Annotated in this window: 54 protein-coding genes, 1 tRNA gene and 2 pseudogenes (1 of these 57 only partly in view); 20 read left to right on the top strand and 37 right to left on the bottom strand. The window is 70.1% G+C overall.

Features of this window, described 5'->3' with window-relative positions; genetic code table 11:
* Positions 1–455, bottom strand: the 5' portion of a protein-coding gene (locus AC1VNH_RS11730) for a hypothetical protein (RefSeq protein WP_483111545.1). The gene continues 28 nt to the left of window position 1, outside the view; only the first 455 of its 483 coding nucleotides appear in the window; its start codon is at positions 453–455; the stop codon falls past the left edge of the window.
* Between the two features lie 119 nt (positions 456–574).
* On the opposite strand from AC1VNH_RS11730, the gene AC1VNH_RS11725 reads away from it, so the two are divergent.
* Entirely contained in the window at positions 575–1,420 is an 846-nt protein-coding gene (locus AC1VNH_RS11725; protein ID WP_483111543.1) for an exodeoxyribonuclease III, read from the top strand.
* Between the two features lie 114 nt (positions 1,421–1,534).
* Here AC1VNH_RS11725 and AC1VNH_RS11720 read toward each other — a convergent pair whose 3' ends face one another.
* Positions 1,535–1,936, bottom strand: coding sequence for a VOC family protein (locus AC1VNH_RS11720; protein ID WP_483111542.1), 402 nt, complete (start codon positions 1,934–1,936; stop codon positions 1,535–1,537).
* A gap of 129 nt (positions 1,937–2,065) precedes the next feature.
* Here AC1VNH_RS11720 and AC1VNH_RS11715 point away from each other — a divergent pair, with 129 nt between their 5' ends.
* The 4 genes from AC1VNH_RS11715 to AC1VNH_RS11700 all read left to right on the top strand — a co-directional run bounded on the left by AC1VNH_RS11715 (position 2,066) and on the right by AC1VNH_RS11700 (position 6,290).
* The gene (locus AC1VNH_RS11715) at positions 2,066–3,307 is read left to right on the top strand and encodes a sensor histidine kinase (protein ID WP_483111541.1); all 1,242 of its coding nucleotides are present in this window, start codon (positions 2,066–2,068) and stop codon (positions 3,305–3,307) included.
* Entirely contained in the window at positions 3,304–3,966 is a 663-nt protein-coding gene (locus tag AC1VNH_RS11710; RefSeq protein ID WP_483111540.1) for a response regulator, read from the top strand. Before AC1VNH_RS11715 ends, AC1VNH_RS11710 begins: the two co-directional genes overlap by 4 nt.
* A gap of 324 nt (positions 3,967–4,290) precedes the next feature.
* Positions 4,291–5,172 (top strand): ABC transporter ATP-binding protein, encoded by an 882-nt coding sequence (locus AC1VNH_RS11705; protein ID WP_483111539.1) that lies wholly within the window; start codon positions 4,291–4,293, stop codon positions 5,170–5,172.
* Positions 5,169–6,290 carry an ABC transporter permease gene (locus AC1VNH_RS11700; RefSeq protein WP_483111538.1) on the top strand — a complete coding sequence of 374 codons (1,122 nt, stop codon included), beginning with the start codon at positions 5,169–5,171 and terminating at the stop codon, positions 6,288–6,290. Before AC1VNH_RS11705 ends, AC1VNH_RS11700 begins: the two co-directional genes overlap by 4 nt.
* A gap of 35 nt (positions 6,291–6,325) precedes the next feature.
* Here the strand turns inward: AC1VNH_RS11700 and AC1VNH_RS11695 are convergent, their stop codons facing one another.
* On the bottom strand, positions 6,326–8,119 hold the full coding sequence (locus AC1VNH_RS11695) for a glycoside hydrolase family 15 protein (RefSeq protein WP_483111537.1): 1,794 nt from the start codon (positions 8,117–8,119) through the stop codon (positions 6,326–6,328).
* 76 nt (positions 8,120–8,195) lie between these two features.
* Here AC1VNH_RS11695 and AC1VNH_RS11690 point away from each other — a divergent pair, with 76 nt between their 5' ends.
* On the top strand, positions 8,196–9,560 hold the full coding sequence (locus tag AC1VNH_RS11690; RefSeq protein ID WP_483111536.1) for a glucose-6-phosphate dehydrogenase: 1,365 nt from the start codon (positions 8,196–8,198) through the stop codon (positions 9,558–9,560).
* Positions 9,561–9,566: 6 nt separating this feature from the next.
* Here the strand turns inward: AC1VNH_RS11690 and AC1VNH_RS11685 are convergent, their stop codons facing one another.
* Positions 9,567–9,950 (bottom strand): VOC family protein, encoded by a 384-nt coding sequence (locus tag AC1VNH_RS11685; RefSeq protein WP_483111535.1) that lies wholly within the window; start codon positions 9,948–9,950, stop codon positions 9,567–9,569.
* Between the two features lie 70 nt (positions 9,951–10,020).
* Positions 10,021–10,488 (bottom strand): ribonuclease E activity regulator RraA, encoded by a 468-nt coding sequence (gene rraA, locus AC1VNH_RS11680; protein ID WP_483111534.1) that lies wholly within the window; start codon positions 10,486–10,488, stop codon positions 10,021–10,023.
* Between the two features lie 164 nt (positions 10,489–10,652).
* Between rraA and AC1VNH_RS11675 the strand changes: the two genes are divergently transcribed.
* From AC1VNH_RS11675 to AC1VNH_RS11655, 5 genes are all read left to right on the top strand, one after another.
* Positions 10,653–11,234 carry a nitroreductase family protein gene (locus AC1VNH_RS11675; protein ID WP_243226427.1) on the top strand — a complete coding sequence of 194 codons (582 nt, stop codon included), beginning with the start codon at positions 10,653–10,655 and terminating at the stop codon, positions 11,232–11,234.
* Between the two features lie 314 nt (positions 11,235–11,548).
* Positions 11,549–12,631, top strand: a complete 1,083-nt coding sequence (locus AC1VNH_RS11670; RefSeq protein ID WP_483111533.1) for a type III polyketide synthase — start codon at positions 11,549–11,551, stop codon at positions 12,629–12,631.
* Positions 12,628–13,320 carry a methyltransferase domain-containing protein gene (locus AC1VNH_RS11665; RefSeq protein ID WP_483111532.1) on the top strand — a complete coding sequence of 231 codons (693 nt, stop codon included), beginning with the start codon at positions 12,628–12,630 and terminating at the stop codon, positions 13,318–13,320. The genes AC1VNH_RS11670 and AC1VNH_RS11665 overlap by 4 nt, the downstream gene beginning before the upstream one ends.
* Entirely contained in the window at positions 13,313–14,443 is a 1,131-nt protein-coding gene (locus AC1VNH_RS11660; RefSeq protein WP_483111531.1) for an FAD-dependent oxidoreductase, read from the top strand. Before AC1VNH_RS11665 ends, AC1VNH_RS11660 begins: the two co-directional genes overlap by 8 nt.
* Before the next feature lie 57 nt (positions 14,444–14,500).
* Complete coding sequence (locus tag AC1VNH_RS11655) at positions 14,501–15,019, top strand: hypothetical protein (protein ID WP_483112723.1); 519 nt, start codon at positions 14,501–14,503, stop codon at positions 15,017–15,019.
* Positions 15,020–15,025: 6 nt separating this feature from the next.
* On the opposite strand, the gene AC1VNH_RS11650 is transcribed toward AC1VNH_RS11655, so the two are convergent.
* The 6 genes from AC1VNH_RS11650 to AC1VNH_RS11625 all read right to left on the bottom strand — a co-directional run bounded on the left by AC1VNH_RS11650 (position 15,026) and on the right by AC1VNH_RS11625 (position 18,923).
* A complete protein-coding gene (locus AC1VNH_RS11650; protein ID WP_483111530.1) occupies positions 15,026–15,871 on the bottom strand; it encodes a UbiA family prenyltransferase in 846 nt (281 codons plus the stop codon).
* 58 nt (positions 15,872–15,929) lie between these two features.
* A complete protein-coding gene (locus AC1VNH_RS11645; protein ID WP_483111529.1) occupies positions 15,930–16,295 on the bottom strand; it encodes a putative immunity protein in 366 nt (121 codons plus the stop codon).
* Positions 16,285–16,464: a putative immunity protein gene (locus AC1VNH_RS11640; RefSeq protein WP_483111528.1), complete on the bottom strand. Its 180-nt coding sequence runs from the start codon at positions 16,462–16,464 to the stop codon at positions 16,285–16,287. Before AC1VNH_RS11640 ends, AC1VNH_RS11645 begins: the two co-directional genes overlap by 11 nt.
* A gap of 9 nt (positions 16,465–16,473) precedes the next feature.
* Positions 16,474–17,076 (bottom strand): class I SAM-dependent methyltransferase, encoded by a 603-nt coding sequence (locus tag AC1VNH_RS11635; protein WP_483111527.1) that lies wholly within the window; start codon positions 17,074–17,076, stop codon positions 16,474–16,476.
* A gap of 75 nt (positions 17,077–17,151) precedes the next feature.
* Positions 17,152–17,754: a response regulator gene (locus AC1VNH_RS11630; protein WP_483111526.1), complete on the bottom strand. Its 603-nt coding sequence runs from the start codon at positions 17,752–17,754 to the stop codon at positions 17,152–17,154.
* A complete protein-coding gene (locus AC1VNH_RS11625) occupies positions 17,751–18,923 on the bottom strand; it encodes a sensor histidine kinase (RefSeq protein WP_483111525.1) in 1,173 nt (390 codons plus the stop codon). The genes AC1VNH_RS11630 and AC1VNH_RS11625 overlap by 4 nt, the downstream gene beginning before the upstream one ends.
* A gap of 150 nt (positions 18,924–19,073) precedes the next feature.
* On the opposite strand from AC1VNH_RS11625, the gene AC1VNH_RS11620 reads away from it, so the two are divergent.
* A complete protein-coding gene (locus AC1VNH_RS11620) occupies positions 19,074–19,580 on the top strand; it encodes a small multidrug efflux protein (protein WP_483111524.1) in 507 nt (168 codons plus the stop codon).
* A 51-nt stretch (positions 19,581–19,631) separates the two neighbouring features.
* Here AC1VNH_RS11620 and AC1VNH_RS11615 read toward each other — a convergent pair whose 3' ends face one another.
* Complete coding sequence (locus tag AC1VNH_RS11615) at positions 19,632–21,839, bottom strand: ATP-dependent Clp protease ATP-binding subunit (RefSeq protein ID WP_483111523.1); 2,208 nt, start codon at positions 21,837–21,839, stop codon at positions 19,632–19,634.
* A gap of 91 nt (positions 21,840–21,930) precedes the next feature.
* Here AC1VNH_RS11615 and AC1VNH_RS11610 point away from each other — a divergent pair, with 91 nt between their 5' ends.
* Positions 21,931–22,578 (top strand): ECF transporter S component, encoded by a 648-nt coding sequence (locus AC1VNH_RS11610; protein ID WP_483111521.1) that lies wholly within the window; start codon positions 21,931–21,933, stop codon positions 22,576–22,578.
* Here AC1VNH_RS11610 and AC1VNH_RS11605 read toward each other — a convergent pair.
* Positions 22,530–23,207 (bottom strand): TetR/AcrR family transcriptional regulator, encoded by a 678-nt coding sequence (locus AC1VNH_RS11605; RefSeq protein WP_483111520.1) that lies wholly within the window; start codon positions 23,205–23,207, stop codon positions 22,530–22,532. The genes AC1VNH_RS11610 and AC1VNH_RS11605 overlap by 49 nt on opposite strands.
* Before the next feature lie 223 nt (positions 23,208–23,430).
* Here AC1VNH_RS11605 and AC1VNH_RS11600 point away from each other — a divergent pair, with 223 nt between their 5' ends.
* Complete coding sequence (locus AC1VNH_RS11600; RefSeq protein WP_483111519.1) at positions 23,431–23,778, top strand: DUF4870 domain-containing protein; 348 nt, start codon at positions 23,431–23,433, stop codon at positions 23,776–23,778.
* Between the two features lie 35 nt (positions 23,779–23,813).
* Here the strand turns inward: AC1VNH_RS11600 and AC1VNH_RS11595 are convergent, their stop codons facing one another.
* The gene (locus AC1VNH_RS11595; RefSeq protein WP_483111518.1) at positions 23,814–24,791 is read right to left on the bottom strand and encodes a GlxA family transcriptional regulator; all 978 of its coding nucleotides are present in this window, start codon (positions 24,789–24,791) and stop codon (positions 23,814–23,816) included.
* 87 nt (positions 24,792–24,878) lie between these two features.
* Between AC1VNH_RS11595 and AC1VNH_RS11590 the strand changes: the two genes are divergently transcribed.
* Positions 24,879–25,214, top strand: a complete 336-nt coding sequence (locus AC1VNH_RS11590; protein ID WP_483111517.1) for a hypothetical protein — start codon at positions 24,879–24,881, stop codon at positions 25,212–25,214.
* A gap of 25 nt (positions 25,215–25,239) precedes the next feature.
* On the opposite strand, the gene AC1VNH_RS11585 is transcribed toward AC1VNH_RS11590, so the two are convergent.
* Positions 25,240–26,373 carry a glycosyltransferase family 4 protein gene (locus tag AC1VNH_RS11585; protein ID WP_483111516.1) on the bottom strand — a complete coding sequence of 378 codons (1,134 nt, stop codon included), beginning with the start codon at positions 26,371–26,373 and terminating at the stop codon, positions 25,240–25,242.
* Positions 26,370–27,587 (bottom strand): glycosyltransferase, encoded by a 1,218-nt coding sequence (locus AC1VNH_RS11580; protein WP_483111515.1) that lies wholly within the window; start codon positions 27,585–27,587, stop codon positions 26,370–26,372. The genes AC1VNH_RS11585 and AC1VNH_RS11580 overlap by 4 nt, the downstream gene beginning before the upstream one ends.
* A 109-nt stretch (positions 27,588–27,696) precedes the next feature.
* On the opposite strand from AC1VNH_RS11580, the gene AC1VNH_RS11575 reads away from it, so the two are divergent.
* Positions 27,697–28,290: a hypothetical protein gene (locus AC1VNH_RS11575; RefSeq protein WP_483111514.1), complete on the top strand. Its 594-nt coding sequence runs from the start codon at positions 27,697–27,699 to the stop codon at positions 28,288–28,290.
* Positions 28,291–28,322: 32 nt separating this feature from the next.
* On the opposite strand, the pseudogene AC1VNH_RS11570 reads toward AC1VNH_RS11575, so the two are convergent.
* The 16 genes and pseudogenes from AC1VNH_RS11570 to dnaK form a co-directional block, all read right to left on the bottom strand.
* Positions 28,323–30,430: pseudogene (locus tag AC1VNH_RS11570) on the bottom strand (ABC transporter ATP-binding protein).
* Entirely contained in the window at positions 30,427–32,154 is a 1,728-nt protein-coding gene (locus AC1VNH_RS11565; RefSeq protein ID WP_483111513.1) for an ABC transporter ATP-binding protein, read from the bottom strand. Before AC1VNH_RS11565 ends, AC1VNH_RS11570 begins: the two are co-directional and overlap by 4 nt.
* A 91-nt stretch (positions 32,155–32,245) precedes the next feature.
* Positions 32,246–33,019, bottom strand: coding sequence for a potassium channel family protein (locus AC1VNH_RS11560; RefSeq protein ID WP_483111512.1), 774 nt, complete (start codon positions 33,017–33,019; stop codon positions 32,246–32,248).
* Positions 33,020–33,047: 28 nt separating this feature from the next.
* Positions 33,048–34,679, bottom strand: coding sequence for a fucose isomerase (locus AC1VNH_RS11555; protein WP_483111511.1), 1,632 nt, complete (start codon positions 34,677–34,679; stop codon positions 33,048–33,050).
* A complete protein-coding gene (locus AC1VNH_RS11550; RefSeq protein ID WP_483111510.1) occupies positions 34,676–35,581 on the bottom strand; it encodes a ribokinase in 906 nt (301 codons plus the stop codon). The genes AC1VNH_RS11555 and AC1VNH_RS11550 overlap by 4 nt, the downstream gene beginning before the upstream one ends.
* A 7-nt stretch (positions 35,582–35,588) precedes the next feature.
* Positions 35,589–36,457, bottom strand: a pseudogene (locus AC1VNH_RS11545) (dihydrodipicolinate synthase family protein).
* A 35-nt stretch (positions 36,458–36,492) separates the two neighbouring features.
* Positions 36,493–37,230 (bottom strand): SDR family oxidoreductase, encoded by a 738-nt coding sequence (locus tag AC1VNH_RS11540; protein ID WP_483111509.1) that lies wholly within the window; start codon positions 37,228–37,230, stop codon positions 36,493–36,495.
* Position 37,231: 1 nt separating this feature from the next.
* Entirely contained in the window at positions 37,232–38,125 is an 894-nt protein-coding gene (locus AC1VNH_RS11535; protein ID WP_483111508.1) for a carbohydrate ABC transporter permease, read from the bottom strand.
* Positions 38,122–39,048 carry a carbohydrate ABC transporter permease gene (locus AC1VNH_RS11530; RefSeq protein WP_234073980.1) on the bottom strand — a complete coding sequence of 309 codons (927 nt, stop codon included), beginning with the start codon at positions 39,046–39,048 and terminating at the stop codon, positions 38,122–38,124. Before AC1VNH_RS11530 ends, AC1VNH_RS11535 begins: the two co-directional genes overlap by 4 nt.
* A 56-nt stretch (positions 39,049–39,104) precedes the next feature.
* Positions 39,105–40,412, bottom strand: a complete 1,308-nt coding sequence (locus AC1VNH_RS11525) for an ABC transporter substrate-binding protein (protein WP_483111506.1) — start codon at positions 40,410–40,412, stop codon at positions 39,105–39,107.
* 41 nt (positions 40,413–40,453) lie between these two features.
* Entirely contained in the window at positions 40,454–41,446 is a 993-nt protein-coding gene (locus AC1VNH_RS11520) for a phosphoglycerate dehydrogenase (protein ID WP_483111504.1), read from the bottom strand.
* A 148-nt stretch (positions 41,447–41,594) separates the two neighbouring features.
* Positions 41,595–42,254 carry a GntR family transcriptional regulator gene (locus AC1VNH_RS11515; RefSeq protein WP_137418626.1) on the bottom strand — a complete coding sequence of 220 codons (660 nt, stop codon included), beginning with the start codon at positions 42,252–42,254 and terminating at the stop codon, positions 41,595–41,597.
* Positions 42,255–42,330: 76 nt separating this feature from the next.
* A complete protein-coding gene (locus AC1VNH_RS11510; RefSeq protein ID WP_243226395.1) occupies positions 42,331–42,774 on the bottom strand; it encodes a heat shock protein transcriptional repressor HspR in 444 nt (147 codons plus the stop codon).
* Between the two features lie 79 nt (positions 42,775–42,853).
* On the bottom strand, positions 42,854–43,846 hold the full coding sequence (locus AC1VNH_RS11505; RefSeq protein WP_483111502.1) for a DnaJ C-terminal domain-containing protein: 993 nt from the start codon (positions 43,844–43,846) through the stop codon (positions 42,854–42,856).
* Positions 43,847–43,855: 9 nt separating this feature from the next.
* The gene (locus AC1VNH_RS11500; RefSeq protein WP_137418619.1) at positions 43,856–44,428 is read right to left on the bottom strand and encodes a nucleotide exchange factor GrpE; all 573 of its coding nucleotides are present in this window, start codon (positions 44,426–44,428) and stop codon (positions 43,856–43,858) included.
* Between the two features lie 11 nt (positions 44,429–44,439).
* Complete coding sequence (dnaK, locus tag AC1VNH_RS11495) at positions 44,440–46,311, bottom strand: molecular chaperone DnaK (protein ID WP_483111500.1); 1,872 nt, start codon at positions 46,309–46,311, stop codon at positions 44,440–44,442.
* A 261-nt stretch (positions 46,312–46,572) separates the two neighbouring features.
* On the opposite strand from dnaK, the gene AC1VNH_RS11490 reads away from it, so the two are divergent.
* Both AC1VNH_RS11490 and AC1VNH_RS11485 read left to right on the top strand, forming a co-directional pair.
* Positions 46,573–47,580, top strand: a complete 1,008-nt coding sequence (locus AC1VNH_RS11490) for an MFS transporter (RefSeq protein ID WP_483111499.1) — start codon at positions 46,573–46,575, stop codon at positions 47,578–47,580.
* Between the two features lie 65 nt (positions 47,581–47,645).
* Positions 47,646–47,927 (top strand): MFS transporter, encoded by a 282-nt coding sequence (locus AC1VNH_RS11485; protein WP_483111497.1) that lies wholly within the window; start codon positions 47,646–47,648, stop codon positions 47,925–47,927.
* A 156-nt stretch (positions 47,928–48,083) separates the two neighbouring features.
* On the opposite strand, the gene AC1VNH_RS11480 is transcribed toward AC1VNH_RS11485, so the two are convergent.
* The 4 genes from AC1VNH_RS11480 to AC1VNH_RS11465 all read right to left on the bottom strand — a co-directional run bounded on the left by AC1VNH_RS11480 (position 48,084) and on the right by AC1VNH_RS11465 (position 52,141).
* On the bottom strand, positions 48,084–48,719 hold the full coding sequence (locus tag AC1VNH_RS11480; RefSeq protein WP_483111496.1) for an NADPH-dependent F420 reductase: 636 nt from the start codon (positions 48,717–48,719) through the stop codon (positions 48,084–48,086).
* A 38-nt stretch (positions 48,720–48,757) separates the two neighbouring features.
* A complete protein-coding gene (locus tag AC1VNH_RS11475; protein ID WP_483111495.1) occupies positions 48,758–49,216 on the bottom strand; it encodes a GNAT family N-acetyltransferase in 459 nt (152 codons plus the stop codon).
* Positions 49,213–50,886, bottom strand: coding sequence for a BCCT family transporter (locus tag AC1VNH_RS11470; RefSeq protein WP_483111494.1), 1,674 nt, complete (start codon positions 50,884–50,886; stop codon positions 49,213–49,215). The genes AC1VNH_RS11475 and AC1VNH_RS11470 overlap by 4 nt, the downstream gene beginning before the upstream one ends.
* Positions 50,887–50,959: 73 nt before the next feature.
* Positions 50,960–52,141, bottom strand: coding sequence for a sensor histidine kinase (locus AC1VNH_RS11465; RefSeq protein WP_483111493.1), 1,182 nt, complete (start codon positions 52,139–52,141; stop codon positions 50,960–50,962).
* 105 nt (positions 52,142–52,246) lie between these two features.
* On the opposite strand from AC1VNH_RS11465, the gene AC1VNH_RS11460 reads away from it, so the two are divergent.
* Entirely contained in the window at positions 52,247–54,796 is a 2,550-nt protein-coding gene (locus AC1VNH_RS11460; protein ID WP_483111492.1) for a rhomboid family intramembrane serine protease, read from the top strand.
* 6 nt (positions 54,797–54,802) lie between these two features.
* Here the strand turns inward: AC1VNH_RS11460 and dcd are convergent, their stop codons facing one another.
* Positions 54,803–55,408: a dCTP deaminase gene (gene dcd, locus AC1VNH_RS11455; protein ID WP_137418612.1), complete on the bottom strand. Its 606-nt coding sequence runs from the start codon at positions 55,406–55,408 to the stop codon at positions 54,803–54,805.
* Positions 55,409–55,458: 50 nt separating this feature from the next.
* On the opposite strand from dcd, the gene AC1VNH_RS11450 reads away from it, so the two are divergent.
* Positions 55,459–55,532 (top strand) — tRNA-Gly (locus AC1VNH_RS11450).
* Positions 55,533–55,883: the final 351 nt, after the last annotated feature.

The raw sequence follows: 55,883 nt of genomic DNA, 5'->3' as shown, positions 1-55,883 counted from the left end.
CCCTTCTTCTTCTGCCAGCCGTTCGCGGCGAGGAAGTCGAACAGGGGCTGCTTGATGCGGTCCGTGTCGAAGGACCAGCCGGCGGAGGTGCCATCGCCCTCCGGGGTCGTCACGCGCGCGCCGGCGACGAAGCTGCGAGTCATCCGCGACTGCTTGCCCGTGAAGGTGGAGGTGCTCCCCCCGAAGTGGAAGGACCCGTCGGTCGAGAACCCGCCGGATATCTTCGAGGTGGTCTGCGTCTCGTCCGTGTCGAACGTGCCCTCATCCTCGTCGAAGGTCACCTCGATGGAGTAGGCGTCGTCGATCTGACCCGCCCCGAGCAGCGCGACGTACTGCACGTGGGCGATGTCCCAGGTGCCCTGCATGCGGTCGCCGACGGCGCGGAACACGAACGGCGAATCGGGAGAGTTCAGCTCGTCGACGCGAGTGAGCAGCTCGGCAAGTGGCGTGCGCATGCCAGGAAGATACTCTGCCCGCAGCAGGCACGATCGACCACTGTGGACAACCAGTCCAAAGGTGTACAGTTCATCGGCCTCCGGCGTGCGGCGTCGGGCCCGGGTTCTAGGCTGGAGGCATGCGCCTGGCCACCTGGAACGTCAACTCGATCCGCGCACGCGTCGTTCGCACCGTGGAGTTCTGCGTCCGCGAGAACATCGACGTGCTGGCCATGCAGGAGATCAAGTGCAAGCCGGAGCAGTTCCCCTACGCGGCCTTCGAAGAGGCCGGCTATCACGTCGTCGCGCACGGCCTGAACCAGTGGAACGGCGTCGCGATCGCCAGCCGTGCGCCGATCACCGAGGTCGAGACGACCTTTCCCGGCATGCCCGGGTTCCTCAAGGGCCACGAGGGCCCCGACCTCCCGCAGGAGGCCCGCGCCATCGGCGCGACGATCGACGGTGTGCGGGTCTGGAGCCTGTACGTCCCCAACGGTCGCGGGCTCGACGATCCGCACTACCTCTACAAGCTCGACTGGCTGGCCGCACTGACGGGATACACCCGCGAGACCCTCGCGGCGAACCCCGATCTGCCGCTCGCCCTCGTCGGCGACTTCAACATCGCACCGACCGACGCCGACAACGGCGACCCGACCGTCATCGAGGGCGTCACCACGCACGTCTCACCCCCCGAGCGCGAGGCGTTCCGTGCCCTGCTGGATGCGGGCCTCAGCGACACCGTGCGCCCCCTGGTGCCCACCGGCTACACGTACTGGGACTACAAGCAGCTGCGCTTCCCCCGCAACGAGGGCCTGCGCATCGACTTCATCCTCGGCTCGCACGCCTTCGCGGACGCCGTCGCGGGTGCGGCCATCCACCGCGACGAACGCAAGGGCGAGATCCCCAGCGACCACGTCCCCGTCGTGGTCGATCTGGACTTCGCGGGCGACGAGGACGACGACGACCGCCCCATGATCTTCGGCTGACCGAGTCCCTCGTACCGAACCTCCCGGTGTTGAAGGGACCCGAAACGTCGCGCCCGCGGCCCGAACACGACATCACGCGTCCCTCGAACAGGTGGGTCTGCGACGGGTGAGCAGTCAGTCGGCGTCGTCGGCGAGGTGCAGGAAGCCGAGGGAGTTGCCGTCGGGGTCGTCGAGATCGCGCGAGTACATCGATCCGTACTCCTGCGGCCCCTTCGGCTCGGTGCCCCCGGCGGCGATCCCGCGTTCGACGATCGCGTCCACCGCTTCGCGCGAGTCGAGCGCGAACGAGACCGACACCTGCGCGCTCGTGCGCGGGTCCGGGATCTGCTTGTCGGTGAACGACGCGAAGAAGTCCCGCATCAGCACCATGAAGAAGATGTTCTCGTCCCACACCACGCACGCCGCGTTCTCGTCGGTGAAGTCGGGGTTGATATCGCAGCCGAGCGTCCGGTAGAAGGCCTTGCTGCGCTCGAGATCCGTGGTGACCAGGTTGATGAAGACGCTAGTGGAGGCCATGCCGTGCCCTTCGATCGGCGAGGCCGGTCGCCGCGCTCTGGGTGGATGCTCGCACCGACGCCCTGGAGCGTCAATGGTCTCCGTCTGGCGGGGGATGCCGCATCCGAGCGCCCGCTCTAGGTTGGAAGGATGCTGCCGCTCACGCCCGCGCAACAGCGCGGTGATCTCCTGCTGGCCGCCGCGATGTGCGTCGGCGCGCTGATCAGCGCTGCACTCTCGTCCGTCGCCGGCATCTACGGCGAGCACCAGGGCTCCATGGCCGCCGCCGTCGCCTACGCGTTCGTCCTCGCCGTCCCGCTCGCGGTCCGCCGACGTTGGCCCGCCACGGTCGCCGTCATCGTCTGCACCGCGTACTTCGCCGCCGTGACCCTCCGCGTGCCCGAGATCTACGCCGGCAACATCGCCATGTTCATCGCCATCTACACGGTGGGCGCCTGGTCGCCGCACCGGCGCCGCGCGATGTGGACGCGCATCGGCATCATCGCCGGGATGGCGGTCTGGCTGCTCGTCACGATGTTCGTCGACGCCACGGCCGACATCGACCAGGACGGGTTCTCGCGCGCGGGCGCCTTCTCGCCCTACGTCGCCTCGATGCTGCTGACCCTCCTCATCAACGCGCTCTACTTCGGCGGCGCCTACCTCTTCGGCGAACGCACCTGGGCCAGCCGGCAGCAGCGCACCCTGCTCGAGGAGCGCACCGCCGAGCTCGAACGCGAACGCGAGCGCAGCGCCGAGCAGGCGGTGGCGCTGGAGCGGGTGCGACTGGCCCGCGAGCTCCACGACGTCGTCGCCCACCACGTCTCCCTCATGGGCGTGCAGGCGGGCGCGGCGCGCATGATGCTGAACAAGGATCCGCGGGCGGCGGGCGAGACGCTGGCCCGTGTGGAGGATTCGGCGCGCTCGGCGCTGAGCGAGCTGCGCCATCTGCTCGAGACGCTGCGGACCCCCGGCGATACGAGCGAGGAGACATCCGTCGGCCTCGAAGGCCTCGAGAAGCTCGTCGCCGAGGCGAGCGCCGCCGGGCTCGCCGCTCAACTGCGCATCATCGGCGAGGAGCGCGAGGTGCCGGACACGGTGCAGGTCAACCTGTACCGGATCGCGCAGGAGGCGCTCACCAACGCCCGCCGTCACGCCGGCCCCGGTGCGAGAGCCGATGTGCGCCTGCGCTACGCCCCCGAGGGGGTGGAGCTCGAGGTCGCCAACACCGGGCGCCCGGTGGCCGAGGTCACCCCCGGCATGGGCCTGATCGGGATGCGGGAGCGCGCCGCCGCATCCGGAGGCACGATCGAGGCGAGTCCTCGATCCAACGGAGGATTCGTCGTGCGCGTGCGCGTTCCCCTCACCCCTCGCGTCGCGGTGGACGCCCGGTGAGCGGCCGCATCCGGGTCGTCCTCGCCGACGACCACGCCATGATGCGGGCGGGCTTTCGCACCATCCTGACCCTCGACGATCGCATCGAGGTCGTCGGCGAGGCGGCGACGGGCGCCGAGGCGATCGCGCAGGCCCGCGCTCTGCGCCCCGACGTCGTGTGCATGGACGTGCAGATGCCCGACCTCGACGGGCTGGAGGCGACCAGGCGGATCATCGCCGACCCCGACATCCCCTCGGCCGTACTGGTGGTGACGACCTTCGACCGCGACGACTACCTCTTCGCCGCCCTCGATGCGGGTGCCAGCGGGTTCCTCCTGAAGAACGCCGGGCCCGAAGAACTGACGGCCGCGGTGCGGGTCGTCGCCGCCGGGGATGCGCTGCTCGCCCCGGAGGTCACCCGCCGCGTCATCGCCCGTTTCGCGAACCCTGCGGTCTCCGCATCCCCTCCGGACCCGCTGCCGGTCTCGAGCCCGCTGACCGAGCGCGAGGAGGAGGTGCTCCGCCTCATGGCGGATGCGCTGTCCAACGGCGAGATCGCCGAGCGGCTGTACATCGGCGAGGCGACCGTGAAGACGCACGTCTCGAACGTGCTCGCCAAGCTCGGCGCGCGCGACCGGGTGCAGGCCGTCGTCCTTGCCCATCGCCACGGTCTCGCCTGACCCCCGCCTCCTCTCTCTGCCCGAGTTGCGTCGCATGTGCGCAGACGCGCCACTTTTGCGCAGATGCGCCTGTTGACCTCTGTCGCAGGTGCGCATATCTGGCGCGGTTGCGGCGGGCGCGAGCGCGACCGCCGATGACGCTACGCACCCCGGATGCGGCACGATCCGACCCCGGATGCGGCGCCCGGGGCCCCACGAGGCCCTCGGACGCATCCGCCGAGGAGGGTCGCTCCGCCGGGAGGGGGAGGGCACGAACCCGTCCGGGGAGGGAGGTGCGCGGGGATGCTGCGGACGTAACGTCGGAGCACGGATCAAGGAGGACGCATGCTGCGCCTGTCAGGAGTGACAAAGAACTACGGCACACGCCGGGTGCTCGACGATGTCGGGTTCACCGTCGAGAACGGCCGACTCACCGGCTTCGTCGGCGGCAACGGCGCCGGCAAGACCACGACCATGCGCATCGCGCTGGGTGTGCTTGCGGCGGATGCGGGCACGGTCGAGATCGACGGCACGCCCATCACGAGCGAGGACCGTCGCCGCTTCGGCTACATGCCCGAGGAGCGCGGCCTGTACCCCAAGATGAAGGTCGGCGAGCACATCGCCTACCTCGCCCGTCTCCACGGCTACAGCAAGGCCGCGGCCACCGCGAACGCCGAGAAGCTGCTGGACCGCCTCGGACTCGGCGAGCGCCTCGGCGACACGGTCGAGACCCTCTCGCTCGGAAACCAACAGCGTGCGCAGATCGCCGCGGCCCTCGTGCACGAGCCCGAGGTGCTCATCCTCGACGAACCGTTCTCGGGCCTCGACCCGCTCGCGGTCGAGGTCGTCGCGGGCGTGCTCGCGGAGCGCGCCGCGGCGGGCGTCGCCGTGCTCTTCTCGTCCCACCAGCTCGACGTCGTCGAACGCCTCTGCGACGACCTCGTCATCATCGCGGGCGGCACGATCCGCGCCGCGGGCGGCCGAGAGCAGCTCCGCGCCGAGTACAGCTCGCCCCGCTATGAGCTCGTCACCGGCGGCGACCTGGGTTGGCTCCGCGACGTGCCGGAGGTCACCGTCGTCGAGCTCGCCGGCGGGGAGGCCGTGTTCGAGGCCTCCCCCGAAACCGCCCGCGCCGTCCTCTCCCGCGCGGCGGCGTCCGGCGACGTCGACGCCTTCTCGCCGCAGCGCCCCACTCTCACGCAGATCTTCCGGGAGGTCATCCGATGAACGCGCACGTCCCCACAGCCCCGACCACCGCGCAGAGCGTATGGCTGGTCGCCGAGCGCGAGATCGGCTCCAAGCTGCGCAGCAAGTCGTTCGTGATCTCCACCGTCATCCTCTTCGTGCTCGCCCTCGGCGCGGTCGTCTGGGGCGGGTTCACGGCGAGCGACAACAGCGGCATCAAGGTGGCCGTGACTCCGGCGACCGCATCCGTCGTCTCAGGTGTCGACGGACTCGACGTGACGGATGCGGACTCCTCCGACGCCGCCATGGCGCTCGTCACGGACGGCACCGTGGAGGCGGCGCTCGTCCCCACCGCGGACGTTCCGGATGCGACCGCGTCCGGCGCGTTCGACTACACGGTCGTCGGCAAGGACGACCTGCCGTCCGGGCTGCTGCCGATCCTCAGCCAGTCGCCGCCGGTGCACCTGCTCGATCCTTCGAGCACCGACTTCCTGCTGCGGTACTTCGTGGCCCTCGGATTCGGCATCGTGTTCCTGCTGGCCGCCTCGACCTTCGGCGGCACGATCGCGCAGTCGGTCGTCGAGGAGAAGCAGACCCGCGTCGTCGAACTGCTGATCTCCGCCATCCCGGTGCGGGCTCTCATGGCCGGCAAGATCATCGGCAACACGATCCTCGCGATGGGTCAGATCGTGGTGCTCGCGGCGATCGCAATCGTCGGGCTCTCGGTGACGGGTCAGGACCTCGTGCTCACCGGCCTCGGCGGGCCCATCGTGTGGTTCGCGATCTTCTTCCTGCTCGGCTTCATCCTGCTGGCGGCCCTGTTCGCCGCGGCCGGCGCCATGGTGTCGCGTATGGAGGACATCGGCTCGACGACGGCACCGCTCACGATGCTCGTGATGCTGCCGTACTTCCTGGTCATCTTCTTCAACGACAACCCGCTCGTGCTGACGATCATGTCGTACGTGCCGTTCTCGGCTCCGGTCGCGATGCCGCTGCGCCTCTACCTCGGCGACGCGATGTGGTGGGAGCCGCTTGTCTCGCTCGTCGTGCTGGCGATCACGTGCGTGTTGGCGATCTGGGTCGGCTCGCGCATCTACAGCCGTTCGCTGCTGCGGATGGGGGCGCGCGTGAAGCTGTCGGAGGCGCTCTCGCGCAGCTGAACCCGCGTCCATTGCACCGGGTTGAGAACGCGGCCTCAGGTGCGGTGGGCGGCGCGGCCGCCGTGCCCGCCCATCGCATCGGCCGCGCGCACCTGAGCGAGGTGCGACAGCGCCTGGGGCGTGTTGCCGATCTGGCGGCGGGCCGTGGGGTCGTACTCCTCGGAGAACAGTCCCAGATCGTTCGCGGTGGCGCAGGCGCGGTCCATCAGTGCCCGCGCGTCGTCGACGCGCCCCATCCGCGCGTACTGCTCCACAAGCCAGAACGTGCAGGCGATGAACGGATGCTCCCCGCCGGCCAGCCCATCCACGCCCGTCTGCGTGCGGTAGCGGTTGACGAGCCCGTCGGGCATCAGCTCCGCCTCGATGCGGGCGACCGTGGCGGCCATGCGCGGATCGTCCGGCTCGCAGAAGCCCACCTGCGGCAGCAGCAGGAGGGATGCGTCGACCTCGGTCGAGCCGTAGTGCTGCACGAACGCTCCGGATGCCGCATCCACACCGTGCGTGTCGATCTCGTCACGCAGCCGGTCGCGCAGCGCCTCCCACTTCTCGACGGGTCCCTGCTGCCCGTACGTGCGCACGGCCCGCACGCCGCGGTCGAAGGCGGCCCACATCATCGCGCGCGACTGCGTGAAGCGCTGAGGGTCACCACGCACCTCCCAGATGCCGTTGTCGGGCTCATCGATCCGAGCCTCGACGCCGTCCAGAAGGGCACGCTGCAGCGCCCAGGCCAGCGGATCGTCGGGCACCCCGGCGACCCGCGCCGCCTCGAGCGACACCATGACCTCGCCCACGACGTCGGCCTGGTACTGGTTCACCGCACCGTTTCCCACCCGCACCGGCGCCGATCCCTCGTAGCCGGGCAGGCTCGTCAACTGACGCTCCGGCAGGTCGCGCTCCCCCGCGACGCCGTACATGATCTGCATCTGGCGCGGGTCGCCCGCGATCGCACGGATGAGCCAGGACCGCCACTGCTCGGCGACCTCGAGGAACCCGTGCGCGACGAGCGCCTCGAGCGTGAGGGCCGCATCCCGCAGCCAGACGTAGCGGTAGTCCCAGTTGCGCTCTCCGCCGATCTGCTCGGGGAGTGAGGTGGTGACCGCCGCGACGATCCCGCCGGTGTCCTGGTGGCTGAGCGCCCGCAGGACGAGCAGGGAGCGCACGACCTCGTCGCGATGCGGTCCGTCGTGATCGATGGATGCGGCGAAGCCGGTCCACCAGGCGCGCGTGCGCTCGAGCGCCGCATCCACGTCCAGCGGTGCGGGCGTAGGCAGGTAGGACGGATTCCAGGTGGCCACGAGGTCGGCCGTCTCGCCCGCGGCGACGCTCACGCGCCCGCGGTGCGCGCGCCCGTGCGGGGTGAGTGCGACACCGCGGACGATGAGCGCGTCGGGGCCGGCGATCGCGTGGAGGGCGGGAGCCGCCGCATCCCCCACCTGACGCACCCAGGGGATCGCGCGCGCGTAATCGAAGCGGATGCGCAGATGCGTCGTGAGCTCGACGGTGCCGCTGATCCCGACGATGCGGCGCACGATGTCGACGCGTCCCCCGTCGATGGGCAGGAAGTCGTGCACCTCGGCGACGCCGCTCGCGCTCTCCCACCGGGTGACGAGCACGAAGGTGTCGCCGTCGTAGTGCCGGCTCGCGACGGCATCCGCATCCTCCGGTCGCAGATGCCACGCGCCCTGCTCGTTCTCGCCGAGGATCGCGCCGAAGACGGATGCGGAGTCGAACCGCGGTGCGCAGAACCAGTCGATGCTGCCCTCGCGCGAGACCAGGGCAGCGGTGCGGCAGTCGCTGAGGACGGCGTAGTCCTCGATCGGGACGCTCATGCTCCGATCATGCCGCGTCGTCAAGCCTTCGCCGCGTCCGGCGCGGCAACTCATAGCGGGGACTAACGTGGCCTGCGTGACCGACACCACGCTCGTCATCTTCGGCGCGACCGGCGACCTGACGTCCCGGCTGCTGCTTCCCGCGCTCGCTCAGCTGCTGGATCGAGAGCCCGGTCGCACCGTGCACCTGCTCGGCGCTGCCCGACGCGAACTCAGCGACACGCAGTGGCGGGACCTGCTGAAGGCGGGGGTCGGCGACGGGCACGGGGAGGCGGTGGACCGTCTCGTCGCGGACGCGCGCTACATCGTCGCCGATCCGACCGACGCGAAAGACCTGAAGAGCGTGCTGGATGCGGTCGAGGGTCGCCCGGTGTTCTACTTCGCCGTCCCGCCGCAGGTCGCAAAGGCCGCGTGCGAGCAGCTCGCGGGAATGGACGTCCCCGAGGGGCTCACTCTCGCTCTCGAAAAGCCCTTCGGCACGGATGAGGCGAGCGCCCGATCGTTGAACGAGACCCTGCGCCGCGTGGTGCCCGAGAACCAGATCTTCCGCGTCGATCACTTCCTCGGCCGCTCCACCGTGCTCAACGTGCTGGGCCTGCGCTTCGCCAACCGGCTGTTCGAGCCGGCGTGGTCTGCCGAGGACGTCGAGTCCGTCGTCATCCGGTTCGACGAGACGCTGGGGCTCGAGGACCGCGCGGGCTACTACGACCAGGCGGGTGCCCTGATCGACATGATCCAGAGCCACCTGCTGCAGGTGATGGCGATCGTGGCGATGGAGCCGCCGGCGACGCTGCACGAGACCGATCTGCGCGACGCGACCGCGGCCGTGCTCCGGGCGACATCGCTGTGGGAGGACAACGCCGTGCGCTCCGCCCGCCGCGCCCGCTACACGGCCGGCACCGTCGGCGACGAGGAGCTGCCCGCCTACGCCGAGGAGCAGGGCGTCGACCCCTCCCGCCAGACCGAGACGCTCGCGGAGGTGACCCTCGAGGTGCGTACGGCGCGGTGGGAGGGCGTTCCCTTCACCCTTCGCTCGGGCAAGGCGCTCGGGCGCAAGGACACCGAGATCGTGCTCACGTTCCGACCGGTGCGCCATCTGCCGGCGGGCTTCACCGGAGGCGCGCCCGGTTCCACCCTGCGGTTCTCGCTCGGTCCCGACAAGATCTCGCTCGGGCTGAACGTCAACGGCAACGAGGAACCGTTCTCGCTCGTGCGGGAGGACGTGGAGGTGACCCTCGGCGACGGCGCACTCCTCGCCTACAGCGAGGTGCTCTCCAGCATCCTCGACCAGGATGCTGCCCTCGCCGTGCGCGGCGACGCGGCCGAGCAGTGCTGGCGCATCGTGCAGCCGGTGCTGGACGCGTGGCGACGCGGCGAGACCCCGCTGGACGAGTACCCGGCCGGATCGACCGGGCCTGCCGCCTGGCCGCAGCTGCCCTGAGCCGCGTCAGGTCTGCAGCACCGCCAGCACGTTGCCGGCGGGGTCGGTGAACCACGCGATGTCGGGGCCGTACCCGCCGCCGCGCATGATGCCGCGCTCGTCGGTGGCGAACTGCTCGTCGGCGTAGATCTTCGTCTCCACCCCTCGGGCACGGAGGTCGTCGACGGCATCATCGATGTCGGCGACGGGGAAGTTGAGCACGGTGTAGCTCGCGGGCTCGTGGTTCGGTTTCGTGTACAGCAGCACACGCGCCCCCGACGAGAGCTCGAGCTCCAGGAAGCCCATGGGGTTGTCGACGACCGTGAGGCCGAGCACGTCTGCGTAGAACGTGCGGGCCGCATCCGTGTCGTCGATGCTGAAACCGCTGAACGCGGCATCCGGTGTGAACATCGTGATCCCCCTCGATCGTCACGCCCCAGCTTGCTCCCGCGGCGCACGCGTGTCGAGGGCGGATGCGGGCTCAGCGCTCGACGAGCACGCCGTCCTCGTCGGCCCAGACGTGACGGCCGGGGGCGAAGACGACGCCCGCGATCTCCACCGGCACATCGACCTCGCCGACGCCGTCCTTCGCGCTCTTGCGGGGGTTCGTGCCGAGGGCCTTCACTCCCAGCGGGAGAGTCGCGAGCACGGCCGCATCCCGGACCGCGCCGAACACGATGATGCCGGCCCAGCCGTTCTCGACCGCAGCGCCGGCGATGATGTCGCCCACCAGCGCGGATTCGAGCGACCCGCCGCCGTCGACGACGAGCACGGCACCGTCTCCCGGCGTCTGCAGCACCGACTTCACGAGGGCGTTGTCGCGGTAGCAGCGCACCGTCCGGACGGGACCGTCGAACGCCCGCTTTCCGCCCAGGTCGCGCAGCTGCAGCGCGAGGGAGTCGAGCTGCTCACCCCGCTCGTCGTACACATCGGCCGTCGCGATCACCATGCGTCCACGGTAGGACGCCGGATGCCGCGGGTGCGTGGTCAGCGCCGTGAAGTTCTTTCCACATTCACACCCGGCTCGGATCCGGGAACATTCCGCCTCTGTATACCGTTGCATGGATCGGGCCGATGACGTCCCCCCGCATATTCGACCCCGAGGAGATCCTCATGTCTGACACTCTCGACCGCACCGCCCCCACGGACGCGCCCATTCTGGATGTGCTCTCGCAGCGCTGGAGCACCCGCGCCTACGACAGCGTGACCCCGATCGACGAGGACGCCCTGCGCGGCGCACTCGAGGCCGCCCGCTGGTCGCCCTCCGCGTACAACAACCAGCCCTGGCGCTTCATCGTGGCCCGCCGCGGCACCGAGACCCACGCGAAGGTCGTCGCGAGCATGGTGGAGTTCAACCAGGCGTGGGCCGCCCCCGCCGGCGCGCTCGTCGTCTTCATCGCCGAGACCTCGCGCGGCGAGCACCAGTTCCCCTCCGCGTTCTACGACCTCGGCCAGGCCGCCGCGCACTTCACCGTGCAGGCTCACGCCAACGGCCTGTACACCCACCAGCTCACCGGCTTCGACGCGGCCGCGGTCTCCGAGGCCTTCGATCTCGCCCCCGAGTTCACGCCCTTCTCGATCATGGCCGTCGGCAACCACGGCACCATCGAGGACGCCCCCGAGTTCGCCCGTGACGGCGAGCGCGCCCCCCGCGTCCGTCGCCCCATCGAGGAGTCGGTCGTCGTCAACGACTGACCCCTTCGGCCCGCCGGTCCGGTCCTTCCGGACCCATGCGCGTGACCCTTCCGGGGCCCGGGCTCCTTTGCTCGCCTGTCACAGATCGACGCTCCACGCTCGATCTCTGACAGGGGAACGACGCCACCCCTCGCTCGCCTGTCACAGATCGACGCTCCGCGCTCGATCTGTGACAGGCGAGCTGCGGTTTCAGCGCACGACAGCCGCGACGGGCGAGTGCGGGAGGGGGCGTTTCGGGGCGCGGCACTCTAGACGCCGCCACATCCCGGCACCAGCCTGCGCCACCTCGACACCGGACGTGCCTATCGTGAGGCATGGTCCCGAGCATCGTCGGGGTGGGCACGGCCGTGCCCGATACCCGGCTCACCCAGTCGCAGATCCGCGACCTCTTCCTCGTACAGCCGGGTCTCGACCGCCGCGCGCAACGGATCCTCGGGGCCGCCTTCGACGCCGCGGCCATCGACACGCGCCACACCGTGCTGGCGTCCCTCACCGGCGACGCCCCGCCGGAAGCACTCGTGGTGCGCGAGGGCGACCGGATCCTGGACCCCGGCACCGCCGCGCGCAATGCCGAGTTCCGCCGACTCGCACCCGACCTCTTCGCGCGGGCCAGCAGAGCCGCCCTGACCGATGCCGGGGTCGCGCCCGGCGAGGTGACGCACGTCATCACCGTCAGCTGCACCGGGCTGTTCGCTCCCGGCCCGGACATGCTGCTCGTGCGCGATCTGGGGCTGCCTCCGGAGACCGAGCGCTACCACCACGGCTTCGTCGGCTGCGCGGCGGCCGTGCCGGCGCTGCGCGCGGCGCACCGCATCGCCGTCGCGCAGCCGGGCGCCGTGGTTCTCGTGGTCTGCGCGGAGCTGTGCTCCCTGCATCTGCGCGTCAGCGACGACCCGGAGCAGATCGTCGCCGCGTCCCTCTTCGCCGACGGGGCGGCGGCAGCCGTCGTGACCTCGCGGGAGCACGCGGGGCGACGCTTCGAGCTGGACGAGTTCCGCACGGCGCTCAGCGACGACGGCGAGCACGACATGGTCTGGACCGTCGGCGACCACGGCTTCGAGATGACGCTGACTGCCGAGGTGCCCCGCATCGTGGGGCGCGAGGTCGCCGGGGCGGTCGCCTACCTCGACGGCGCCACAGCCTGGGCGATCCACCCGGGCGGGCGCAGCGTGCTGGATCGGGTGGCCAGCGGACTCGGACTCACCGAGGAGCAGATGGCCCCGTCCCGCGAGGTGCTGCGCGCGTTCGGCAACATGTCCAGCGCGACCGTGCTGTTCATCCTCGACCGGATGCGGCGTGATCCCGCCCTCGCCGACGGCACCACCCTGGGACTGTTGGCTTTCGGGCCCGGCCTCACCGTCGAGTCCGGGCGTCTGCTCGTGCGAGGCGACGCGTGAACCTCGCGGAGCGCGACGCGTCGCTGCGCGAACTGATGGACGATCCGGACTGCGACCCGCGGCTGCTCGCGGCCACGTATCGCCGCTTCGGTCTCGTGAACCGGCTGGTCGCCGGGTGGGCCGGCGTCTACCGGCGCACGCTCCGTCCATACCTGGCCGGCCTCGAACACCCGGCACGCGTGCTGGATGTGGGATGCGGCGGCGGGGACGTGGCGGCGCACCTGGCCGCGCTCGCACGCGCCGACGGACTGCGGGTGCAGTGGATCGGCGCCGATCCCGACCCGCGCGCCATCGAGGCCGCGGCGGCACGCACCGCATCCGATGTGTCCTTCGTCTGCACCGACTCCGGTGCCCTGCGCGAGAACGGGGAGCGCTTCGACGCGGTGATCTCGAACCACGTTCTGCACCACCTGGATGCGGCGCAGCTCGCCGCGTTCATCGACGATTCCGCCGCGCTGTCGACCGGCCTCGTCCTGCACGGCGACATCGAGCGGGGGCGCCTGGCGTACGCGCTCTACGGCGCCGGCATCCTGCCTCTTGCCCCCGGCACTTTCCTGCGCACCGACGGGCTCCGCTCCATCCGACGCAGCTATCGGGCCGCCGAACTCGCGGCGCGCCTCCCCGAGGGATGGCGCGTGGAGCGCCCCGCCCGCTTCCGGGTGCTGGCCGTCAGGGACGCGCATGCCTGAGGTCATCGTCGTCGGCGCGGGTCCGGTCGGGCTGCTGCTCACGGCGGAGCTGCGCCGACACGGCGTGGATGTCACCACGCTTGAGAAGCGTCCCGGCCCCGGCGACGGCACGCGGGCGATCGGCATCCATCCGCCGACGCTCGCAGCCCTCGAGGCCTCCGGCGCGACGGCGCGGCTGCTCGAGGACGCCGTGCGCGTCGAGCGGGGTGAAGCACGCGCCGGGGGCCGGCTGCTGGGCGCGGTCGACTTCCGCCGCTTGTCCGCCCGCTTCCCCTTCGTCGCGACACTGCCCCAGCGCGTGACCGAGGGCGTGCTGGCCGATCTTGCCGGGCCCGTCGAGCGCGGGATCACGGTGACGGGTGTCCGGGGCGACGGCGACCGGATGCGGGTACGCACGTCCGAGGGGCGCGAGCTGAGCGCGCCGCTCGTCATCGTGGCCGGCGGCTGGGGCGGCCGGTCGCTCGCGTACCGCTCCGCCGCGCTGCGGGTGCACGAGTACCGCGACCGCTATCTCATGACCGACACGGCGCTCACCGCGTCCGACCCGGTGGCGGTGATCCGACTCGACGCCGCCGGTGTCATGGAGTCCTTCCCGCTCCCCGGTTCCGCCCGCCGCTTCGTGCTGCACGACGCGGCGGGCGGCCCGGACGAGCCCGACGCCCGACATGAACGGATACGGCGCGCCCTGCGCGAGCGCGGCGAGGAGGAGGCCGCCGATCGGATGGAGGTCGTCACCGCCTTCCGGGTACGGCGCCTCCTCGCCCCGCGCCTGCGGCGCGGCGGTCTCGTCGTCGTGGGTGACGCGGCGCACGAGGTGAGCCCGATCGGCGGGCAGGGCATGAACCTGGGGCTGCTGGATGCGGCGACGCTGGCCCCGATCGTCGCCGAGGGGATCCGGACCGGCGCTCCCGCCTCCGCCGATCTCGATCGCTGGGAGCGGCGCCGCGTGCGTTCCGCGCGGATCGCGGCCGCGATGGCGAGCGTGAACACCGCGCTCGGCCGTCCGGCCGGTGCGGCGGTTCACCGCGTCCGCATCGGGGCGCTCGGGATGCTGCTGCACAGCCCGGTCGGGATTGCGCTCACCCGCGCCTATGCGATGGGCTTCGACGCCGATGCCCGCTGAGGTTGCCCACAGGCGCCCGCGTCGCGCCGACCGATCTGACAGCATTCATCCGTGAGCATGCGACGGTTCGGACTCCTCGGCACGATGACCCTGGTTGCGGCGGCACTCGCGCTGACGGCGTGCACCGCCGCGGGAAACACCCCGTCCGAGCCGGCCGGGTCGTCCAGCGCGGCTTCGGCTGAAGCGCCGCCCACGACGCCCGCTCCCACCGCATCCGACGACGCCGCCGACGGCCCCGTCGAGAGTTTCCGCGCCTGGTTCGAAGCCACCCGGACACCCGACCCCGCCGCCGCGTGCGCGGCGCTCTCTCCCGCTCTGGCGGAGCGGATGCTCGCCGAGCTCAATCAGAACGGTCTCGCCCTCACCACCTGCGAGGAGATGATCCAGACGACCTCCGAGCTCTACCGCGCCACGGGGCAGAGCGCCGACGTCGACGTGCAGGTGCAGTCGGAGACGGCCACCGATGCCACCCTGTTCGTCACGTATGGGGCGTCGGGCGATTGCGGCACTGTCGTCATGCACCGCGACGCGTCGTCGTGGATCATCACGGACGAATCGCGGGAGTGCGCGAGGTAGAACCGTTCAGGCGGTGAGCGATCCGCCCGTCGCCACGAGCTGGACGGCGAGCAGGAGCGCCGCGCCCATCACGAGACGGAACACGATGCGTCCGGGGCGGCGCGCCCATGCGCATCCCACGGCGACGACCGCCACGCCGACGACAGCGGTGAAGAAGAGCCACGAGACGATCGGCGCCGCATCCCTCGCGGGACCCAGCCGCACCGCCACCGCGCCGCCGATGATCCCGACCCCCGCCAGCGCACCCGACCAGCGCGCTCCGATCCGGTGCGGAAGGCCACGGATGCCGGTGCGCTGATCGTCGTCAAGATCCGGCAGGACGTTGGCCAGGTGAACCGCGGCCCCCAACGATGCGCCGGCAGCGCTCGCCCACGGCGCCGCCAGCGCGGGCGCCGCGGCCGACAGCGTGGCCAGCGACGGCAGGAGCCCGAAGCTCACGAGGAACGGCACGATCGAGAACGGCGTCGCCTTCAACGGCGCGTTGTACGACCACGCAGAGGCGATCGTCAGCGCCTGGGCGGCGACCAGGCCCCATCCGAGCGGAGCCGACAGCAGCAGCGCGCAGGCGACGGATGCGGCGGCCACCGTCCACGCGGTACGGAGGCCGACCTCGCCGCGAGCGAGCGGCTTGTCGGTGCGGCCCACGGCCCGATCGCGGCCGGCGTCGATCGCATCGTTCGACAGGCCGATCGACACCTGACCGGCGAAGACCGCGGCCGTCAGCAGCGCGATGCGCCAGGGCGCGAGCCCGGCCGAGACGCCGAGCGCCAGGGTGAGCACCGTCACGACCAGCGCCGGCCCCGGGTGCGTCGAGGCCCAGAGCGCGCGCACGGTCGCCAGGGCTCGGGTCATGCTCCGACCGTAAGCGGCCGCACCCGTGTTGGCTCGCGGGTTGACGGCGACGCGCCGCTCAGCCGGCCGCAGCGAGCTGCGCCTGGATGCGGGTGATCGCCTCGCCCAGACGGCCCCGCGCGAGCAGGCCCCCGGCGACCAGCGGTCCCGATGCGTCGCGACCGACCGGCGGCAGCAGGCGCAGCGCCGCGCGCGTGTTCGGGGTGAGAAGAGCGAGCTGCCCGTCGATCTCGGCGTCGAACGAACCGGGCGTCGCCGCATCCGCCGCCACGGCGGCATAGGCCGCAGCACCCAGCGCGTGCGCGCCCATGTGCGCGACGCCGGCCGCCTGTGCCGCGGAGCGGGCGGCCGCGACAGCCGGGGCTCCGGTCACCGCGTGCGCGGCTCGGCCGGCGACGAACCGTCGCTTGATTTCACCCGCCACGTCCAGCTTCTCCGCGCGCGTACGCCCGCGCTCGGGCGATGGCGTCGCGAGGCCGGTCGTCGCCGGGAGCCTCCGCCTCGAACAGCGCGAGCACGCGCTCGGCGCACTCCGCCGCCCAGGCCGCGACCAGGCGACGGTCGGCGTCGTCGAGCGCCTGCGGGGATGACATCTCTCCTGTCTACACCGCATCCGGCCGTCGGCACACGATCGCACCGACCGGACGTTCACCCCGGGCCGCGCGCCGGTGCGTCTCGACGATCTCGAACCCCGCACCCACCAGGCGCCGTTCCAGTTCCGCGGCTGGCCAGCGCCACGCGCCGACGACCGCGTGATCGAACGGCTCCACCGCATCCGCATCGAAGAATCCGATCAGGAGAGTGCCGCCCGGGCGCAGCACCCGCGCGAACTCCGCGAACGGCACGTCGATCGCCGTCGGCGCGTGGTGGATCGTCGAGAACCAGGCCAGGACGCCGCCCAGCCCCGCGTCCGGCTCGTCGATCGCGTCGATGGTGCCGACATCGAACCGGACGCCGGGGTGATTCGCTCGGGCCGTCTCGACGAACTCCGACGTCAGGTCGATGCCCCGCACATCGAGGCCGCGCCGGGCGAGGTGCGCGCTCCAGTGGCCGGGCCCGCATCCCGCATCCAGGATCCGGCCGTGGACGCCGTCGGCCCACGTCTCGACCAGCTGACGGTCGGAGGGGTGCACCGCGGCCATCGTTCCCAGTGCCTGCGTGTATTCGGCGGCTCGCCGGTCGTACGCCGCGGCCACATCCGTCACCCGTCGAGCGTATCCGCCGCCCCCCGTCACCCCGCGAGCGCAGCGAGACGAAACGACCCACCGTCCCCCATCACCTCAGATCCAGCCGCGCTCCTGCGCGCGCAGCAGCGCCTGCTGCCGCGTCTCGAGGTGCAGCTTGCCGAGGATCGACGAGACGTGATTGCGCACAGTGCCCGGCGACAGATGCAGGGTGCGGGCGATCGTGGCGATGGTCTGCCCCTCGGCACCTGCCCGCAACACGTCGAGCTCCCGATCGGTGAGGGGGCTCCGCTCGTCGGCGAGCGCATCGGCGGCGATCTCGGGATCGACGTACCGGCGTCCCGCGGCGACCTGACGGATGACGTCGGCGACGTCCTGCGCCGGCCGGGACTTCGGCAGGAACCCGTCGACACCCGCCTGCAGTGCGCGCCGGAGCACGCCCGGCCGCGCGTGCCGCGTCACCGCGACGACGCGCGAGCGCGTCTGCTTACGCACCCTCGCCGCGGCATCGATGCCGTCCAGACCCGGCATCTCGACGTCGAAGAGGCAGACGTCCGGATGCAGGCGCAGCGCCGCCGCCACCGCCTGCTCGCCGTCGACGCACTCGCCGACCACCTCGATATCCGGCTCCAACCGCAACAGCGCGGCGAGCGCCGTGCGAATCATGTCCTCGTCGTCGGCGATGAGCACCCGGATCATGCGCTCACCCCCGTCGGCACGCGCGCATCCAGGACGAACACATCGTGGTCGAGCTCGGTCACGAGCGATCCGCCGGCCTCGGCCAGACGCGCCGTCATGCCGTCGATCCCCGCCCCCTCCCCGGCAGCCGCACCGCCGCGGTCGTTCTCGGCCCGGTACCGCCAGCCGCCGGCGTCCCGCTCCAGTGAGAGCCGGGCGAAGCGGCCGCCGCCGTGCTTGAGGATGTTGGTCGTGCTCTCCCGCACGACCGGCCCGAGCGCGTCGCTCGGCGCGCCGGCCGCATCCGGGCTCACGGCGAGCTCGACGCTGAGCCCCGCCGCGCGCAGGAGGTCGGCGGCGTTGGCCAGCTCGTCCGGAAGCGGAACGCCGCGGAAACGTGCGGCGAGCGCTCTCGTACCGACGCGCGCCTCGTCGACCTCGCGGCGCGCGGCGCGGATGTGCTCGAGAGCGGCGGGCGGATCCGCGCTCAGGCGCTCGGCGAGCTCCAGCTGCAGCGCGACGACCTGCAGATGGTGGCCCTGCAGGTCGTGCACATCGCTCGCCAGGCGCAGCCGTTCCTGGGTCGCCGCGAGGTTCGCCTCGGTGAGCCGGGCGCGGTCGAGCTCGCGCACGATGTCCCACCACCAGAGCATGCTGACGACGGTGATCGGCAACGCCACCGGGAACATGAAGAGCACGAAGATCGGGCCGTAGACGAGGGTCGCCTCGCCCTCCACCGCCCGCAGGTACTCGATCACCGCGATCACGGCGAGCACGACGGTCACGAGGCCCGTGACACGGGCGCGCACGCCGCGCGGCCAGGGCAGGGTGCACACGAGCGCTCCCACCAGCGCCAGCGGCAGCGTGATGCTGCCGGTCACGAGCCCGATCGCGATGGCCGCCGCGCCGCCGAGGGCGAAGGCGGCGAGGCGCAGCCCGCGGCGGCTCCCTGCCGCATCCGCTCGGAAGTAATCCAGGCCCGTCATGACGAACGCCACGAGCCACGCGACGGATGCGGCCGCGAACGCGATCAGCTCAGAGGCGGGCTCGGTGACCCAGGTCGGGATGGCCCAGACCGTGAGCGTGCCGACGGCGAAGAACACGGCGGAGGAGAACGTGTACCACCACGTCGCGCGCACGCCGCGGCCGACGGCGGGCTCGGCGGCGGCCAGGGGTGATGAAGCACTCACGCCGACCAGGCTACGGGCATGACAAAAGTCACGGCCGGCCCGCCTTTTCCTCCTCGGCGGACGTGACGCGGCGGCACTGCCGACGAAGGGCGCCGCCGGGTGGGATGGAGGTGTTCCCCCGACCGCGCATCCCACCACGACGGAGCCGACATGCACGATCTCATCGCAGGATTCCAGAACCTCATCGCCACCGTCCCCGAGCTGGTGCAGCCGCTCATCGTCGCACTCGCGGGCGCCGTCCCGTTCGTCGAGGGCGAGGGTGCGACCGTCATCGGCATCGTCGGCGGCATCCACCCGATCGTCGCCGCCGTCGCCGCCGCTGTCGGCAACTTCGTCTGCGTCGCGATCGTGGTGCTGGTGGGGGCGGGCGTCCGGTCGGCCGTGACCTCCGGCCGCGTCGCCACCGCCGGCGGCCAGGTGGCAGAGACCTCGCCTCGTCGCGAGAAGTTCCAGCGTGCCTTCGTTCGCTACGGCGTGCCGGGAGTGAGCCTGCTCGGTCCGCTGCTGCTTCCGACGCAGCTCACGTCCGCGATGCTCGCCGGCGCCGGCGTCGCCAAGGGGCGGATCCTCGTGTGGCAGGCCATCGCCATCACGATGTGGACCACGATCGCGACCCTCATCGTCACCGGCGTCTGGGCCTTCGCCGGCATCCTCTGAGCACGAAAGAGGCCCCGCATCCGTCGGGATGCGGGGCCTCTTTCGTGTCGATCAGTCGTCCAGCAGCTCGGCCTCGATGACGTCGTCATCGTCCGGAGCGGACTCGGATGCGGCCGCGCCGGTGCTCGTCAGCACGAGCTGCGAGCCGTCGGCGGCGACATCCACCCGCACGACGTCGCCGTCGTGCACGCCGCCCGAGAGGATCGCCATCGCGAGGCGGTCCTGGATCTCGGACTGGATGAGCCGGCGCAGCGGCCGGGCACCGAACACCGGGTCGTAGCCGCGCTCGGCGAGCCAGGCTCGGGCGTCCGGGGTGACGGCGAGCGTGAGGCGGCGGTCCTTCAGTCGGCGCTGCAGCGCATCCACCGACAGCTCCACGATCTGCGCGAGGTCGTCCTGGCTCAGCGCCTGGAACATCACGATGTCGTCGAGACGGTTGAGGAACTCGGGCCGGAACGCCTGCCGCAGCAGCACCTGCACCTGCTCGCGCTTCTGCTCGAGCGTCAGCATCGGGTCGATGAGGATCGGCGAGCCGAGGTTCGAGGTGAGGATCAGGATGACGTTGCGGAAGTCGACCGTGCGCCCCTGCCCGTCGGTCAGGCGTCCGTCGTCCATGACCTGCAGCAGCACGTCGAAGACCTCCGGATGCGCCTTCTCGACCTCGTCCAGCAGCACGACCGAGTAGGGACGACGACGCACGGCCTCGGTCAGCTGACCGCCCTGCTCGTAGCCGATGTACCCGGGAGGAGCACCGACCAGGCGCGAGACGGAGTGCTTCTCGCCGTACTCGGACATGTCGATGCGCACCATCGCGTGCTCGTCGTCGAACAGGAACTCCGCCAGAGCCTTCGCGAGCTCGGTCTTGCCGACACCGGTGGGCCCGAGGAACAGGAACGAGCCCGTGGGCCGGTTCGGGTCGCTGATGCCCGCGCGCGAGCGGCGCACCGCATCCGAGACCGCCTTGACGGCCTCCTTCTGACCGATCAGACGCTTGCCGAGCTCCGCTTCCAGACGCACGAGCTTCTCGCTCTCGCCCTGCAGCAGACGCCCGACCGGGATGCCGGTCCACGCCGCGATCACCGAGGCGATGTCCTCATCGGTGACCTGGTCGTTGACCATCCGGTCCCCGGTCGACTCCGCCTGCTCGGCGACGCCGAGCTCGCGCTCGAGCGCCGGGATCTCGGCGTACAGCAGCCGCGACGCACGCTCGAGGTTTCCCTCACGCTGCGCACGCTCGGCGTCGATGCGGGCCGCATCCAGTCGGGTCTTGAGTTCACCGACGCGGTTGAGCGAGGCACGCTCGTGCTCCCACCGGGCCTGCAGCTCGCCGAGGCGCTCCTGCTCGACGCGGAGGTCCTCCCGGAGCTTCTCGAGGCGCTCCTTCGAGGCCGCGTCCTTCTCCTTCTTGAGAGCCAGCTCCTCCAGCTTCAGGCGGTCGACGTGACGACGCAGCTCGTCGATCTCCAGCGGCGCGGAGTCGATCTCCATGCGCAGGCGCGACGCGGCCTCGTCGATCAGGTCGATCGCCTTGTCGGGCAGCTGCCGCGACGGGATGTACCGGTTCGACAGCGCGGCCGCAGCGACGAGGGCGCCGTCGGCGATCGCGACCTTGTGGTGGGCCTCGTAGCGCTCCTTCAGTCCGCGCAGGATCGCGACGGTGTCCTCGACCGTGGGCTCGCCCACGTACACCTGCTGGAAGCGACGCTCGAGGGCCGCATCCTTCTCGATGAACTCGCGGTACTCGTCGAGCGTCGTCGCGCCGATCAGACGCAGCTCGCCGCGAGCGAGCATGGGCTTGAGCATGTTGGATGCGGCGACCGAGCCCTCGCCGCCGCCGGCCCCCATGAGCACGTGCAGCTCGTCGATGAAGGTGATGATGCGGCCGTCGGACTCGGTGATCTCCTTGAGCACGCTCTTGAGGCGCTCCTCGAACTGGCCGCGGTACATGGCACCGGCGACGAGCGCCGAGATGTCGAGGGAGACGAGCTCCTTGTTCTTGAGGCTCTCGGCGACGTCGCCCGCGACGATGCGCTGAGCGAGCCCCTCGACCACGGCGGTCTTTCCGACGCCGGGCTCGCCGATGAGGACGGGGTTGTTCTTGGTGCGCCGGGTCAGCACCTGGCTGACGCGGCGGATCTCGCTGTCACGTCCGATGACGGGGTCGAGCTTGCCCTGACGGGCGCGCTCGGTGAGGTTGATGCCGAACTGCTCGAGGGCGCTCTGCGACTCCTCCTGTCCGGGCTGTTGCGTGGCGTTCATGTGTTCTCCTGAAATCTCCGGAAACTCAAACTTGAGTCTCACGGGCTCAAGTTTATCACCGAGGATCTCCGGACACCAGAGGGCACCGCAGTTGAGCGTTCGTCACGAAGCCGCCCCGGCGGTCGACGCAGCGACTACGGTGCTGCGGGTGATCCGCCGAGCCTCGCGCACGCCCCTGACGACCCGCATGCTCCTCAGCTGCGCCGCGATCGGTGCGGCCAGCGCCGTCCTCCTGACGGTCGCGAACCTCACCGCCAAGCTCCTGATCCCGGTCTTCCCGCCGTCGGCGTACATCCTCGCCGGACTCTGGGCGGTCCCTGCGACACTCGCGCTGGCCCTGCTGCGCCGCCCCGGTGTCGGCGTACTCACGGGTCTCATCGCAGGCCTGACGATGACGCCGTTCAGCCCGCAGGGCGCATCCGTCATCCTCGCGACCCTCTGGTGGGCCGCAGCCTGTGAGCTGCCGTTCCTCGTGACGAGCTACCGCCGCTGGACGCTCCTTCTGCACGTGTGCGGCGGCATCGTGGCGGGACTCGCGAGCATCGCGGTGTCGTACGCGACGGGCGTGCTGACGCCCATGCCGGTCGCCGCGCAGCTGCTCACGGTCACCCTCTCCCTCGCCGCGCCGGCGGTCGCAACCATCGGCGGCGTGGCACTGGCGGGGCGCCTGCGGCGCAGCGGCGTGGGCAGTCAGTCCGCGAGCGGGGCCGCATCCAGCCGCGCCGAGACATCCTCCTGAGCGAAGGCGGCCGCTGCCTCCCGCATCCCGAGTCGCACGGCCAGGTGCAGCGTCTCCGGGTCACCCGCTGCGGCCCGCTGGAATGCCGCGAGCACCAGGGCGTCGACCACCACGAACGCGCGCCCGAGGGCCGCGCGCGCGTGCGGCGTGAGCGTCACCGCATCCTGACGCTCGAGCACCGCGACGACGTCGTCGAGGATCGTGAGGTCGGCGGGCGCGTCCCGCGCCGGAATGTCCACGAGCAGCCATCCGGCGGTGCGGATCGCCCGGAACGACGGGATGGTGCGGTACGCCGTGAGAAGCGCCCGCACGAGCGCGTGGAACACGCTCTGCCAATCGGGATGCGGCTGCGCGAGCGCCGTCGCGATGAGACGCCGCAGCAGCTGGAAGTTGCGTTCGCCGAGCGCGACGATGACGGCCCTCGCGTCCGGGAAGTAGCGGTAGACGGTGCCGACGGAGGTGTGCGCCTCCTCGGCGACGAGGGCGGGCGTGAGCTCGATCGAGCCCACCCGGTCGACGACGGATGCGGCGGCGCGCAGCAGGCCCTCCACCCGCTCGTTCGAACGCTCCTGCACGGGAAGTCGGCGCAGGCGGGTGACCGGCGTCGGCCGGCTCAGACTGTGGGGCATACGGGTCTCCTCCCCTCGCCGCGGTGGTGCGCGATCACGACGATGGGCGATCCCATCCGCCTTCGATGCTCGCGCCCCGACACCGCGGACGTCAATCCTGCGGCGCCGGAGGTGACGATCGCTCAGCGATGCATCCCCGGTCCGGCGACGGGGCCGTACTCTCACGTCGGCCCGCTACCCGTCGGGCGTACCCGCATCCGCTTTCCGAGAGGACCATCCCCCCATGACCTCCATGCCCCAGCCCACCGCCGAGACCGGCTCCACCTCGAACACCCCGGCCGTGCTGACACACCTCGGCGGCATCCTGTTCTCGTTCATCCCCAGCCTCATCGTCTTCCTCGTGCAGCGCGGCACGGGCTCGAACCTCTACGAGCAGGCGAAGGAGGCGCTCAACCTGCAGATCACGGTCTTCCTCGGGATGGTCGTGGCCGGCATCCTGGCGTTCATCGTCAACGTGCCCGTGGGCGGACTGGTGTGGATCGTGGGCGTCATCTTCGCCGTGATCGGCGCCCGCGCCGCGGCCAAGGGCGAGCTGTACCGCAACCGCAGCATCCTGCGCCTGGTCAACTGAGCCGCACCGGGCTGCGCCACCGCGCAGCCCGGTGCTCAGGCGACGGCCGCGACCGGCTCGTCGACCGGGCACGCGAAGCGCGCCCGGTAGGCGGTCGGCGTCGTCGACAGCACACGGGTGAAGTTCTGCCGCAGCACGGCCGCGGATCCGAACCCGCACTCGGCTGCGATGCGGTCGAGCCCGTAGTCCGTCTGCTCGAGCAGGCGCTGCGCGTGCAGCACCCGCTGGCGGGCGAGCCAGGACGCCGGCGTCGCGCCGAGGTCGGCCTTGAACCGCCGCGCGAACGTGCGGGGCGACATGTGCGCCTTCGCCGCGAGCTGTTCGACCGACAGATCCTGGCGCAGGTTCTGCACCATCCACTCCGTCACGGGAGCGAGCGAAAGCGACGCGGTCTGCGCGAGCGGGCGCGAGATGAACTGCGCCTGCCCACCCTCGCGCTGCGGGGCCACGACCATGCGGCGCGCGATGGTGTTGGTCGCCTCGGCGCCGAGCTCCTGCCGGAGCAGGTGCAGGCACGCATCCAGCCCTGCCGCCGTCCCCGCGCTCGTGATGACCTTGCCGTCCTGCACGTAGAGCACGTCCGGGTCGATGTCGAGGCTCGGGTACATCTCGGACATCCGGTCGGTGTACTTCCAGTGCGTCGTGGCACGGCGCCCGTCGAGCACGCCGGATGCGGCGAGCACGAACGACCCGCTGCACACGCTCAGCAGCCAGGCGTTGCGGCGCTCCGCCCGGCGCAGCACGTCGGCGAGCCGCGCGTCGATCGTGCCCCACGTGTCGCGCGGCACCGGCGTGACGACCACGAGGTCGGCCTCGTCGGCGAACGAGAGGTCGTGCTCGACATTGATCGAGAAGCCGAGGTTGGACATGATCGCGCCCGGCTCGATGGCGCAGACGCGGAAGTCGAACATCGGGATTCCGTCGTCGGTGCGATCGAGGCCGAACGCCTCGCATGCCAAGCCGAATTCGAACGGCGTGAACCCGGGCTGGACGACGACGGCGACAGTTCTCATGGGATCTCCCGGGGTTGGCAGGATTAACGCGCTTATGGGCAATCCTGCCAGTCGTGGCACGATCGCACAACACGTAGCTTTTCTGCCATGATCGCACTCATCGTCCTCGGCATCCTTTCGATCGTGGCCATCGTCGGCACCGTCATCGCCGTCGCGCGAGACGGCTACGGCCCGGTGCGCACCGACTGGAGCCGCCTCCCCGACCGCGACGACCGCATCGCCCCCACGCCTTCCGCCGCCCCCACGACCCGCGTTCGAGGGACCCGTATTGCGACCCCCGCGTCCGAAACACCGCACCTCGCGTCCCTCGAACACGAAGCGGCGCCGACCACCCCCGTTCAGGGGACTCGTGTTGCGGCCCCCACGCCCGAAACACCGCACCTCGCGTCCCTCGAACACGCCCGCTCCACCGCGTCGGCGTGACCGCGGCCCGACCCGCGGCGCGGAGTCAGGGACGCGGGGCGCGCGGGTGGGGTGTCATCGCCCGCACGGTGTCGAGCAGGATGCGGGCCGATCGCTCCCACGAGAACCGCGCCACGTGCTCGCGACCGGCGGCGATGGTCGCGGCGCGCACGTCGGGATCGTCCAGCTTCGCGACGGCCGCGGCGAACGCCCGCGGGTCGTGCGGATCGACGTACAGGGCACCGTCGCCGGCCACCTCGCGGAAGATCTCGAGGTCGGTGACGACAGCAGGCACGCCCAGCTCGAGCGCCTCGGCGATGGGCAGGCCGTAGCCCTCGTCGAGGCTCGTCGTTGCGAGCACCGCACGGTCGGCGAGCAGGCGCGCGTACTCCTCGTCGCTCACGCCGTTGTGGAACACGACGTCGGCGCCGTCGGGCGTGATCGCCTCGAGTTCGGCGCGGCGCTCGGTCGAGATGCGGCTGAGCAGGTGCAGGGTGCGGCCCGGCAGCGACGCCATCGCGCGCACCAGGTTGCCGACGTTCTTGTACGGCATGAACGAGCCCATGTAGACGACGTTGCGCACGGGTCCGCCCGCATCCACCGCGACGCCGTCGAGGCGATCGGCCAGGCGCTGCGGGGCATTGGGGATCACGACGACCGGGCGCGAGGTGAGGTTCACGTCCGCGAACTGCCGTTTGCTCGTCTCGCTGACCGTGGCCACCACATCCGCCGCGTTGAGCGTGAGCCGCTGCGGGAGATAGCTGAGATGGAACAGTCGCCAGCCCAGGCGCACCGGGGCGGGCAGATCCTTCGGAGGCGTGCGGTGGCGGTAGTAGATCGTGTCGTGCAGTGTGAGGATGACGCGGTAGCGACGCCCGCCCGTGCCGATCGTCTGCATCGGGGAGAAGACGACATCCGGCGCGAATCGGTTGAGGAGCCGAGCCGTGAAGGGCTCGCGCCACGAGGTCGGCGCGTGGATCGCGAGCGTCTGCGCACCGGCCGGCAGCAGCGGGATCTGTCGGGCGTCGTGCACGAGGAAGGTCACCTCGACGCCCGCATCCGCCGAGGCCGCCGACACCGCCGCGGCGAGCTCCGCGGAGTAACGGCTGATGCCGTCGTGGAAGTCCGTGCGGATGTACCGCGCGTCGAAGAACAGCCGAAGCGGCTCGGCTGCCGTCACGGCTCGACCGACTGGCCCCGGTAGAGCTTCTCGAAGGTGTCGAGGGTGCGCGCGATGTCGTGGATCTCGACGCCCTTCAGCGACGCCTCCTGCATCGCGCGATACTCGTCGGGGGATGCGGTGAGCACCCGCGTGAGCTTCTCGGCGAGGTCGTCGGCGTTCTGGGGCCGGAAGAGCCACCCGTTCTCGCCGTCGTGTACGAGGTGGGGGAGGGCGAGCGCGTCGGCGGCCACGACGGGGAGCCCCGACGCCATCGCCTCCATCGTGGCGATCGACTGCAGCTCGGCGATCGAGGGCATCGCGAAGACGGACGCACGGCTGAGGATGCGGCGCAGCTCCTCCTCCTCCACACGACCGTGGAATGTCACGCGGTCGGTGAGTCCGAGCTGCTGCACGAGGGTGTCCAGGGACCTGCGCTGGTCGCCGCCGCCGACGATCTCGACGGTGGCGTTGAGAGCGGGGTCGAGCTTGGTGACGGCCTGCAGCAGGGTGTCGACGTGCTTCTCGGTGGTGAGGCGCCCGACGAACAGGATGCGGTTGCCGTCGCGCGGGGACAGATCCGCCGTGTACCCGGAGGCGTCGATGCCGCAGCTGATCGGGATGACGCCGTGGATGTCGATCGTCGCCTCGAGGAAGTCGGCTGCGCGGCGCGTGGGGGTGGTGACCGCGCGCGCCATGTCGAAGGTGCGCGACGCGTCGTCCCAGGCGAGCTTGACGAAGACCTTGTCGAGCACGGGCGGCAGTGTCGTGAAGTCGAGGATGTTCTCGGCCATGACGTGGTTGGTGGCGACGACCGGGATGCCGCGCTTGCGCGCCTCTCGCGCGAGGCCGCGACCGATGACGATGTGGGACTGGATGTGCACGACGTCCGGCTTCACGCTGTCGAGAACCTGACGCGCGTAGTGCTTGGAGCGCCACGGCCACACGAAACGGAGCCAGTCGTGCGGCTTCCAGCGCACGGCCGGCAGCCGGTGCACCATGACCGGCACGCCCTCGATGATCTCGGTCGCCGGCGGATACGTGCGGTACTTCAGGCCGGGGGCGACGACGTGCACGTCGTGGCCACGGCTCGTCAGACCGGCAGCGAGGCGCTCGGCGAAACGTGCGGCACCGTTCACGTCGGGAGCGAACGTGTCGCAGCCCATGACGATCGTGAGGGGGCGGTCGGTATCGGGCGCCGGTTCGGGGACATCGGGCGTCGAGGGGGTAGTCACGTGTGGTGGCTGCCTCTCTGGGGGGATCGTTTTGCGGGGTGCGCAGGCATCCCGAGTCTACCGGAGCCCTCCCGAGCACCACCGAGGCACCCCGCCTACTCTGGTTGTCATGATGCGATTGCAGGCCGACGCCGATGAGACCCTGTGGGTTCCCGTCACCGAGTCGTTGGGGCTGCGGGGCCGTCGTCACCGCAAGAAGGCGCTGCGGATGCTGATGGCACAGGGCTCGCTCACCGCGGGGGCCGAGCAGCGCACGGGCGGCGGCTTCGCTGCCTGGCTCATGAGCCAGGCGACGCCGTTGCTCATGCGACGGGCCGCCGGACGCGTCCTGGCGTGGATGTGGCGCGCCGACCCGGAGCTCGTCGTCGTGCTCGCGCAGGTGCAGGAGGCCACCCCGCAATTGCGGACGGCGCGCGCCATGATGCCTATGGAGTACGACGACACCGAGGACTTCCGCAATCCGCACCTCGGCACCGGCGAACGTCTGCTGATGGACCTTCCGTCGAACCCCAAGGCGCCGCCGTTCGCGACCTACACGTGGGACATCGGCACGCACCTGGTCACGCTGACCGCCGTCTTCGGCGACCGGGAGCGGGTGAAGACCGCCGTCCCGGCGGTGGACGCCCTCGCCCGCACGCTGCGAGCGGTCGACGACCTCCCGATCGGCGAGTCGCCCGACATCCTCCGTATCGACCCGGCCTGACCGCCCGGTCTCGACGGACCGGCCAGCCGGGCTCAGCTCGAGGGAACGCCCGGGGCGGGCGGCGCCGTCGGCGAAACGGGCGCCGAGGGGACGTCCTCCGGGTGCACGGACTCCGCCGCCGCATCTGCCGTCGCCTCCGACGGCTCCTCGACCAGCTCGGCGGCCGCCTGCTCGAACTGCGAGCGGTACAGACGCCAGTAGGCGCCCTCAGCGGCGATGAGCTGCTCGTGCGTGCCCTGTTCGACGATGTCGCCGTGCTCCATCACGAGGATGAGATCCGCGTCGCGGATCGTCGAGAGCCGGTGTGCGATCACGAACGAGGTGCGTCCCTCTCGCAGCGCCGCCATCGCGTGCTGCAGCAGCAGCTCGGTGCGGGTGTCGACCGAGCTGGTGGCCTCGTCGAGGATGAGCACCTCGGGTCGCGCGACGAACGCGCGCGCGATCGTGATGAGCTGCTTCTCGCCCGCAGACACGTTCGCGGCATCCTCGTCGAGGACCGTGTCGTAGCCGTCCGGGAGCGTCTGCACGAACGGATCGACGCGCGTCGCGACGGCGGCTTCGATCACCTCTTCGTCGGTGGCGTCGGCGCGGCCGTAGCGGATGTTCTCGCGGATGGACCCCGCGAACAGCCACGGGTCCTGCAGCACCATGCCGGTGCGTGAGCGGACGTCGTCGCGGGTGAGTTCGGCGATGTCCTGCCCGTCGAGCAGGATGCGGCCGCCGTCGAGCTCGTAGAAGCGCATGATCAGGTTGACCAGCGTGGTCTTGCCGGCACCGGTGGGTCCGACGATCGCCACCGTCTGCCCCGGCTCCACCCGGAACGACAGGTCAGAGATGAGCGGCTTGTCGGGCGAGTAGGAGAACGCGACGTTCTGGAACTCGATGACGCCCCGGCCGCCCGCAGGCGCGGGAGCGTCGTCGGCGTCGGGCTCCTGCTCCTCGGCGTCGAGCAGGTCGAACACCCGCTCCGCGGATGCGGTGCCCGACTGGATGACGGCCGCCATCCCGCCCAGCTCCGACAGCGGCTGCGTGAACTGCTGCGAGTACTGGATGAAGGCCTGCACGTCTCCCAGACGCAGCTGCCCCGATGCCACCATCAACGCGCCGAGCACGGCGATGCCCACGTAGGTGAGGTTTCCGACGAACATCATGCCCGGCATGATGATGCCCGAGAGGAACTGGGCCCGGAAGCTCGCCCGGTACAGCTCCTCGTTCTCGGCCTGGAACTTCTCGCGCGCATCCGCCTCGCGTCCGTAGACCTTGACGAGCGCGTGGCCCGAGAAGGACTCCTCGACGCGCGCGTTGAGCCGCCCCACCTTGCGCCACTGCAGCGCGAAGGACTTCTGCGACTGCGGGCCGATGACGCCGAAGATCACCGCCATGAGCGGCAGCGACACGAGGGCGACGAGGGCGAGCTGCCACGAGATGGAGAACATCATCACGAGCACGCCGACGACCGTCAGCACCGACGTCACCACGGTGGACAGGGACTGCTGCATCGTCTGCGTGATGTTGTCGATGTCGTTCGTGACGCGGGAGATGAGCTCACCGCGCTGCACCCGGTCGAAGTACGACAGCGGCAGACGGTTGATCTTCGCCTCGACGGACTCGCGCAGGCGCCACATCGTGCGCACCATGATCACGTTGATGACGTAGCCCTGGAACCACGTGAGCACCGCGGAGGCGATGTAGATCGCCAGGGCGGCCATGGTGACCACCCGCAGTCGCTCGAAGTCGATGCCCGCGCCGACCGCGAAGTTCGGCATCGCGCCGACGATGTTGGCGATGTCTCCTTGCCCCCCGCCTGCAGGGCGGCGACCACGTCGGCCTGCGAGGTGCCGGCCGGGAACTGTCCACCGAGGCCCGCGGAGACGACGCCCTCGAAGATGACGTTGGTCGCGTCGCCGAGGACGCGGGGGGCGATCACGGCCAGCACGACGCCGGCGGCACCCGCCAGGGAGACCAGGGTGAAGGCGAGGGCGTGGGGCTTCAGCAGCCCGATGAGCCGCAGGAAGGACTTGCCGAAGTTCGCGGCCTTGCCGGGTGCGACGGAGTCCCAGCTGCCGGAGCTCTGGCGCGCCTGTTCGGCGAGCTCCAGTTCGAGGCGCTCTTCTTCGGTCAGCGCGTCGGGCGTGCTCATGCGTCCACCCCCAGCTGCGATTCGACGATCTCTCGATACGTGTCGTTGTCGGCGAGCAGCTCCTCGTGCGTGCCCACACCCACCATGCGACCGCCGTCGAGCACGACGATGCGGTCGGCGCCGGTGACGGTCGAGATCCGCTGCGCGACGACGATCTTGGTCACCTCCGGCAACCGTTCCCAGAGCGCTTGGCGGAGCCTCGCGTCGGTGCGCAGGTCGAGCGCCGAGAAGGAGTCGTCGAACACGAACACATCGGGGCGGTGCACGATCGCGCGCGCGATCGCGAGGCGCTGACGCTGCCCTCCCGACACGTTCGTGCCGCCCTGCGCGATGGTCGCCTCGAGTCCGCCGGACATCTCGGACACGAAGTCCTTCGCCTGGGCGATCTCGAGCGCCTCCCACAGCTCGTCATCGCTCGCATCCTCACGGCCGAAGCGAAGGTTGGAGGCGACGGTTCCGGTGAACAGGAACGGACGCTGCGGCACGAGGCCGATGCCCTTCCACAGCACGTCGAGATCCGCCTCGCGCACATCGACGCCGGCCACCCGCACGGCACCGCCGGTGACGTCGAACAGCCGCGGGATGAGTGAGACGAGGGTGGACTTGCCGGAGCCGGTCGAACCGACGATCGCGACGGTCTCACCCCGCTGCGCGTGGAAGGAGATGCCCTGCAGCACGGGGGCGTTCGCACCGGGATAGCTGAACGACACGTCGTCGAGCTCGAGAGCGCCGGGTGCGGGGAAGACCGTGACGGGCTGCGCCGGTCGGGCGAGGCCGCCCTCGGCGTCGAGCACCTCGCCGATGCGCTCGGCCGACACGGCGGCGCGCGGGATCATGATCGTCATGAAGCTCGCCATGAGCACGCCCATGAGGATCTGCCCGACGTACTGCATGAAGGCGAAGAGCGTTCCGACCTCGACACCCCCGGCGTCGATCTGACGGCCGCCGAACCAGATCACTCCGACGACCGTGACGTTGAGCACGAGCATCGCGAGAGGGAACAGGAGGACGAAGAGCGACCCCACCTTGCGCCCGATGACCATGATGTCGGTGTTCGCGAGGCGGAAGCGCTCGGCCTCGATCGACTCGCGCACGAATGCGCGCACGACGCGCACGCCGGTCAGCTGCTCGCGCATGACGCGGTTGACGGCATCCAGCTTCTTCTGGAACTGCCGGAACAGCGGCACCATCCGCGCGATGATGAGACCCGCCACGAGCAGCAGCGCGGGCACCGCCACGGCGATCAGCCAGCTCAGCCCCACATCCTGCTGCACCGCCATGACGATGCCGCCGATGGCCAGCAGAGGTGCGGTGACGAGCATGGTGGAGCCCATCATCGCGAGCATCTGCACCTGCTGGACGTCGTTCGTGTTGCGGGTGATGAGCGAGCCCGGGCCGAACTGCGACACCTCGCGCTCCGAGAAGCCGCTGACCTTCTGGAACACGTCACGACGGATGTCGCGGCCCGCCGACATCGCGGCACGGGCGGCGAAGAAGGTGGCGATGACGGATGCGGTGATCTGCCCGAGCGAGATCACCAGCATGAGCGTGCCGGTCGACCAGATGTAGCCGGTGTCGCCGCGGGCCACGCCGTTGTCGATGATGTCGGCGTTCAGACGCGGCAGGTAGAGCGACGCCATGGCGGAGGCGAACTGGAAGATGAGCAGACCCAGCAGCCACCAGCGGTAGGGCGCGAGATAACGCAGCAGGAGTTTTACGAGCACGGTGCCTCCCCAGGCGGGGCGCGGTTCACACGCCGTGCACAGGTTAGGCCCGTCCTCCGACACCCCGCATCCACCGGCGGGAGGATTTCGCTCAGGGCGTGGACTTCTCCGCTGCGGCGAGCGCCTCACGGGCCGCGGCGAGCTCCTGCTCCAGCCGCGCCACGTCGGCGCGGGTGGCGGGCAGCTGCTCCTGGTGACCCCGGGTGACGCGCTCCATGACCCACGACGAGAAGGTCGCCACGATGAGTCCGACGAGCACGACACCGCCCACCATGAGCGCGACCGCGACGATGCGTCCCGGCACCGTGACGGGGGTGAAGTCGCCGTATCCGACGGTTGTCACCGTGCAGAACGCCCACCACACCGCATCCCCGAAGCTTCGGATGTTGCTGCCCGCCGCGTCGCGCTCGACCTCGAGCACGGCGAGCGCCGCTGTCCAGATCAGCAGCAGCGCCGCGGCGATGCCGTACACGAGCATCCTGGCCCGCAGAGAACTGGCCGCGGTGCGGGTGAAGGAGGAGATGCGCGTCAGAGCGCCGAGCAGACGTATCGGTCGCAGGATCGGCAGCAGCGCCATGGCGAGATCGAACAGGTGCGTGCGGAACCACCGAGCCTTCGGCCGCGCCATGGCGAGGCGCACGAGGTAGTCGCCGATGAACATCACCCAGATGATCGCCATGATCGACGAGGTGATGACCTCGGCGACGCCCGACACCTGGGCGATCACGTGCACCGTCTGGGTGACGATGAGCACGAGGGCTGCGATCGTCAGTGGCCAGTAAGTGACGCGATCCCACCTGGCGGTGGCCGCGGTCTCACCGCGCGGGTTCACCCCCGCGCGCTTCTGCCGCCCATCCCCGTGCACACCTGCACTCTAGAGCGCACGCGTCCCCTCACACCGTGACGTCGCCGACCAGGTTGACCCGGATGCCCATGGCGTCGAAGGCCGCGGCCTTCGCGATGAGCGCACGGTCGGCCGTCTCGGCGTCCGGCGCGTAGACGACCTGCGCGTGGTTCGCCTTGTGCCGGGCCATGAACTGATCGCGGCCGATACCGTGCAGCACGACGTGGGCGATGGGCCACTCCGGGTTCGTCGCTTCCTTGCGCCGGCGGGTCTCCTCCTCGGGCAGCTGGACCGCGCTCGCCCGGAAGATGTCGGCTTGCAGCACGCCCTCGGCGATGAACACGCGCGAGACGACGAGCTCGCCCGGCTTGCTCACGCCGTTGATCGTCGCGCCGCCCGCGGGGAAGAAGACGTGTCCCTGACGCCAGCCCTCGGCCTTGTCCCAGCCGCCGAGATGGGATGCGGGCACGGAGCCCGAGATCTCGTAGACCCACACGAACTCGCCGTCGAACTCCTCACCCCACCGCACGTCGTGCAGCGTGTTGTCGGGCACGAGCCCCATCGCGCGCCACACGCGGTCGGTCACGAGCGCGTCGACCGCGACGCCCTCGTCGGCCTCGTTGAAGTGCGGCAGCGCCCGGCCCGCGTGCAGTTCGCGGCGGCCGTCGCGCGAGAAGACGGGCGGCCGCTCGGTCGTGTTCAGGATGCCCTCGGCGAGATCGGATGCGGGCACGAGGTCCTTCAGTCCCTGCTGGTACTGGATGCCGACCGCATCCAGACCGAAGTCGTCCGCGATGCGCACGGCGGCGATGTACATCTTCAGCTGCCACTGCACCTGCTCGCGGGTGAGCTCGGTAGCGGGGTCCTCGCCGAAGCGGAACGTCATCCCCCGCTCGATCAGCCAGTCGAACGCCGCGTCGGCGTCCGCGTCCGTGACCGCCAGCATCTCGGCGTAGAGCGCGGACTGCGAGAGGCGCTCCTTATAGATGCCGGTCGGGTTCAGCAGTTCGTCGTCGAAGATCGCGTTGTACATCCCCATGCACCCCTCGTCGAAGACGCCGATGATGGCCTTCTCCTCGCGCAGCTGCCGGCCGATCGCCTCGCCCAGTTCTCGCTCCGGGCTCTCCGGCAGCGCGGGCAGCGGCCGCACGTGGGAGGTGTCGTGTGTGATGCGGCCGGTGCGCGTCCACTCGAGAAGCCCCTCGCGGAACCAGTCGTCTGCGAAGTCGACCGACCAGATCGTGGCGTAGGGCGTGCCCATCTTCGTCAGGCCCGCGTTCAGCCCCAGCAGACCCACGAGACCCGGCCACTCGCCGGCGAAGTTCGCGACCGTGAGGATCGGGCCGCGGTGGGTGCGCAGCCCCGCGAGCACGTGGTGGGAGTACTGCCACACCGCCTCGGCGACGATGAGCGGCGCCTCGGCCGGGATCTTCTTGAACACCTCCATGCCCATGCGCTGGCTCGAGATGAAGCCGTGGCCGGTCGCGGGGTCGACGTCGTTGGCCCTGATCACGCTCCAGCCGAGGTCGCCGAGCACGCGCGTCACGGCCGCCTCGAGCTCGACCTGCGCAGGCCAGCCGGCGGTGTTCGCCGACTCGCGCAGGTCGCCCGATGCGATCAGGTACGCGGTGTGCGGCGGCGCCACGAGAGCGGCCGGTGCGGCGGGAAGGGTGTAGGTCATGATCGTTCTCCTTGCAGAGCAGTGAGGATGTCGGCGCGCCGCGGCATCGACGCCGCAGCCCCCGGACGGGTGACGGTGAGAGCGGCCGCAGCGGATGCGGCCTCGAGCGAGGAGTGGAACGCGGCGCCGGCCGCCAGCCAGGCGATCAGGACGCCGGCGAAGGTGTCGCCCGCCCCGGTGGTGTCGACCGCGGCGACGGGGCGCGCGGCGACGGCGGCCGCGACCTCGCCGTCGCGTGCGACGAGCGCGCCCGCGGCGCCGAGAGTGACGACGACCGTGCCGGCGGCACGGCTGAGCACGCGGGCCGCGCCCGCCGCATCCGCGTCGCCGCTCAGCGCGGCGGCCTCGTGCTCGTTGACCAGAAGGATGTCGCTCAGCGAGACCAGCTCGTCGATGTGCGACTCGGGCACGGGCGCCGGTGTCAGTACCGTCGTCACGCCGTGTCCTCGAGCCCACCGCATGGCCTCCAGCACCAGCACGACCGGCCGCTCCAGTTGGACGACGAGGTAGCCGGCGCCGGCGATCGCGGCCCGGTCCGAGTCGGACAGTCGGTCGCCCCCGTTCGCCCCCGCGACGACGACGATCGCGTTCTCGCCGTCGTCGGTGACCGTGATGGCGGCGATCCCGGTGGGCTCCGCGCTCGGCACGAGTCCGGATGCGTCGATCCCCTCGGCGAGGAGGAAGCCGCGCAGGCGCCCCCCGAACTCATCCGCGCCGACTGCGCCGAGGAAGCGGACGTCGGCCCCGGCACGCGCGGCGGCGACGGCCTGGTTCAGCCCCTTGCCGCCCGGTCCTGTCGCGAACGACGACCCGCTGACGGTCTCCCCCGGGCGCACCGCGGAGGCGACGCGGACGACGAGGTCCATGTTGGCGCTGCCGAGCACGGCGACCGACGATGCCACGGCAGACTCAGCGGTACGTCGCGATGACGCGCTCGATCTCGGCGAGCGCCGCCTCGTCGGGCTGCACGAGAGCCATGCGGCAGGTGCCGTCGGCGATGCCCATCACCCGGTACGCGGCCTTCATCCGAGCCATGTCCCCGCCGATGACCGACACGATGTCGTCGACCGCCGCCTGGGCGTCGGCGATCGTCTGCGCGTCGCCGGTGTCCGCCGCGGCGGCGAGCGCACGGAACGGCTTGGGGAGCACCGAGGAGACGCCGGACACGACGCCCTGCGCGCCGACCTCGCCGGCCGCGACGAGGTCCTTGTCGGCACCGGTGTAGAGGATGAAGTCGTCCGGGACGACCGCACGGTAGGCGGCGAGCTCGTCGAGGCTGAGCTCGCTGACCTTGGCCCCCACCACCGGACCGAGCTGAGCGAGGCGCGCCAGCAGCTGGGGCTCACGGTGATGCCGCTGCGTCGCGGATAGATGTAGACGTAGAGGGCGCCGTCGCAGACCGCCTCCGCGACCTGGGCGAAGTAGTCGTACACGGCCGACTCGGCGGCGGGCAGGTAGTAGGGAGTGAGGGCGGCGAACTCGGTGACGCCGGCATCCTTCGCGATCTTCACGCGGCGCACGGCTTCGTAGGCGCTCGGCTGCCCGACATGGGCGATGACGCGCATGCGACCCGCGAGCTCCTCGGCCGCGGCGCGGATGAGCTGGGCGAACTCGTCGTCGTCGACCGCGGGGAACTCGCCCGTGGTGCCGAGGACGAAGGCGCCCTCGTTTCCGGACTCGCCGACGTACCGGAAGATCGCGCGGCTGCCGTCGAGATCCAGCGAGCCGTCGGCGTGGAAGCTGGTGGGGATGGCGGTCACGATGTCGCGACGGGTCATGTCGATGCCTTTCGAGAGGATGCGGAGCGAGCCGCTCACGCGTAGGAGGTGTTGGCGGTGGGGGTCAGGACCAGCTCGTTCACGCACACGCGCGTCGGCTGGCGGGCGATCCAGGCGACGGCTTCGCCCACGTCGTCGGGCGCGAGCATGAGCGCCCGCGCCTCGGCGGAGGGCGGATTCGGCCGGGTGTCGAGGATGTCGGTGGCCACCTCGCCGGGGCACAGGTGCGTGGCGCGGACGCCGTGCAGCCTCTCTTGGGCGTTGAGCGTCTCGGCCATCACCCCGAGCGAGGTCTTGCTCATGGCGTAGGCGGCGCCCGCGCCCGGCGAGTGGCGCCAGGCGGCCCACGAGGAGACCAGCACGACGAGTCCCGCACCGGCCGCGCGCATCCCGGGCAGCACCGCGTGGACCGTGCGCACCGCCCCCTGGAGGTTCACGTCCATGACGTGCGCGATGTCGGTTGCCGAGACCTGGTCCCAGAACCGTCGGGCGACGTTCGTGCCCGCGCAGTAGACGAGGGCGTCGATATGACCGTGGGTCTCGGTGAGACGTTCGGCCGCATCCTGGACCGCAGCGTCGTCGGTGACGTCCAGCACGAGCGCGGATGCGGCGCCGCCGCTCTGGTGGACCCCGTCGAGGGTCGCGTCCAGCTCCGCCGCCCGGCGGCCCGACACGACGACGTGGAAACCGTCGCCGGCGAGCGCCTGGGCCGCGGCGCGACCGATTCCGGTTCCGCCGCCGACGACCCAGGCGGTGCGTGTTGCCTCGCCCATGTCAGCCCTTGGTCGCGCCGGCGGTCAGGCCGCTGACGACGTAGCGCTGCGCGAACAGCGCCACGATCATGACGGGCACCGTGATGACCACCGCGGCAGCCATCAGCCCGCCCCAGTCCACGGATGCGTAGCTCGTGAAGTTCACGATGGCGACCGGCAGCGTGCGGGTGGACTGGCTGGACAGCACCAGAGCGAACAGGAAGTTGTTCCAACTGAAGATGAACGACAGGATCGACGCGGTCGCGATGCCGGGCAGCGACAGGGGGAGCACGACGCGCACGAAGGCGCCGATCTTGCTCGAGCCGTCGATCTGCGCCGCTTCCTCGAGCTCCGTCGGGATGCCGTCGAAGAAACTCGACATGATCGCCACCACGAGCGGCATCGTCACGAACAGGTGCGTGAGGATCAGCACCGTGTAGCTGCCGACGAGCTGCACCTGTGAAAAGAGGAAGTACCAGGGGATCAGCAGGCTGACGCCGGGGATCACACGAGCCATCAGCAGGAAGCCGGTCGTGCTGCGCACCTTGTACCGGGCGATGCCGTAGGCCGCAGGCACGCCGATCACGAGCGCGAGCAGGGTGGCTCCGACACCGACGAGCAGGCTGTTGCCGATGACCGGCAGGAAGTTCTGCACCGTGAAGACGGTCTCGTAGTTCTTGAGCGTCGGCTCGAACGCGAACATCTTGTCCGGATTGACGACGTCGAGGTTGCGCTTGAAGCTCGCGAGCAGCATCCACACGAGCGGCACGAGGAAGGCGAGCACGACGAGGACGATTCCGAGGACGCGCGCGGTCTGGCCGGCGATGTCGATCGGGCGGCGGGGACGACGCTTCGGGGCGGCAGCGCGACGACCGCGACGGCCGACGGGCTGGACGAGGGCGCGGGTCTCACTCATACCCGGGTTCCTTTCTTGCGAAGGATCGCGAGGGCCAGCAGCACCACGACGATCAGCAGGAAGAAGAGGATCAGCAGCGCCGACGCCTTGCCGTACTGCGAGAACTGGAACGCCTGGCCGTAGGCGAGGATGTTGAGCGTCTCGGCCTCGTGGCTCGAACCGCCTCCGATGCCCTTGGTGGCGTAGATGATGTCGAAGGTCTTCATCGCGTCGATGGAGCGGAGGATGGCGGCCGCGCCGATCACGGGGGCGAGCAGCGGCAGGGTGATGTGACGGAAGCGCTGCCACGCGTTGGCGCCGTCCACCCGAGCCGCCTCGTCGGGCTCCTCCGGGAGGGTCGACAGGCCGGCGAGGAGGATCAGGATGACCATCGGCGTCCACTGCCAGACGTCGATGAAGACGAGGGTGTTCAACGCGGTGGAGGGATCGCTCAGCCAGCCTTGACGCGGAAGACCGAGGAACTGCATGACGCTGTTGGCGAAGCCGATGGACGGCTCGAAGATCAGCAGCCACATCATGCCGACGGCGACGGGTGTGGCAACCAGCGGCAGCAGGATGAACACGCGCACCAGGCCCTGACCGCGGAAGGTCTTGCGCAGCAGGAGGGCGATCGCCAGGCCCAGGATGAGCTCGATGCCCAGCGCCAGGATCGTGAAGTAGGCGGTGCGGCCTACCGCCGGCCAGAACCGGTCGGTGTCGCTGAGCCAGGTGACGTAGTTGTCGAGGCCGACGAACGAGAAGGGCCGGGTGACGGCGCCCGCCGAGTCGGTGAGGGAGAGGAAGACCGTGTAACCGATCGGGAAGGCGATCAGCAGCGCGATGAACAGCACCGACGGGACGATCAGGATCCACTTCAGACGAGCGTCGATCCAGTTGAGAGCGCGGTTGCCGAACGTCGACCTGCGCGCGGTGAGCGAGGACACGGAGCCTCCTTGGTCCGGGTGGTCCCGGGCGGCGAGCGCCGCCCGGGACCGGGAGATCACTTCTCGGAGTCGAGCAGTTCCTGGAACTGCGTGTTCGCGGTCTTGGCGGCGTCTGCGACGTCGCCTCCCTCGATCGCGGTGATGGCGGGACCGCCGACGATCTCTCTGGCCGCGGCGACCTGCTCGAGCTGGGGCCGGTCGTGACCGACGCCGTGGTCGCCCACGTTCTGGATGATCTCGACGAGACCCGCGGGGAAGGATGCGGTGGCCTCGGCGTCGTTCCAGGCGGACTCACGCGCGCCGGGAACCGTCTCGTTCGCCAGCAGCCACTTGGTGTTCTCCTCGTTGGTCACCCACTTGATGAACTCCCACGCGGCTTCCTTCTTCTTGGAGAAGGCGTTGATGCCGACGGTCTGCGGGACGATGTTGTAGAACTTCGAACCGGCCGGTCCCTCGGGGAACTGAGCGAAGCCGACCGTGTCGACGACGGCACTGTTGTCCGCATCCAGGAAGGTGTACGCCTGGCTGTCGGCGTCGATGTAGAACGCCGCCTTGCCCTGTGCGAACAGCGCGGACGCCTCGACCCAGCCCATGTTGGTGGCTCCGGGAGGGCCCGACTGGCGCAGCAGGTCGCCGTAGAACTCGTAGGCCTTCTTCGCCTCCGGGGTGTCGACGCTCGCGTTGCCGTCCTCGTCCTGGAAGTCGCCGCCGAAGCTGTAGAGGAACGACGACAGCTGCGTGACCAGCGGCACGCGAGAGCCGCGCATGGCGATTCCGTACATCCCGTTGTCCGGGTCGTTGAGGGCCGCGGCCGCCGACTTCAGCTCGTCGAGGGTCTTGGGCACGGGGATGCCGGCGGCCTCGAGCAGGTCGGTGCGGTAGTACACGATCTGACGCTCGGTCATGACGGGGACGCCGTAGACGACACCGTCGAGCTCCACCGCGTCGCGAGCGGCGGACTGGAAGTCCTCCCAGTTCCAGTCGGCGTCGCTTTCGACCTGCTCGGTCATGTCGGTGAGCCAGCCGTTGCGCGAGAACTCCCGCATGACGTCCTGCACCTGGAAGGCCATGACGTCGAAGTCGGCGGACTGGGCGTTGAGCTTGACCTTGTAGTTGTCGTTGAGCTGCTCGTTGCCGTACGCCTCGATGTTGACCTTGACGCCGGTTTCCTGCTCGTACTGGGTGCCGAGGGTCTTCAGACCTTCGACCCAGGGGCTGTTGGCGGCGACGACGGTGATCTCGGAGACGTCGGCGGAATCGCCCGCGTCGCCTGTGCCGCTGGCGCAGGCGGTGAGGCCGAGGGCTGCGACGGCGCCGGCGGCGATACCGATGACCAGCCGACGGGGTCTGCGTGTCGTGAACATCGTTGTTCCTTTCAGGAGGTGGGTGGTGCGTGGGGTTCGGGTCAGAAGGCGAGGGCGGCGGGCACACGGCCCGCGAAGACGTCGACGATGGCCTGCGCGGTGGCGAGACCGATGCGCTCGTACGCCTCCGCGCTGTCGGCGGCGGCGTGGGGAGCGACGACGACGTTGGGGAAGGCGAAGAGCGGGTTGTCGGCGGCGACGGGCTCCACCTCGAACACGTCCAGTCCTACCCCGCCGATGCGGCCGGAGGCGAGTCCGCGCACGAGCGCAGCCTCGTCGACCAGGCCGCCGCGGCTCGTGTTGATCAGCAGGGTGCCGGGACGCATCGCGGCGATCAGCTCGTCATCGACGGTGTGGTGCGTGTCGGGGGTGTGCGGCGCGTGCACCGAGACGATGTCGACGTCGCGCACGACATCCGCGACGCGGTCGACGAGGCGCACGCCGAGACGCTCGGCCGCCTGTCGGTCGGCGAACGGGTCGAACGCTACGATCTCGACGTCGAAGCCGGCGAGGCGGCGGGCGACGGTCTGCGCGATGGCGCCGAAGCCGATGAGACCGATGCTCTTGCCCGCCAGCTCGCGGCCGACGTAGCGATCCCATCGACCGTTCTTCGTCGCCGCATCCAGCTCGGGGATGCGGCGCAGCAGGGCGAGCATGAAGCCGATCGCCAGTTCGGCGACCGCTGCGGCGTTGCCGCCGGGCACGTTCACGACGCGGATGTCACGGGCGCGGGCGGCCTCGAGGTCGATGTTGTCGAGGCCCACCCCGAGGCGGGAGATGATCTGCAGCCGGTCGGCGCGATCGAGTGCCGCGGCGTCGTAGACCTCCACGCCGGCGACGGCCGCATCCGCATCCGCGATGCGTGCGTGCAGCTCCTCGGCCGTCCACGGCACGGTGGACTCGTTCTCGACGAGCGTGAAGCCGTGCTCGAGCAGCAGCGCGCGGCCGGAGGCGCACAGGGCCGGGTAACGGACCGGTCCGACGATGACGGTGCGACCTGCACCCACCGGTGCGATCGAATCGTGTCCTGCCATCTGGGAGCCCCTCCTCGAAACGGGTCAGGGCTGCTCCAGGCGGAGCGACCGGTCACCGTTGAACGATCTGTTTTCTGTTAACAGTCAACATAGGACAGCAAATGGGCCGTGTCAAATACCCGCGGCGCGGATATCGACGACGTAGCCGTCAGTGCGCGGCGTCGGGAAGGCTGCGCAGGGCGTCGCGCACGTGGCCCTTGGCCAGCGTCAGATGCAGGTGCAGCCGCTTCACGGCGGCGTCGGCATCTCCGGTACGGATGACATCGAGAAAGCCCTGATGATCGGCGGTTGCCGAGGCGATGTCGCTCGTGTCGCTCAGCTCGAAGAGGATGGCGAAGATGCGCTGGTACGGGCGCCACGCCTCCATGAGCCGACGGTTGCGCGCGTTGACGTAGAAGCTCGTGTGGAACTGCATGTCCGCATCCGCGAAACGCTCGCCGTCATTGCTCTCGGCGGCGGCGGCCATGTCGTCGACGATCGCCTGCACGCGGTCCCAGTCCTTGGAGCTGGCGTTGGCGATGGCGAGCCGGATGGCGAGAGACTCCAGCACCTCGCGCAGCATGTACAGCTCTTCGATGTCGGTCATGCCGACCGCGCGCGTGTAGATGCGTTTGCGGCGGTCCTCGACCAGGCCCTCGGCCTCCAGGTGCCGCAAGGCATCGCGCACGGGGCCGCGGCTGACGTCGAACCGCGTCGCGAGGGCGTCCTCGGCGAGGTGCGTATCGGCGGGGATGATCCCCTTGATGATCTCGACGCGAAGACGATGGGCTATCTGGTCACCCATCGCGAGGGGGCGGAGATCGGACACGAGCACCTCACTGTCGTCGGTTAACAGTCAGCGTTGCATCGCGCTCGTCCACGGGTCAAATCGCCGCGCGGGGGAATCAGTCCGCGGGCGGCAGCTCGCGCCGGGGTCTCCAGACCACGATCTCGGTGGCGCGACGCACGCGTGTGCCCGAGCGCAGCGGGACGACGGAGCCCGAAGGGCCGGCGGCGAACACGCGCGCTCCGGGTCGGCGATCGAGCTCCGCGCGCATGGCGTTCTCGAGGTCGCGCACACGGCCGTGAAGCTCGCGCACCCGGTTCTCGAGCTCGATGATGCGGGCGATGGCGGGCAGGCTCATGCCGTCCGCCGACAGCCGCGACACCTCGCGCAGCTGTTCGATGTGACGCACCGAGTATCGGCGCGAGCCGCCCTTGGTGCGTCCGGGTACCACCAGCCCCAGCCGGTCGTACTGACGCAGTGTCTGCGGGTGCATGCCGGCGAGTTCCGCGGCCGTCGCGATCGCGAACACCGGCGCCTCATCGTCGATCTCGTTCTCGTCCATCCCGCTCACCTCCTTGCCCCGATCATCTCGTCACCGCGGGTGCGCATCCGAACACGGATGCGCACCCGCGGGTCATTCGTCAGTTGCGCGCCTTGGCCATCAGCTCGGCGCGCGGGTTCTCCTTGGGCTCGAGCTCCTGGAAGCGCTCGAGCGCCTCCTTGGCTGCGTCGTCGAGGTGGGCCGGAACCGCCACCTGCACCTCGGCGAGCAGATCTCCCGTGCCCTTCTGGGTGTGGACGCCGCGCCCCTTGACCCGCAGGACACGGCCGGACGGCGTGCCCGGAGCAACCCGCAGGCGCACCGGCTCGCCACCCAGGGTGGGAACCTCGATCGTCGCACCGAGCACGGCCTCGGTGAAGGTGATCGGCACCGTCAGGCGCAGGTTGAGTCCGTCGCGCGTGAAGACGGGATGCGGCCGCACCGAGACCTGCACGACGATGTCGCCGGCCTCGCCGCCGTCGGGCGAGGGACGCCCGCGACCGCGCAGTCGGATCTTCTGTCCGTCGGCGACGCCGGCGGGGATCTTCACCTTGAACGGCTTGCCGTCCTCGCCCTGGAGCGTGATCGTCTCGCCGCCCACGGCCGTCGCGAAGTCGAGCGTCGTCCGCGCGGTGACGTCAGCACCCTTGGTCGGTCCGCCGAAGCCGCGGTAGCCGCCCGAGGTCTGACCGAAGCGGCCCGACCCGAACGAGCTCGATCCGCCGCGGTCGAACATCGTGAAGAAGTCCTCGAAGCCGCCCGCGTCGAACTGGCTGCCGCCGCGACCCTGGCCGAATCGCGAGAAGACGTCCTCGAAGCCGCCCGCACCCGCGCCGCCCGCCGTGAAGCGAGCGCCCGAGCCCATGGCGCGCATCTGGTCGTACTCCTCGCGCTGCTCCTTGTCGCTGAGCACCGAGTACGCCTCGCTGATCTCCTTGAAGCGCGCCTCGGCCGCCGCATCCCCGGGGTTCGAATCCGGGTGGTACTGGCGGGCTAGCTTGCGGTACGTCTTCTTCAGGTCGGCGTCGGAGACGTCCTTCGCGACGCCGAGCACCGCGTAGAAGTCCTTGTCGAACCAGTCTTGACTGGCCACGTTCTCCTCCTAGTCCGCCGGCACGGCGACCACGACCTTCGCGGGGCGCAGCTCGACGGAGCCGAGTCGGTAACCGACCTCGACCACCTCGAGGATCGTCGCCTCGGTCTGGCCGGGTGTCGGCTGCTGGAAGATCGCCTCGTGCTGCTGCGGGTCGAACGCCTCGCCGGCCGCACCGTAGGTGACCAGGCCCATGCGCTCGGCCACGCCGCGCAGCTTCTCGGCGATCGCCGCGAACGGGGTGCCTTCGGCGAGGTCGCCGTGCTTGGCAGCACGGTCGAGGTCGTCGAGCACGGGCAGCAGGTTCTTGGCGACCGAGCCCTTCGCGCGCTCGATCTCCACCTCCCGCTGCTCCTCGGTGCGACGCCGGTAGTTGGCGTACTCGGCCTGCAGGCGCTTGAGATCTCCCAGCAGGTCGGGGTCCTCCGCAGCCGCATCCGCGTTCTGCTCGGCACCCAGGATGTCGTCGACCGTCAGTTCGGGCTCCTGCGAAGCGGGGTCGGAGGCGTGCGCCTCCGACCCCTCCTCGCCGGGCCGAACCTCGTCGCCGTCGTCCGGCTGTTCGAAGTTCTTGTCCGTCATGGTTGTGTCTCTTACTTCTTCTCGTCCTCGTCGTCGACGACCTCGGCGTCGATGACGTCCTCCTCGGGGTTCGGCGTGGTGCCGTTGCCCGGGTCGGTGACGGACGGGTCGGCGGGCTGACCCTCGGCCTGTGCGGCCTGGTAGAGGGCCTCGCCCAGCTGGCTCTGGCTCTGGTTCAGCTTGTCGAACGCGGTCTTGACCGCGTCGTCGTCCTCACCGGCGAGCGCCGCCTTCAGCGCGTCGACGTCGGCCTGCACGGAGTCCTTGACCTCGGCGGGCAGCTTGTCGGCGTTCTCGGAGATCAGCTTGTCGACGGAGTACGAGAGCGTCTCGGCCTGGTTGCGGGTCTCAGCCGACTCGCGCCGCTTTTTGTCCTCGGCGGCGTGCTCCTCGGCCTCGCGCACCATGCGCTCGATGTCCTCCTTGGGCAGCGACGAGCCGCCCGTGATGGTCATCGACTGCTCCTTGCCGGTGCCCTTGTCCTTCGCCGAGACGTGGACGATACCGTTCGCGTCGATGTCGAAGGTGACCTCGACCTGCGGGATGCCGCGGGGAGCCGGGGCGATGCCGGTCAGCTCGAACGTGCCGAGCGGCTTGTTGTCGCGGGTGAACTCGCGCTCGCCCTGGAAGACCTGAATGGCGACCGACGGCTGGTTGTCGTCGGCGGTCGTGAAGGTCTCGCTGCGCTTGGTCGGGATGGCCGTGTTGCGCTCGATGAGCTTGGTCATGATGCCGCCCTTGGTCTCGATACCGAGGCTCAGGGGGGTGACGTCGATGAGCAGCACGTCCTTGCGCTCACCCTTCAGCACGCCGGCCTGCAGGGCGGCGCCGACGGCGACGACCTCGTCCGGGTTGACGCCCTTGTTGGGCTCCTTGCCGCCGGTGAGCTTCTTGACGAGCTCGGTCACCTGGGGCATGCGGGTCGAACCGCCGACCAGCACGACGTGGTCGATGTCGTCGACCTTGATGCCGGCCTCGCGGATGACGTCGTCGAAGGGCTTCTTCGTGCGGTCGAGGAGATCCTTGGTGAGGTCCTCGAACTTGGCGCGAGAGAGGGTCTCGCTCAGCGAGACGGGGCCCGAGTCGGTCAGCGACAGGTACGGGAGGTTGATCGAGGTCGAGGTCGAGCTCGACAGCTCCTTCTTCGCCTGCTCGGCGGCCTCCTTGAGGCGCTGCAGCGCGATCTTGTCGCCGGAGACGTCGACGCCGGTCGTGTCCTTGAACTGCTTGATGAGGTAGTCGACGACGCGCTGGTCCCAGTCGTCACCACCGAGGCGGTTGTCACCGGCGGTGGAGCGCACCTGGATGGTCGAGAAGTCGTCGTCCTTGCCCACCTCGAGCAGGGACACGTCGAACGTTCCGCCACCGAGGTCGAAGACGAGGATGAGCTCGTCCTCCTTGCCGCGGTCGAGGCCGTAGGCCAGGGCCGCCGCGGTGGGCTCGTTGATGATGCGCAGGACGTTCAGACCCGCGATCTCGCCGGCCTCCTTCGTGGCCTGGCGCTCGGCGTCGTTGAAGTACGCGGGGACGGTGATGACCGCATCCGTGACGCTGTCACCGAGGTACTGCTCGGCGTCGCGCTTGAGCTTCTGAAGGATGCGGGCCGAGATCTCCTGCGGCGTGTACTGCTTGCCGTCGATCGCCTGCGTCTTCCAGTCGGTGCCCATGTGGCGCTTGACCGAGGTGAGCGTGCGGTCGACGTTCGTGACGGCCTGACGCTTGGCGGTCTCGCCGACGAGGACCTCGCCGTCCTTGGTGAAGGCGACGACGGACGGGGTGGTGCGGAAGCCTTCCGCGTTCGCGATGACCTTCGGCTCGCCGCCCTCGAGGACGCTGACGACGGAGTTCGTCGTACCGAGGTCGATACCTACTGCACGGGGCATGTGTTTCCCTCTCCCTTTGCAAGGGCCTTCGCGGATGCGACGGCCCGATGTGTGTGAAATCTGCTCGCCGACTCAGGTTGAGCCGCGATGACTCAAGGATAGACACATCGATCCTGAGCGTCAAGTGAACTTGATATGAATGCGCTCAACTTTGTTCCTCGGGGATGCGGGTGCCAGCGGTTACGCTGAGCGCACCGCGACGACGCGGGCCGGCGCATCCGCGGCACCGGCTGTTCACCGAGAGGTCGTACCGTGCCCGATATGTCCGACAAGCCTGCGCCGGCCCCCGCGGAAGCTCAGGCGGCCTTCGCCGCCGCCCCCGCCACTCCCGTACGCACCCGCCGCGGGCCCGTCATCGCGTGGGGGCTGTGGGACTGGGGATCCGCGGCCTTCAACGCCGTGGCGACCACCTTCGTGTTCACGGTGTACCTGACCAGCAGCTCGTTCGGGAGCACGGCCGAGACATCGGCGGCCATGTCGTTCGCCCTCGCCGCGGCCGGCGTCATCGTCCTGCTCACGGCCCCGGTCACCGGGCAGCGCTCGGACGTGTCGGCGCACCGCAAGCGCTGGCTGGCCATCAACACGGCGGTGGTCGTGCTGATGCTCGCCCTCATGTCGCTCGTCGCCCCCGACCCCGCCTATCTGTGGCTGGGCCTCGTGCTGCTCGCGGTCGGCACGGTGTTCTTCGAGCTCGCATCCGTGAACTACAACGCGATGCTCGCGCAGGTGTCGACACCGAAGACCGTCGGCAAGGTGTCGGGCTTCGGCTGGGGCATGGGCTACCTGGGCGGCATCGTGCTGCTGCTCATCGTCTACTTCGGCTTCATCAACCCCGAGGTCGGGCTGTTCGGCGTGACGAGCGAGAACGGCTGGGCCGTGCGCGTGTCGATGATCGTCGCGGCGCTCTGGTTCGGTCTGTCCGCGATCCCCGTGCTGATCGCCGTGCCCGAGAACACGCTCCTGCGCCCGATCGAGGCCGAGCGGGTGGGCTTCTTCGCGTCGTACGCGCTGCTGTTCCGCAACATCGCGAAGCTGTGGCGCGAGAGCCGCCACACGGTCTATTTTCTGTTCTCCAGCGCCGTGTTCCGAGACGGCCTCACGGGCGTGTTCACCTACGGCGGCGTGCTGGCGGCGGGCACCTTCGGCTTCAGCCCGGGCGAGGTCATCATCTTCGCCATCGCGGCGAACGTGGTCGCCGGGCTCGCGACCATCGTCTCGGGCCCTCTCGATGACCGCTTCGGCCCGAAACCGCTCATCCTCGTGGCCTGATCGGACTCATCCTCAGCGGCTCGTGCATCTTCATCTTCCACGCCGGCGGCGCGAGCATGTTCTGGGTGTTCGGACTGATCCTGTGTCTGTTCGTCGGGCCGGCGCAGTCCGCATCCCGCACGTTCCTGGCCCGACTCATCCCGCCCGGTCGCGAGGGCGAGGTCTTCGGCCTCTACGCCACCACCGGCCGCGCCGCGGTGTTCCTGGCGCCCAGCGCGTTCGGGCTGTTCGTGGTCATCGGCGGGGAGCAGTACTGGGGCATCCTCGGCATCGTGCTGGTGCTGGCCATCGGCCTCGCGATGCTCATCCCGGTGCGCGCCGCATCCCGCCGCGCCTCGGCCTCGTAACCCGCCCTCGTACCCCTACCTAGACCGCGAGACTGCATTTCGGTCACGAGATCACGGGTAAATCCAGTGATCTCGTGCTGGAAATGCAGTCTCGCGGAGGGTGCGGCGCGTATCGGATGGGGCGCGGCCGCGGCGCGGCCCGGTGAGGGATGCGGGTCAGCGCGTGGCGCGGGCCAGGTTGGCGCGCAGCTCGTCGGCGTTCTGGCGCACGACGTAGGCGGGCTGGTCGCGCTCGACGCGCCAGCTCTCGGCCAGCGGACCGGTCGAGACCGTGTCGTAGCCGAACTCGTCGTAGAGGGCCGTGATGAAGGCGAGGCCCTCGTCGGTGTCGGCCGCCGTCGCCAGCGCTCGGCGGTTCTCGGTTCCCGCGGAGGTGCCGTCGGTGTTGATCTGTGCGGCCATGATGTGGTTGAAGCCCTTCACCACGGTGGATGCGGGCAGTCGCTCCTGCAGCATCTCGCTCGTCGTGGTCTGCTTGTCCTCGAGCACCTGGATGCGGCCGTCCCGCTCCCAGTAGTAGTTGTTCGTGTCGACGACGATCTTGCCCGCGAGCTCCGCCACCGGCAGGTGGTCGATGGCCTTCAGCGGGACGGTGACGACGGCCCACTCGCCGAAGGCGGCCGCATCCGCTGCCGTGGCGGCATGCGCGTTCGGGCCGAGCTCGGCGACGAGGTCTGCCAGCGTCTCCGGACCGCGCGAGTTGGCGATCGACACCTCGTATCCTCGGTCGATGAGGCCCTTCGCGAGGGCCGATCCGATGTGTCCTGCTCCGATGATTCCGACGCGTGTCATGGTGAAGGAGAACGCGGACGGATGCGGCGCATTCCCGCTCAGCCGGCGATTCGCCGCATCGGCACGTGGGGGATGCCGTCCTCGTGGAAGCGCTCGCCGTCGACGACGAAACCGAAGCGCGCGTACCAGGGCGCGAGGTGCTCCTGCGCGTCGAGCACGATCGCCGCGCCGGGCCAGCGCTCCCCCGCCCGCAGAACGGCGCGGGTCATGAGCTCGGCGGCGACGCCGCGACCCCGGGCGGCTTGGGCCGTCGCCACGCGACCGATCCGCGCATGCCCCGTGCCGGCATCGTGCAACAGGCGCAGGGTCGCGACGACCTCGCCCTCATCCTCGGCCCAGAACAGCTCCGCATCCGGCTCGACGTCTCGCCCGTCGAGCTCCGGGTACGCGGCGGCCTGCTCGACCACGAAGACCGTGACCCGCAGCCACATCATCCGGTACAGCGTTTCGGCGGGGACGTCCGCGAGACGGGCGGAGCGGTACGAGAGCTCTGTCACTCCTTCACGTTAGTGCGGTCTCGCCGCATCCACGCGGGCATGCGCAGCCCGCCCTCGTTCTCCTGCTCGACCTCGAGGCCGTAGTGGTCGCCGATCTGCTCGAGCAACTGCGCGCGCTGAACGCGGTCGTACACCCGCCGCTCGCGCTGGAAGGCGACGATCGTGGCCCAGCACATGAGCAGCATCACGACGCTGAACGGAAGTGCGATGAGGATGGCGGCTGATTGGAGAGCCGTGAGGCCGCCGGCGATCAGCAGGGCGATGGCGAGGACGGCGGTGGCGAGGGTGAAGAACACGCGCACCCACCGCTTGGGCTCCGGGTTGCCGCCCGTCGCGAGCATCGCCATGACCAGGGCCCCCGAGTCGGCCGAGGTCACGAAGAAGATCGCGATCAGCACGATCGCGCCGATCGTGAGCACGGGAGTGCCGGGCAGGGACTCGAACAGCCGGAAGAGCGCGCCCTGCAGGTCGACCTCGCCGTCGGTGAGCATCGAGCCGGGGTTGTGCAGCTCCTGGTACAGCCCCGAACCGCCGAGCACGGCGAACCACAGGATGCCGACGAGGGTGGGCACCAGCAGCACGCCCATGACGAACTGGCGCACCGTGCGGCCGCGGCTGACGCGCGCGATGAAGACGCCGACGAACGGGGCCCAGGCGATCCACCACCCCCAGTAGAACGAGGTCCACGCCGCCTGCCACTCCTCGCCCGCGGTGCCCTGGAAGGCACTGACGGTGAAGCTGAGGCCGACGTAGTTCTGCAGGTACGCGCCGATCGACTGCACCCACTCACGCAGCAGGTACTCGGTCTGCCCGAAGACCAGGACGAACACGAGCAGTACCGCGGCGAGGATGAGGTTCGCGCTCGAGAGCCACTTCATACCCTTGGCGACGCCGGACAGCACCGAGAAGAGCACGAAGACGGTGATCACGCCGATGATCAACACGTTCATCAGGGTGTCGGGTTCGGGCAGGCCCGCCGCCTGCAGCCCGGAGCCGATCTGCAGCACGCCGAGTCCGAGCGAGGTGGCGACGCCGAAGATCGTGCCGCACAGCGCGATCGCGTCGATGGCGTTGCCCCACCCGCCGCGCACGCGGCGCCCGAGCAGGGGCTCGAGCGCCCAGCGGATCGAGATGGGCCGCCCGCGCCGGTGGATCGCGTAGGCGAGGGCGAGTCCGACGACGACGTAGATCGCCCAGGCCTGCACGCCCCAGTGCAGGTAGGTCTGGGTGAGCGCGCTCTGGGCGAGCTGCTCCGGCGTCCCTGTGACACCGGGACGGGGGTCGACGTAGTGGCTGAGCGGCTCGCTGACCCCGTAGAACACGAGGCCGATGCCCATTCCCGCCGCGAACAGCAGCGAGAACCATGCGCCGAGCGAGAACTCCGGCTCGTCGGTGTCCTTGCCGAGCTTGATGTCGCCGAAACGGCTGAAACCCATGAACAGGGCGAAGGCCACGAAGAACGCTGCGATCAGCACGTAATACCAGTTGAAGGTGTTCACGATGCCGGTCTGGATGGTGCCGAAGAACACCTCCGCGGCATCCGGGAAGATGATCGCGAACGCGGCGGCGACGAGCACCACGGATGCGGCGGGCCAGAAGACCCATCGAGCGATTCCCCTGCTGGGCGAAGCTGCGGAGGCGGTGGCCGATTCGGGTGCGGTGCTCACCACCTCACCGTAAACAACGGGCGCGAGACACCCCCTCACCTCTTGTGCCGGGTGACACCGCGGGGTAAAGGGCGCGTCAGTCGCGGGATGCGGGCAGCTCGAACCACGCGGTCGTGCCGCCGCCTTCGCGCGGCTGGATGCCGATCGACCCGCCGTGAGCCTGCACGATGCGACGGCAGGTGGAGAGGCCGATTCCGGTGCCCTCGACCTCCGTGTTCGCGCGGACGAGGGGGTCGAAGACGCGCTCGACGTCGGCGGGGTCGATGCCGGGGCCGCGATCGCCCACCTCGATGCGCCATCCCTCCGGCGTGGGCTGCGAGCGCAGCTCGAGCCGAGGATCGGGGCCGCCGAACTTCAGGGCGTTGGAGACGAGGTTCTGCAGCACCGCCCGCAACTGGGTGGCATCGCCGGACACCACGGGCAGCTCTCCGATCGTGATGCGGGGGTCGTCGTCGGCGACGCCGAGGTCGGCACGCACCTCTTGTCCCAGAGCGCCGAGGTCGGTCGGGGCGAGGTTCAGCACCCCGCCGAGACGCGCGAAGGCGAGGATGTCGCGGATCATCTCCTGCATCCGGGATGTGCCGCGGATACCCGTGGCGACCCAGCTTTCCACAGACGGCGGAACCTGCAGCTGCTCCTCGAACTGCTCCTGCAGCAGGTGCAGCGACATGGTGACGGAGGTGAGAGGGCCGGCGAGGTCGTGACTGATCTGTCCGGCGAAGGCGGAGAGGTGGTCGTTCGACCGGCGCAGTTCGTCGCGCAGCTCCTCCGCGCGCTGCAGCACCGTGTGGAGGTAGCGGGTGCGGCGCTCGAGCTCGAGGATGTCGACGATCCGTGCGGCGAGCACCGCCAGCAGCGCCGTTCGGTGCTCGTCGATCTCGCGCGGCACGGTGTCGAACACGCACAGCGTGCCGATGGTCTCCCCCGCGAGCACGAGCGGGTGGTTGGCGTAGAAGCGGACGTCGCCGAGGTCGCCCGTGACGAACGGGTTCGACCGGTACCGCGGGTCTTTGCTCGCGTCCTCGACGGCGATGGGCTGACCGAGGTGCAGATTCAGGGCGCACATCGAGTCCTCGCGGCGGCAGATGGCCGCGTCGAACCCGACGGCGGCGAGCTGATGCTGCGCGTCGTCGGTGATGATGTTGATCGTCGCCATCGGGACCTCGGCGACGAAGGCGGCGAGTTCCACGACCGAGCGCAGCGCGTCAGGAGGGCTTCCCAGCACGTCGTACTCCGAGATCACTTCCTGCACCGTCATCGTGTCGTCTCCCGGCCCCGTGGTGGCGTTCTCGCTCCAGGTTAGGGCTCTGACCCGCGCCGTGGCGCGAAGGAGGTCGAAAGGTCGTCCTGCAACAATGACGCCATGTCCATAGCTCCACCCGCATCCGTCTCGGAATCGCCTCTGAGCAGGATGCGGCGCGGCGGCGCGCTGGTGACCGCGCGGCTGCGGCGACATCCGTTCACGACCGCGTTGCTTCTCGTGATGCTGGTGACGAGCGTCGCGCAGATCGTCATCACCTCGCCCCCGGATGCGGACACCGGGCTGCTTCCACCGTGGAACGACTCGTTCGACGACTTCCGCTGGTGGTCGGCCATCACCCCCATGTTCGTCACGGGCTCCGTCCCGGAGCTGCTCACGACGCTGGCTCTCGCAGCAATCGTGGCGGGCCAGGCGGAGCGGGTCATGGGCACGGCGCGCGCGGCGATCGCGTACGTCGCCGGCGGCCTGCTCGTCACCTCGGTGTCGATCGCGGTGGGGCTGCTCGAGGAGCGCTTCCTCGCGTTCCTGCCGCTCAACGACGTCTTCTTCTTCACGCTGACTCCGCTCGCCGCGATCGTGTGCACGGCGATGGCGGCCAGCTGCTTCATCGGTGCGCTCTGGCGACGGCGGGTGCGCCTCGCATCCCTTCTCGCCGTGTGCGTGCTCTTCCTCTACCGCGGCGACGCGGACAGCCTCTTCATCCTCGTGGCGCTGCCGGTCGGACTCGGCGTGGGCTTCCTCCTCGGCGGCCGGCGGGCGCGGACTCTCGTCGTACGCAGCTCGCACCACGAGATCCGCGTGCTGCTCGCGTCCCTCGTTGCGGTGGGCGGCATCGGACCCGTCATCGCGACGTGGTTCGGATCGGGCACCGGCCTGCTGTCGTTCTACGGATTCCTGAGCATCGACCCCGTCGTCGTGGTCGACGGCACGACGTGCGCGTTCGGCTCCGCGGTCGACTGCCCCTCCGAGTACACGACGGCGGCCGAGGTGTTCCCGGCGGCGGGCTGGATCGCGCTGCTGCCGATGATCATCGCGCTGATCGCGGCCTGGGGCATCCTCCGTGGCCGGCGCGCTGCACTGTGGATCGCGGTCGTGCTCAACGCGGCGGTGTTCGGCTGGATCCTCGTGCAGTGGATCACGCTGCAGCCCGCGACGGTCGCCGACATCGCCGCGTATCAGGGGACGGATGCGGAGACGTACGTCTGGCAGACGATCTCGGGCGCGCTGCTGGCCGCCATCGCACCACTCGGCACGACGATCGCGCTGCTGGTGCTGCGCCGGCACCTCCGCGTGACGTCGAGCCCCGCGGCGCGGCGGCGTTACCTCGTGGTGCTGGGAACCGCGACACTGCTCACCGCGCTCGTCGCGACCGCGGGACAGGTGCTCACCCGCCAGGGCCATGACCCGGTGATCGACCTGGGCGACATCCTGCTCGCTCTGCCGCTGCGCTTCATCCCGCCCACGCTGCTGCCGCCCGATGTGGTGACGTTCGTGCCGGAGACGTTCGAGGCGCGCATCTTCTGGTACCTGCCGCCCGCGATCTTCTGGGCGGGCGCGGTGCTCGCGACGGCGTACCTGATCTTCGCGCCGGCGGCGGTGGGCGACCGGGACGACCGCATCCGCGCGCGCGAGCTGCTGCGCGCGGGCGGTGGCGACTCGTTCAGCTTCATGTCGACCTGGCCCGGCAACTCCTACTGGTTCTCGCCCGATGGCACCGCGGCGATCGCGTATCAGGTGCACCACAACGTCGCCGTGACGGTGGGCGGCCCGTTCGGTCCGGCGTTCGCGGACGTGCGGGTGTTCGAGCAGTTCGCGGCGTTCTGCGGCGACAACGGATGGCGGCCGGTGTTCTACAGCGTGAGCGACGCACCGAGCGCCGAGCTCGCGTCGCGGGGCTGGTACCGGCTGCGGATCGCCGAGGAGGCGCTGCTCGACGCGCAGGAGTGGACGCCCGCGGGTAAGAAGCGGCAGGACATCCGCACGGCGACGAACAAGGCGGCGCGCGAGGGCGTGACCGCGGTGTGGACACGGTGGGCGGATCTGTCCATCGCGCAGCACCTGCAGCTGCGCACGCTGTCGGAGTCGTGGCTGGCCGACAAGGAGCTCCCGGAGATGGAGTTCACGCTCGGCGGGCTCGATCAGGTCGACGATCCGGATGTGCGGCTGATGCTCGCCATTGCCGAGGACGGCCGTATCGAGGCGATCACGAGCTGGCTGCCGTTGTACGGACCCGACGGTCTCCGCGGTTATGTGCTCGATGTGATGCGGCGGCGGCACGAGGCGTTCAACGGCGTGATGGAGTTCGTGATCGGCGCGGTGGTCGTGCAGCTGAAGGAGGAGGGGCTGCAGACGCTCAGCCTGTCGGGCGCGCCCCTGGCGTACACGGCGGAGGCTGGAGCGGAGTCGGATGCGGTGCAGCGCATGCTCGACCTCGCGGGGTCGCTGCTGGAGCCCGGGTACGGGTTCCGCTCGCTGCACAGCTTCAAGCGCAAGTTCCAGCCCGACTTCTCGCCCGTGTGGCTCGTTGTCGCCGATTCGGCGGCGCTGCCGGCGACGGGTCTGGCTCTCGTGCGGTGCTACCTGCCTCAGCTCACGCTGCGGCAGGCAGTGCGGATGGCGGCGACGCTTGGCCGCGACCGCGCGCGGGGCTGAGCCGGGTCAGCTGCCGGCGGCTCCCGCATCCGTGATGCCCACGTCGGTGACGTGGAAGTTGCGCGAGGAGCGGGATGCGGTGGGTCCGCGCTGGCCCTGGTAGCGGTTGCCGTAGGGGCCGGAGCCGTAGGCGTTCTCGGCGGGCGAGCTGAGACGGAAGAAGCAGAGCTGGCCGATCTTCATGCCCGGCCAGAGCTTGATCGGCAGCGTCGCGACGTTGGACAGCTCGAGGGTCACGTGCCCGGTGAAGCCGGGGTCGATGAAGCCGGCCGTGGAGTGGGTCAGCAGGCCGAGGCGGCCGAGCGACGACTTGCCCTCGAGGCGGGCGGCGACGTCGTCGGGCAGGGTGACGCGCTCGAAGGTGGCGCCGAGCGCGAACTCGCCCGGATGCAGGATGAAGGGCTCGTCGGGACGAACCTCGATCAGCCGGGTGAGCTCGGGCTGATCCTCCGCCGGGTCGATGAAGGGGTACTTGTGGTTGTCGAACAGGCGGAAGTACCTGTCGAGGCGCACGTCGACGCTGGAGGGCTGCACCATCTGAGGATCGGAGGGCTCCAGCCCGATGCGTCCGTCGGCGAGTTCCTGCTTGATGTCGCGATCCGAGAGCAGCACGCGCCCAGCCTAGCGAGCAATGCCCTTTGCTATGCTGGCCGCGTACCCCCGGGGCTGTAGTTCAATGGCAGAACTTCTGCTTCCCAAGCAGACAGCGCGGGTTCGATTCCCGTCAGCCCCTCCAAAACAGAGAGAGCCCGGCTTGTCCGGGCTCTCTCTGTTTTCGTGTTTGCCGCGGGAATCGAAAGCGGGCGCAGCCCGCGTATTCGATTGGGCCCACGACGCGAAGGCTCCGCGGCCCGCGCAGCGGGACGTGGAGTGGCGTCGGGGGCCGTCAGCCCCTCGTGTGGCAGAGTGAATCGAACCCTTGGGTGGGCCCACGCCGCCAGAGGCTCCGCGCGCGGCGCAGCCGCGTGTGGAGAAGGCGGTGGGGACGATTCCCGTCAGCCCCTCAATACGACAGAAGGCCCGACTCGTCCGGGCCTTCTGTCGTATCCAGCGCCGCCGGGAATCGAAAGCAGGCGAAGCCTGCGTA

This window comes from Microbacterium sp. KU4F (genome assembly GCF_056868075.1).
Note: the sequence above shows the minus strand (reverse complement) of the source record. Positions and strands in the feature narration are given on the sequence as shown.

Excerpts from the sequence above, each read along its gene's own strand:
- AC1VNH_RS11725 (WP_483111543.1), top strand. The coding sequence starts at position 575 with ATGCGCCTGGCCACCTGGAACGTCAACTCGATCCGCGCACGCGTCGTT.
- AC1VNH_RS11720 (WP_483111542.1), bottom strand. The coding sequence starts at position 1,936 with ATGGCCTCCACTAGCGTCTTCATCAACCTGGTCACCACGGATCTCGAG.
- AC1VNH_RS11715 (WP_483111541.1), top strand. The coding sequence starts at position 2,066 with ATGCTGCCGCTCACGCCCGCGCAACAGCGCGGTGATCTCCTGCTGGCC.
- AC1VNH_RS11705 (WP_483111539.1), top strand. The coding sequence starts at position 4,291 with ATGCTGCGCCTGTCAGGAGTGACAAAGAACTACGGCACACGCCGGGTG.
- AC1VNH_RS11700 (WP_483111538.1), top strand. The coding sequence starts at position 5,169 with ATGAACGCGCACGTCCCCACAGCCCCGACCACCGCGCAGAGCGTATGG.
- AC1VNH_RS11695 (WP_483111537.1), bottom strand. The coding sequence starts at position 8,119 with ATGAGCGTCCCGATCGAGGACTACGCCGTCCTCAGCGACTGCCGCACC.
- AC1VNH_RS11685 (WP_483111535.1), bottom strand. The coding sequence starts at position 9,950 with ATGTTCACACCGGATGCCGCGTTCAGCGGTTTCAGCATCGACGACACG.
- rraA (WP_483111534.1), bottom strand. The coding sequence starts at position 10,488 with ATGGTGATCGCGACGGCCGATGTGTACGACGAGCGGGGTGAGCAGCTC.
- AC1VNH_RS11675 (WP_243226427.1), top strand. The coding sequence starts at position 10,653 with ATGTCTGACACTCTCGACCGCACCGCCCCCACGGACGCGCCCATTCTG.
- AC1VNH_RS11670 (WP_483111533.1), top strand. The coding sequence starts at position 11,549 with ATGGTCCCGAGCATCGTCGGGGTGGGCACGGCCGTGCCCGATACCCGG.
- AC1VNH_RS11660 (WP_483111531.1), top strand. The coding sequence starts at position 13,313 with ATGCCTGAGGTCATCGTCGTCGGCGCGGGTCCGGTCGGGCTGCTGCTC.
- AC1VNH_RS11655 (WP_483112723.1), top strand. The coding sequence starts at position 14,501 with ATGCGACGGTTCGGACTCCTCGGCACGATGACCCTGGTTGCGGCGGCA.
- AC1VNH_RS11650 (WP_483111530.1), bottom strand. The coding sequence starts at position 15,871 with ATGACCCGAGCCCTGGCGACCGTGCGCGCGCTCTGGGCCTCGACGCAC.
- AC1VNH_RS11640 (WP_483111528.1), bottom strand. The coding sequence starts at position 16,464 with ATGTCATCCCCGCAGGCGCTCGACGACGCCGACCGTCGCCTGGTCGCG.
- AC1VNH_RS11630 (WP_483111526.1), bottom strand. The coding sequence starts at position 17,754 with ATGATCCGGGTGCTCATCGCCGACGACGAGGACATGATTCGCACGGCG.
- AC1VNH_RS11620 (WP_483111524.1), top strand. The coding sequence starts at position 19,074 with ATGCACGATCTCATCGCAGGATTCCAGAACCTCATCGCCACCGTCCCC.
- AC1VNH_RS11615 (WP_483111523.1), bottom strand. The coding sequence starts at position 21,839 with ATGAACGCCACGCAACAGCCCGGACAGGAGGAGTCGCAGAGCGCCCTC.
- AC1VNH_RS11605 (WP_483111520.1), bottom strand. The coding sequence starts at position 23,207 with ATGCCCCACAGTCTGAGCCGGCCGACGCCGGTCACCCGCCTGCGCCGA.
- AC1VNH_RS11600 (WP_483111519.1), top strand. The coding sequence starts at position 23,431 with ATGACCTCCATGCCCCAGCCCACCGCCGAGACCGGCTCCACCTCGAAC.
- AC1VNH_RS11595 (WP_483111518.1), bottom strand. The coding sequence starts at position 24,791 with ATGAGAACTGTCGCCGTCGTCGTCCAGCCCGGGTTCACGCCGTTCGAA.
- AC1VNH_RS11590 (WP_483111517.1), top strand. The coding sequence starts at position 24,879 with ATGATCGCACTCATCGTCCTCGGCATCCTTTCGATCGTGGCCATCGTC.
- AC1VNH_RS11575 (WP_483111514.1), top strand. The coding sequence starts at position 27,697 with ATGATGCGATTGCAGGCCGACGCCGATGAGACCCTGTGGGTTCCCGTC.
- AC1VNH_RS11555 (WP_483111511.1), bottom strand. The coding sequence starts at position 34,679 with ATGACCTACACCCTTCCCGCCGCACCGGCCGCTCTCGTGGCGCCGCCG.
- AC1VNH_RS11540 (WP_483111509.1), bottom strand. The coding sequence starts at position 37,230 with ATGGGCGAGGCAACACGCACCGCCTGGGTCGTCGGCGGCGGAACCGGA.
- AC1VNH_RS11535 (WP_483111508.1), bottom strand. The coding sequence starts at position 38,125 with ATGAGTGAGACCCGCGCCCTCGTCCAGCCCGTCGGCCGTCGCGGTCGT.
- AC1VNH_RS11525 (WP_483111506.1), bottom strand. The coding sequence starts at position 40,412 with ATGTTCACGACACGCAGACCCCGTCGGCTGGTCATCGGTATCGCCGCC.
- AC1VNH_RS11520 (WP_483111504.1), bottom strand. The coding sequence starts at position 41,446 with ATGGCAGGACACGATTCGATCGCACCGGTGGGTGCAGGTCGCACCGTC.
- AC1VNH_RS11510 (WP_243226395.1), bottom strand. The coding sequence starts at position 42,774 with ATGGACGAGAACGAGATCGACGATGAGGCGCCGGTGTTCGCGATCGCG.
- AC1VNH_RS11500 (WP_137418619.1), bottom strand. The coding sequence starts at position 44,428 with ATGACGGACAAGAACTTCGAACAGCCGGACGACGGCGACGAGGTTCGG.
- dnaK (WP_483111500.1), bottom strand. The coding sequence starts at position 46,311 with ATGCCCCGTGCAGTAGGTATCGACCTCGGTACGACGAACTCCGTCGTC.
- AC1VNH_RS11490 (WP_483111499.1), top strand. The coding sequence starts at position 46,573 with ATGTCCGACAAGCCTGCGCCGGCCCCCGCGGAAGCTCAGGCGGCCTTC.
- AC1VNH_RS11480 (WP_483111496.1), bottom strand. The coding sequence starts at position 48,719 with ATGACACGCGTCGGAATCATCGGAGCAGGACACATCGGATCGGCCCTC.
- AC1VNH_RS11465 (WP_483111493.1), bottom strand. The coding sequence starts at position 52,141 with ATGACGGTGCAGGAAGTGATCTCGGAGTACGACGTGCTGGGAAGCCCT.
- AC1VNH_RS11460 (WP_483111492.1), top strand. The coding sequence starts at position 52,247 with ATGTCCATAGCTCCACCCGCATCCGTCTCGGAATCGCCTCTGAGCAGG.